Source organism: Sphingobium sp. FG11, from assembly GCF_057809915.1.
The window spans coordinates 1-56,794 of record NZ_JBMDKW010000014.1 but is presented as its reverse complement, the minus strand read 5'-3'; the positions used below and the strand labels follow the sequence as shown (position 1 = coordinate 56,794).

The following is a 56,794-nucleotide window of genomic DNA, read 5'->3' as shown; positions in this document are numbered from 1 at the left end:
TGGCCAAGAAAAGCGGCTGGACTGGCCGACGCACCATAGGCCCCGGCAAGGAAGATCGCGATCAGATCGCCCGCCTCGATCACCGGCAACGCCACCTTGTCGCCAAGCCGGTCGATCGGCGTGCACAGGCACCCGACGACCGTTACCGCATGTTCCGCTGGTTGACCTCCAAAGCGGTTCGCGACCGCCATCGGATAGTTACGGCGAACCACCGTGCCGAAATTGCCGCTCGCCGCCAGTTGATGATGCAGCCCGCCATCGACCACCACAAAGGTTTCGCCTTGGCTCGTCTTAACGTCGATCACGCGCGTCAGATAGACACCGGATTCGCCCACCAGCCAGCGCCCTAGTTCCATGGCGAAATCGCTGTTCTTCAGGCTGTCAGGCCGCGATTCCAGCGCCTTGCCAAGCGCGTCGCCAATCGGCGCGATGTCCAGCGGCGTGTCGCCGGGAAAATAGGCAAGCCCGAAGCCGCCACCCAGATTGACCAGCGGCGGCGTAACCCCCGCAGCGTCGGACAGGCGCGCCGCAAGGTCGATCGTCGCCGCCTGCGCCTCGATGATGGCGAGCGGATCGAGCGTCTGCGATCCGGCGAAAATATGCCAGCCGCGCCAGTCCGCGCCCGCCGCGATCACATCGCGGGCAAGCGCCGCCGCCCGATCGGCATCGACGCCGAACGGCTTGGCCCCGCCGCCCATGCGCATTCCCGAACCCTTGAGTTCGAAGTCGGGATTGACCCGGACCGCGAGGCGCGGCGTCTTGCCCAGCTTGTCGGCGATGGCGAGCGCCCGCCGCCCCTCGCCTTCCGATTCGAGGTTGAGCGTGACCCCGGCGAAGATCGCGGCGCTCAGTTCATCGTCGCGCTTGCCCGGCCCGGCAAAGCTGATCCGGTCCGGCGCCATGCCCGCGTCGAGCGCCATGTGCAGTTCCCCGCCCGAAGCGATGTCGAATCCATCGACCAGCCCGGCCATGCGCGCCAGCAGCGGCGCATAGGGATTGGCCTTGATCGCATAATGGAGGTCGAGCTGATCCGGCATCGCCGCGCGGAAGCGGCGGACCTGCGCCCCGACGATATCCATGTCGTAGACGAACAGGGGCGTGTCGCCCGCTTCGTCGACCAGGCTTTCCGCGCCGCATCCGCCGATCAGCAACATTCCATCTTCGGATTGAAACGCGGGCGGGATGGGTCCCATGGGCTTCATGACGCATATTCTCCGGCCAGTGCGACTCGATCGATCTTGCCGTTGGGATTGCGGGGAAATCGGGCGAGCGCAATCGTCTGGCGCGGCTGCATGAAATTGGGCAGGTCGGCCTTCAGCCGCGCTTCGACCGCCGCTGCGGTCGCGGGATCGGACGTGCGGATCAGCAGCAGCACCGCCTGCCCCAGCCTCTCGTCCCGAACGCCCAGCGCCACCGCTTCGGCCACGCCGTCCACGGCGAGCGCCGCTTCCTCTATCTCCGTCGGACTGATCCGGTTGCCCGCCGACTTGATCATCGCATCGTCGCGGCCCACGAAATACAGCAGTCCCTGTGCGTCCCGCCGCACCGTGTCGCCCGACCAGACCGCAGTGCCGCCATAGCGTGATGCGGGCGGCGCGGGACGGAACCGTTCGGCGGTGCGCGCGGCGTCACGCCAATAGCCCTGCGCCACCAGCGGTCCGCAATGCACCAGTTCGCCCGGCTCGCCATCGTCCGTCAGGGTGCCGTCGGGCCGCACGACGAGTATTTCGGCGAAAGGAATGGCGGATCCCATGCTGTCGGGATGGCTTTCGACCAGCGCTGGCGGCAGATAGGTGGAACGGAAGGCTTCGGTCAGCCCATACATCGGATACAGGTCCGCCTGCGGGAACAGCGCCCGCAACTTGGCGACGAGCGGCCGGGTCAGCGCCCCGCCGCTGTTGGTGAGTCGTTTCAACTTGCCCGCCACCTCGGGCGGCCAGTCCAGTTCGGTCAGTTGCACCCACAGCGGCGGAACCCCCGCCAGGGTCGTGATATCGCGCCGGTCCACCGACTTCACGACATCGCGCGGCGTCAGATAATCGAGCGGATAGACGCATCCCCCCGCGATCCAGGTCGAAAATAGCTGGTTCTGGCCATAATCGAAACTGAAGGGCAGCACGCAAAGCGTCCGGTCATCGGGTCCCAGCCCCAGATAATCGGCGACCGCGACCGCGCCGAGCCACAAATTGGCATGGCTCAGCATCACGCCCTTGGGCTTGCCGGTCGATCCGCTGGTGTAGAGGATAGCCGCCAGATCGTCGGGCCGGGCATCCGACGGGCCAATCGCCGTCCCGCCGCTCATGGCGCAGGCGGCGTCATCCTCGCGGTGGGGCTGGCAGCCCGCCGGAACCTCCGTCGGGGCGAGCGTCGCCAGACGGCTGGCGGTTCCGATCAGCAGCGCCGCGCCGCTATCGGCCAGAATGTGCGCGACCTGTCCATGTTTGAGCAACGGGTTGACCGGCACATGGACCAGCCCCGCGCGCGGGGCGGCGAGCGGCATCAACGCGGCGACCGGCCCCTTCGCAACCCAGCTCGCGACGCGCGCGCCGCGCTCCAGCCCGAATCCGGCGAGCCAGCCCGCAAGCCGCCCGAGCGTCGCTTCCAGCCCCGCATAATCCTGACTGCCCGACCGCCCGTCGATCGCCGGTCGCGAATTGTCCTCGCGCAGCAGAATATGGTCGATCGGCCGCACCGCTGCGCCATCGACCATCCTTGGTTCAGGCCCGCTTAACTCCATGTCCAGACTTTTCCCTTAATCCGCGACCCATTGTCCGGGGAGATAGTGGCTTGCCGCTCACAAGGGAATATCGCAGCATGGATGAAGCGCGATCGGCATTGGCCGGCCGCCTCGACCGCGCGCGCGTCCCCTGCCTGTTCGACCGGATGGAATGGTATGAGGCGCTGCACGCCGATTGCCTCGCGGATCGCCCCCTATGCATCCTCCATGCGGCGGAAGAGGAGGCGGAAGCCTGGATGTTCCTTGTCGGGCAACCGCGCCGCACCCTGTCCGCGCTCGCCAACTGGTATAGTTTTGGCTGGCGTCCCCAATTCATTGGCGCGCCGGACGCGGCGATGCAGGCCCGCCTGCTCGAAAGCATCGCCCAGCATCTGGCGCGCACCTGTCGCGAGATCGATCTCTATCCGGTGGCCATGCCCGCCGCCCTGCTAGCCGCCTTTCGCCGGGCGGGCTGGTTCGCGGTGCAGCGACCGCTCGGGGGGCGTCATCTGCTCCATCTCGACGGGAGGGACTTTGCCGCCTATTGGGCCGCCCGCCCCGGCAATCTCCGCACCATCGTTCGCCGCAAGGCCAGGGACGATCGATTCGAGATCAGCATCACCGACCGGCTAACGGACGCGCTGTGGCGCGATTATGAGGATGTGCACGCGCGCAGCTGGAAAGCGCCCGAACCGGGCCTCGCCTTCCTGCGCGGGCTGGCGGAGCGGGAAAGCGCGGCGGGCACGCTGCGTCTGGGGTTCGCGCGGGTGGACGGGCGCGCGGTCGCGACCCAGTTGTGGACCGTCGACAACGGCGTCGCGCTGATCCACAAATTGTCGCACGACCGCGCCTTTGACGAAGGATCGCCCGGCACCCTGCTCAGCCACGCGATGTTCGCGCATGCCATCGATGTCGATCGGGTCGAGACGATCGATTACGGCACCGGCGATAATCCCTACAAGACCGACTGGATGAAAAGCCGCGAGACGCTGTACCGGGTCGATTGTTTCAATCCGCGCTTCGCATCGAGTTGGCTTGCCGCTGCGCGCACCGCCATTTCCGCCCTTGTAGGTTGAGCGGACCGGGTTTAATCACGCCTCATGCGGGTGCACACTACTCAGCCGGTCAACCGGACGGACGATATCGAAACCAGATTGCGCGGCTTGCTCCGCGACGTGCTGGCGATCCCGCAAGACCGGGTCGATGCGTTCGCGGCCGATACGCCGCTGTTCGGCGCGCTGCCCGAACTTGATTCCATGGCGGTCGCGGGCCTGCTCACCGAGATGGAGGACCGTTTCGACATCCTCATCGACGATGACGATATCGACGGCGACACATTCGAAACCTTCGGCTCGCTGGCGGACTTCGCCCGGATGAAGCTCGGGGCGTAGTCCTTCCCGCGAGGGCGATTATTCCGCCGCGATGGCTTCGAAATCCGCTTCGGCCAGGAATTTCTCCACATCGAGCGCCGCCATGCAGCCCATGCCCGCCGCCGTCACCGCTTGCCGATAGATTTTGTCGGTCACGTCGCCCGCCGCGAACACGCCGGGAATCGCGGTGTGGGTCGTGCCCTTGTCCACCAGCAGATAGCCGTCGTCGGTCGGCAGCTTGTCCGCGAACAGTTCGGTCGCGGGCGAATGGCCGATCGCGACGAACGCGCCGTCCGTCTCGATATGGGACGCTTTACCCGTGACCGTGTCGATCAGGTCGACGCCGACCAGCCCGACCGGGTCGCCGCCGCCGACGAACCGCTCGACCGCCTGATTCCAGAGCACCTTCACGTTGGGATGGGCGAACAGCCGCTGTTGCAGGATCTTTTCCGCGCGCAGCGAATCCCGGCGGTGGATCAGGGTCACATCATGGCTGTGATTGGTGAGGTAGAGCGCTTCCTCGACCGCGGTATTGCCGCCGCCGATGACGACGACCTTCTTGCCACGATAGAAAAAACCGTCGCAGGTGGCGCAGGCGGACACGCCCTTGCCCTGGAGCAATTGCTCGCCCTCGATCCCCAGCCATTTCGCCTGCGCGCCGGTGCAGATGACCAGCGTGTCGGCGATGTAGAGCTTGCCGCTGTCGCCCCGGATGCGGAACGGACGTTCAGAGAGATCGACGTCGATGATCTGATCGTACAGCATCTGCGCGCCGACGTGCTCCGCCTGCGCCTGCATCTGCTCCATCAGCCAGGGTCCCTGGATGACGTCGCGGAAACCCGGATAATTTTCGACATCGGTGGTGATGGTCAACTGCCCGCCCGGCTGCATCCCCTGCACGACAATCGGCGCCAGCCCCGCCCGCGCCCCATAAATGGCGGCGGACAGACCGGCCGGGCCGGAGCCGAGAATGAGCATGCGGGTCGAGTGAGTGGCGGTCATATCAGGCTTTCGGCAAGGCGATTCGGAATGGCGCAGAGATAGGGAGCAGCCCCGCTAACGCCAAGCGACAGATTTATCACGGGCGATGCAAGCTGAACTGTGGGCGGGCGCGAATGGCTGGGGGCCAGGGTTGCCGATAGCGAGGCCATTAGACTTTCGCCGCAACGAGCGGTCGCAAATTAAAATAGCGGAGCGTGTCACAAGGTCATCTGCTGCCTCGTCATGACGGTATCCAACAGCAATAAAAGGATCCGACACATGAACGACCGCACCGATATTTACGCCGCAGGGGGGCCACTCATCAAAGCCTGGTACGATCTGTCGATCCAGGTGGAGAAATCCGGCCTTGAAAAGAGCCTGCTGGAACTGGTCAAGATTCGCTCCTCCCAGATCAACGGGTGCGCCAATTGCCTCAATATGCATACTTCCGATGCACGCAAGGCTGGCGAGACGGAGCAACGCATCCACTTGCTCGGCGCATGGGAAGAAGCGCCATGCTATAGCGCTCGCGAACGGGCGGCTCTCGGCTGGACCGATCATCTGACGGAGGTGGCAACAAAGCGGGCACCAGACCATGTCTATGCCGGCCTGGCGGCGCAGTTCAACGCGGAGGAGCAAGTGCAATTGACGCTCGCGATCAACGTCATCAACGGCTGGAACCGTCTGGCCGTCGGCTTCCATCTCTACGATCCTGCGCTGGGCTGGGCGGCGTGATCGACACCGACATCACGAGCTTCGATGCGCAGCGAGCCACCTTGCTGCGCGTCGCCTATCGCATGCTCGGTTCCATGGCCGATGCGGAGGATGTGTTGCAGGAAGCCTTCATGCGCTGGGCCGGGGCCGACAGGGCAACGGTGCGCGTCCCCGCCGCCTTCCTCCGCCGCACCGTGACCCGCCTCTGCCTCGATCATCTCAAGTCCGCGCGAGTGCGACGGGAAGACTATGTCGGCCCGTGGCTCCCCGAGCCGATCGTGGAAACAGAACCGATGGAGGATATCACCCTCCCCCTCATGCTCGCGCTAGAGCGCCTGTCCCCGCTCGAAAGGGCGGCCTTCCTGCTTCATGACGTGTTCGGCGAGAGCTTCGAAGATATCGCCCGATCCATCGGCCGGGACGCCGCCGCCTGTCGTCAGCTTGCCGCGCGTGCGCGCGAGCATGTCCGCAGCGAGCGGACGCGCTTTCCTGTCGAGCGCGACCATGGACTGGCGATCGCTGCAGCCTTTTACGAAGCGTCCCAGGCGGGCGACGCCGCGAAACTCAGCTTGCTCCTTGCCGACGATGTTCGCTTCCATTCCGACGGCGGCGGCAAACGCCCCGCGGCAGGCCGCATTCTCGATGGCGCGGCGGAGGTTCTGCGCGGGCTTGCGGCAATCTTCCGGCTGCGGCGCGGCAATCCGGAATTCATCAGGCAGGCGTTCGTAAATGGCCTGCCCGGCTTTGTTACGCGCGAGGCAGATGGCATTTTACAGACGACCGCCCTTCTGATCGAGGACGATCGAGTGAAGGCGATCTATGTCATGCGCAATCCCGACAAGCTTCGGCATGTGGAAAGGCTGGTCCATTAATTGGGGGGCGACCCAAATGTTGAGGTCCGTGATTAACCGCATGGGATGCCGTGCATGTGTTCGTGGGGGCATAAAATGGACCAGTCGCAACAAGCCTACTGTTTCGCATGGCAAGGCATCGGGATTGCGATGACCTACATGTCCTGCCGTTGGACGGTCATCGAACATTTGGAAATCCGCAGCATAGATCCGGAAGGCGCGCAGCTGCCCATCACCAACACCCGCTACTGCTCGCACTCATGCAACCCGGCACCATTGAAGCCCATGGCGGCAATATGGTAGTGCACGTCATTGCGTGGTTGGACGAGGAAGCGGCAAAGCCCGCGTGGCGCGCCCATGTGGAGGCGAGCAGGGGCAGGCTATTCTAATAACCACCCAATATGCCTTGGGCTGAGTCGCTTACACCAACAAGCAAATCCGCAATTTTTTCTGCACAGTTACTGCACAGTCATAAATCGCCACTTTTTCTCTAATTATATCAAGATTATACACGAATCTTGAATTATGGTCGGGGAGACAGGATTCGAACCTGCGACATCCTGCTCCCAAAGCAGGCGCGCTACCAGACTGCGCTACTCCCCGACGGGTAGCGCCTTAGCGGGCAAGCGCGTCCCCCGTCAATCGAACATCAGTGAAAGATCAGCCACAAAACCAGAATAACCGGAATGGGAACGCCGATCAGCCACAATAACAAGCCCTTGCCCATGATCCATCCTCCGATTTACATCGGTAAGTGAAACGGATTGGTTCGCCGGAATGTTCCGCGCAGGGTTCGCTGGCCTTGGCTCGACCCACCCTCTTGGCCGCCGCGCCAGCGACGTGCGGCAGGCTCGCAGTTAGTAGCTGCGCCCCACCAACACCCGCTCCACGGCCGGTTCGCCGGTGAACAGGCATGCGCCATCAGCAGCCGCCGAATCCAGCGGCACGTTGCGCAGGGTGAGCTTTTCGCCCTTGAGCCACTGGACCACCTTCTCCAGCGCCGCGCCGGTCGGCTTGCTCCACTGCACCTCGGCCCAGCCGGGCCGCGCACTGGCATCGAAATAGGCCTTCAGGCCGTCGAGCGAAGTGATCGACCGATCGATCGCTGATTCGAGCCGCCCCTTGGCCTGGACGAACAGGGATTGCTGGATATCCTCCAGCATCGCCGTCGCGCCTGCCACGAAATCGCCTTTCGCGATGATCGCGCTGTCGAGCTTGCCGTCCGCCCGATACAGCCGGTCACGCCGGATGACCGAGACGTTGCCGCCGGCAACGTCACGCCCGCCAACCTCGATCACGATCGGCGCGCCCTTCTTGACCCAGCCCCACCGTTTGGTCGCGGCCTTGGCGGGCCGCTTGTCGAGCAGCGCGCGCACAGGCTCACGGAATAGGTCCATCTCATTGAGCGACGCCACCAGTTCACCGCAATAGGCCAGGATCGCGTCATCCTCCTCCGTATCGCGCAGCATCGGCACGACGACGATCTGATACGGCGCGACGCGGGGCGGCACGCGCAGCCCGTCATCGTCGCCATGCACCATGATGAGGCCGCCGATCATCCGCGTCGACACGCCCCAGCTTGTCGTCTGCGCCAGTTCCTGCTGCCCTTCGGCATTTTGATATTTGATATTCTGCGCCGCCGAAAAGGTGGTGCCCAGAAAATGCGAGGTGCCAGCCTGCAAAGCCTTGCCGTCCTGCATCATCGCTTCGATCGAATAGGTCGCGACCGCGCCGGGGAAGCGCTCGTTTTCAGGCTTTTCGCCCGCGACAACCGGCAGGGCGATGCACTCCTCGGCAAAGCTGCGATAGACTTCGAGCATCTTCATCGTTTCTTCCATCGCCTCATCGACGGTGGCGTGCGCGGTATGCCCTTCCTGCCACAGGAACTCGGTGGTGCGCAGGAACATCCGCGTCCGCATCTCCCAGCGTACGACATTGGCCCACTGGTTGATAAGGACCGGCAGGTCGCGCCAGCTCTGTACCCAGCGGGAGAAGGCCGCGCCGATCACCGTTTCCGACGTCGGCCGCACGACCAGCGGTTCTTCGAGCTTTGCGTCCGGGTCAGGCACCAGCCTGCCGTCCTTCTGGATCAGCCGGTGATGGGTGACGACCGCCATTTCCTTGGCGAATCCGTCGACATGCTCGGCTTCCTTCTCGAAATAGGAGAGCGGGATGAACAGCGGAAAATAGCAGTTTTCATGGCCCGTGGCCTTGATCCGCGCGTCGAGCAGCGACTGGATGCGCTCCCAGATGCCATAGCCCCATGGCCGGATGACCATGCATCCGCGCACGCCGCTTTCCTCGGCCAGATCAGCCTCCGAAATGACGGCCTGATACCAGGCGGAAAAATCCTGTTCGCGGGTAACCGAAAGTGCGTGCTTCACGACGATGCCTTGGCTGGATCAGTGGGACGGGCGCGCCATAGGGCAAGCCCGCCCTGACTGTCGACCCCGAAGCCGCACCCGTGGATTAAGGTCGATCAGACCAGCTTGTCGATCTTCGCATTGAGCGCGGCGAGTTGCGCCTTGAGATCGGCGATCTCGTCATCCTTGCTCTCATCCGACGCGGCGCTCGCCGATCCCGGCGTGGGAACGCCCGGCATGCCCGGCATGCCCGGCATGCCGCCCTTCAGCGCGCCCGCCGCCGCTTCGAACATCTGCATGTTGCGCTTGGCGATCTCTGCAAGCGGGCCGCCGCCGAACGCGCCCTTCATGGCTTCCTGAAACTGCTGCTGATTCTTGCGGAAAGCCTCCATCGAGGATTCCAGATATTGCGGCACCATCGATTGCATCGAATCGCCGTACATGGAGATCAGCTGGCGCAGGAAATTGACGGGCAGCATATTCTTGCCGCGCTGTTCTTCCTCCATGATGATCTGGGTCAGGACATTATGGGTGATGTCCTCGCCGCTCTTGGCATCGACCACCACAAACTCGCGCCCTTCGCGCGTCATCTGCGACAGAAGATCGAGCGTGATGTAGCTGGACGTTTCGGTATTATAAAGCCGCCTGTTGGCGTACTTCTTGATCACCACCGGCTCCGATTCATTAGCCGCTTTGGATTTGGCCATGGAAAACTCTCCCTATCCTGCCTTTTCCGCACTAGCACAGGGCGCTCCCGCACCGCAACATGGGCCACGGCCTTTGCCTCTTTTCCTCCATATTTTATGGCGCGAGACGGAGGGAGACCCTGAACTGCGGCGCACCGCGCTTCAGGGCCTGCGCAAATATCAAGAGGCGGAGCGAACGCCTCCCCCGCCCCGGCCACCCGCTGCCGCAAGGCATGGCAGCGCGGCATTGCTGCAATATGGGCCTGATAATGGCCGGTTTCCCGTGGTTTTCGTGCCGTCGCTCATCAATCCGCCGCAGGTGCTGGACCTGTCGCCCGAGCGCTCCATGCTGCGCCACATGGCCGCAGCAGGGCATCAGCCCTATCTCGTCGACTGGGGCACCCCGTCCGCCGCAGACGCGACGCTGGATCTGGAGGGGCATGTCACCGCCCGCCTGCTGCCGCTGCTTGCCGCGCTGCCGCGTCCGCCGCTGCTGGTCGGCTATTGTCTGGGCGGAACCCTGGCGCTCGGCGCGGCGGCTTTACATCCCGTGGCGGGAGTCGTGGCGCTGGCCACGCCCTGGCGCTTCGACATATTCTCCGAGGCGGACCGCGATACCGTCGCAAATAGCTGGCAACTGGCCAGGCCCTTGTGCGAGCGATTGGGCTATGTGCCGATGGAGGTGCTTCAGGCGGGGTTCTGGACACTCGATCCAGCGCGCACGATCCGCAAATATGCGGATTTCGCAAGCCTGTCGGCGGGGTCGGACCGCGAGCGCGCCTTTCTCGCGCTAGAGGATTGGGCCAATGCCGGACCGCCGCTCAGCTATGCCGCGGGCCGCGACCTTTTCGAGCAGCTATACGAGTCGAATGTGACAGGCGAAAGTCGCTGGCGGATCGAAGGGACACCCGTCGATCCGCAAGCGCTGCCCTGCCCCACCCTGTCTGTCCGCTCCCTCACCGACCGGATCGTACCGGCGGATTCCGCACCGCAATTGCGAGATAACATGGACTTGCGGCTCGGCCATGTCGGCATGGTGGTGGGTGGCGGGGCACCCGCCGCGCTGTGGCAACCGCTGTCCGAATGGCTTTGCAGTCATGGCGGATAATGATATGTGCGCCCGCAAAATTATCGCACATATCAAGGATCCGGATCGTGTCAGACATCGTCATTACCGCTGCAAAGCGTACCCCCGTCGGCAGCTTCATGGGTGCGTTCGGTAATATAGCCGCGCACGAGCTGGGCCGCGTCGCGATCCTCGCCGCGCTGGAGCAGGCGGGCGTTGCCCCGGACGAGGTCGATGAAGTCATTCTGGGCCAGATTCTGACCGCCGGTCAGGGCCAGAACCCCGCGCGTCAGGCCTCCGTCAATGCCGGCATCCCGGTTGAAAAGACCGCGATCGGCATCAACCAGCTTTGCGGATCGGGCCTGCGCGCGGTCGCGCTCGCGGCCCAGGCGATCAGCGCGGGCGACGCCCGGATCATGGTTGCCGGTGGGCAGGAAAGCATGTCCATGGCCCCGCATGCGCAATATCTGCGCGGCGGCGTGAAAATGGGTCCGGTCTCCTTTCTCGATACCATGACCCATGACGGCCTGACCGACGCCTTCAACAATTATCATATGGGCATGACGGCAGAAAATCTGGCCGAGAAATATCAGATCACGCGCGAGGAGCAGGATGTGTTCGCGGTCGGCAGCCAGAACCGGGCCGAAGCGGCGCGCACCGCCGGCCGGTTCCGCGATGAGATCGCGCCTGTCACGGTCAAGGGACGCAAGGGCGACACGATCGTCGATGCCGACGAATATATCCGCGCCGGTGCAACCCTGGAATCGATCCAGTCGCTCAAGCCCGCCTTCAAGAAGGACGGCAGCGTCACCGCCGGCAACGCGAGCGGCATCAATGACGGCGCGGCCGCGCTGGTGCTGATGACGGCGACCGAAGCCGCGCAGCGCAATGCGCCGGTGCTGGCCCGCATCGCCTCCTTCGCGACGGCGGGCGTCGACCCCGCCTATATGGGAATCGCCCCCGCTCCCACCACGCGCAAGGCGCTGGCCAAGGCCGGATGGTCGCTGGCCGATCTCGACCTGATCGAGGCGAATGAAGCCTTCGCCGCCCAATCGCTGGCGGTGGGCAAGGAACTTGGCTGGGACTGGGACAAGGTCAACGTCAATGGCGGCGCGATCGCGATCGGCCATCCGGTCGGGGCATCGGGCGCGCGCGTCCTGACGACGCTGCTGTACGAAATGCAGCGGCGTGACGCGAAAAAGGGCCTCGCAACCCTGTGCATCGGTGGCGGCATGGGTGTCGCCATGTGCCTGGAACGCTGAGGCCTGTGACGAGGAAGGGTTCGGCGCGACAAGGCTGAACCCCTTCCTTCCTGCATTTTCGCATCCTCATCCTGTCTCAAAACGGGAAGCCGTGCGATCGGTGGCGCCGGAATACTGGCGCTGACCGACACTATGGTTAAGGAAGGATTATGCATTCCTTCCGCCTTCCCCTCCTCTGTCTTATGGCGGCCTGCGCCGTGCTGCTCCCGGCCGGAGCGGCGAGCGCGCAGGAACGCCTGGCCCCCGGCGGCTATCGCTGGCTGGACGAAGGGCCATGGTCCGGTCCCATCTACATGATCATCAGCATCGAGCGGCAGCAGATCCATCTCTATGATGGCGACCGGCTGATCGCGATGGCTGCCGTATCGACCGGCAAGAAGGGCCATGGCACGCCCAAGGGCGACTTCACGATCCTGCAAAAGCGGCAATATCACCGCTCCAACATCTATTCGAACGCGCCCATGCCGTTCATGCAGCGGCTGACGTGGGACGGGATCGCGCTGCATGCCGGGCATGATCCGGGCTATCCGGCGAGCCATGGCTGTATCCGTCTGCCCTATGCCTTTGCGCAAAAGCTGTTCGGCATCACCCGGATCGGGACACTGGTCAGCGTGACCGCGAACCGCCTCAGCCCGGCGCTGATGGTCGATGCGCTGGTGCTGGCCGATCCGGGCGCCACCATCGTCACCTTCACGCCACAAAGCGGCGGGGCGCCTTACCGACGCCCCGCGCCATTACCGAGGGACGAAAATGGCGATGTGCCGCTGCTGGAGATCGACCCCGGCATCTTTCTGCTGAGGCTGTTGCGACCATGATCGCGGCCCTCCGCATGGGAGGGCCTTTGCGATCAGATCATCGCCATGCCGCCATTCACATGCAGCGTCTGGCCGGTGACGTATCCGGCTTCCTTGCTGGCGAGATAGACCACCGCCGCGCCGATATCCGCGCCCTCGCCCAGATCGCCTGCGGGGATTTTCGTGAGGATCGCGCCCTTCTGCGCGTCGTTCAGCGAATCCGTCATGGCCGAGCGGATGAAGCCCGGCGCGACGCAATTCACGGTGATGCCCCGGCTCGCCAGTTCCTGCCCCAGCGATTTGGACATGCCGATGATGCCCGCCTTGGACGCGGCATAATTGGCCTGCCCCGGATTGCCGGTGACGCCGACGACCGAGGTGATCGAGATGATGCGGCCAAAGCGCGCCTTCATCATCGGCTTGGCCGCCGCGCGGATCAGCCGGAACGCTGCCTCCAGATTGACCGAGATGACGTCATTCCACTCCTCATCCTTCATCCGCAGGATCAGGTTGTCGCGGGTCACACCGGCATTGTTGACCAAAATGTCGATCCGTCCTCCCAATGCTTCCACGGCCTGCGGGATCAGCGCATCGACCGACGCCGGATCCGACAGGTTGCAAACGAGGGTCTTATGATCGCCACCCAGTTCGGCCGCGAAGGCGTTTAGCTTGTCCGCATTGCTGCCTGACAGCGCCAGCGTCGCGCCCTGCGCCGCCAGCGCCCGTGCGATGGCGGAACCGATGCCGCCCGATGCGCCTGTCACCAGCGCGGTCATGCCTGAAAGGTCGAACATATCCTGCCCCTATTTATGTTAGAATGCGGCCAGCGCCGCTTCGATATCGTCCATCGTCACGATGCTCGTCACTTTCGCGTCAGGCGCGATGCGCTTGACCATCGGCCCCAGCACCTTGCCGCCCACTTCCACGAAGTCGGTGACGCCCGCGTCCCACATGGCCGCGACGCTTTCGCGCCAACGCACCCGCCCCGTCACCTGCTCCACCAATCGCACGCGGATGTCCGCCGGATCGGCGGTCGGCGCGGCCAGCACATTGGCGTAGACCGGCAGCAACGGCGCGTTGATCGTCGCCTTGCCGAGCGCATCCTCCATCGCTTCCGCCGCCGGCTGCATCAGCGGGCAATGGAAAGGAGCGGACACGGGCAACAGCACGCCGCGCTTGATACCATGGTCCTTGACCAGCGCGATCGCCCGCTCGACCGCACCGCGATGGCCGGAAATCACGACCTGGCTCGGATCATTGTCGTTGGCGACGGTGCAGACCTCGCCCTGCGCCGCGGCATCGGCCAGCGCCTGCGCCTTTCCGATATCCGCGCCGAGCAGCGCCGCCATCGCGCCTTCGCCAACCGGCACCGCCGCCTGCATCGCTCGCCCGCGCAGCTTCAGCAGCCGCGCCGTGGTCGCAAGGTCGAACCCCTCGGCCGCACAGAGCGCGCTATATTCGCCCAGACTGTGCCCGGCGACATAGTCGCCCTTGTCGCTCAGCGAAAAACCGGCTTCCCGCTGCATGACGCGCAAGGTGGCGAGCGCATTGGCCATGATCGCGGGCTGCGCATTTTCGGTCAGGGTCAGGTCGCTTTCCGGCCCTTCGATCATGATGCGGAACAAATGCTGCGACAGCGCGTCATCGACTTCCTGAAACAATTCGTGCGCTGCCGGACTTGCCTCGGCCAGCGCCTTGCCCATGCCTACGGACTGGCTACCCTGCCCCGGAAAAAGAAATGCTCTCATCATTCGCTCTCTAACCTGGCGCACGAAAGCGCCGACTTTCTCAACCTTGTTACACTTTACGACATAAACGCCGTTGAGGCTGGCCCATGATTTCGGCAGGGTGGAAGATCGCCTCACCCTGAAGATCGGGCTGCCTGCCGCCCCCCTTAACGATGACGGAGTGCAAGGAAAAGGTGCGATATCGCATTGCCCCAATCGCGGGAACTGCTCTGTTGCTGTCCGCCTGTGCGGCCGGACCGGATTATAGCGCGCCACAGGTCGGCGCGCTCGGTGTGCCCGCCGGTTACAGCCAGGGGCCGACCGCGTCGATCGACGAAGCCGATCTCGCCAGCTGGTGGACGCGGCTGGGCGACCCCGCGCTGAATGCGCTCGTCGGTCAGGCGATCGCGGGCAATCTCGACATTGTGCAGGCGCAGGCGCGGCTGCGTCAGGCACGGGAGTCGCTGCGGCAGGCGAATGCGGCTTTCCTGCCGCAGATCGACGCCTCCGGTTCGGGCGGCCGCAATTATAACAGCGCGGGCGGCGGCACGCGGGTCGACAGCAACGGCAACATCATCAGCAGTGGCGTGGGCAAATGGAGTGGCAACTATTCCGCCCGTGCGAACGCTAGCTGGCAGATCGACCTGTTCGGAGAACTCTCCCGCTCGTCGGAAGCCGCTCGCGCCGATCTTGCCGCGTCGGGCTATGATCTCGCCAATGTGCGGATGACGATCATATCGGAACTCGTCACCAATTATGTGCAGGCGCGGCTGGCGCAAAACCAGCTCGCCATCGCGCGCGAGACGCAGCGTGTGCAGCAGGATAATTTCGATATCGCCCGCTGGCGCTTGCAGGCGGGGCTGGTCTCGTCGTTCGATGTCGAACAGGCGCGCGCCCAGCTCGCGCAGACCAGCGCGACCGTCCCGCAACTGGAATCATCGCTGCGTGGCAGCCTCAACCGTATCGCCGTGCTGACGGGTCAGGCGCCGGGTGAAGCGACCCGCGCGCTCGAAGCGCCAGCGCCCATCCCAACGGCGGCGAGCAGCATCGCCACCGGCATCCCCGCCGACACGCTGCGCCAGCGCCCCGATGTCCGTTCGGCCGAGCGCGCGCTCGCCGCCGCGACCGCGCGGATCGGCGTGGCGCAGGCGCAGCTTTATCCCTCGCTCGGGATCAGCGGCAATATCGGCACCAGCGCCGCCAGCTTCAAAAATCTGTTCGACATCGTCACCGGCGGGATTTTCGCCAATGTCGCGCAGGTGATTTTCGACGGCGGCAGGCTGGCGTCGCAGGTACGCTCGCAACGGGCCGCGACCGATGCCGCCTTCGCCGCCTACAAGCAATCGGTGCTGACGGCGCTGGAGGATGTGGAAAACGCCATGGCCGCCCTCACCGCCGCGCAGCAGCGCCGGGAGCAGTTCGCGATCGCGTTCGACGCGTCGAACAACGCCGCGATCCTTGCGCGCAGCCAGTATCGCGCCGGCCTGATCGACTTTCAGACGCTGCTGACCAGCGAGAACAGCCTTTTGAACGCGCGCAACAGCCTGGCCTCCGCGCAGTCCGATGCCGTGCTCGGCCTCGCCCAGCTTTACAATGCGCTGGGCGGCGGCTGGCAGAATATGGAAAACCGCCCCGATGAGCAATGACGTGACCCCCGATGCGGACCTCGACGACTTTCTGGGGGTCAAGCCGCAAAAACCGTGGCGCAAATGGGCGATCCGGGGTGCCATCGGCGTTGTGCTGCTGGTGGCGATCCTGCTGCTGGCCCGCTGCTTTTCCGGTGAAGACAAACCCAATTATGCCACGCGGGAGGTGCGCAAGGGCGACCTGACCGTCACGGTTTCGGCGACAGGCAACCTCAAGCCGATCAATCAGGTCGATGTCGGGTCCGAACAGTCGGGCAAGATCACGGCAGTCTATGTCGATGTGAACGATCGCGTGCGCAAGGGCCAGAAGCTCGCCGAACTCGACACCCGTCGACTGGTCGATGCCGTCAACCAGAACCGCGCGCAGGTCTCCGCCTCGCAGGCAAGCGTGACACAGGCGCAGGCGCAGGTCGCGCTGGCCAGGGCCACGCTCGACCGGCAGCTCAATGTCTATCAGCTATCGGGCGGCAAGGTGCCTGCCAGGACCGAACTCGATACCGCGCGCGCCAATGTGCAGAACGCGCTCGGCGCACTGCGGGCGCAGCAGGCGCAGGTGGACGTGTCCCGCGCCCAGCTGGCGACAGCGCAGACCAACCTGTCGATCGCGCAGATCGTGTCGCCGGTGAACGGCGTCGTGCTGGCGCGCAATATCGAACCTGGTCAGACCGTCGCCGCGTCGCTCAACGCCCCGGTCCTGTTCACCCTTGCCGAAGACCTGACCCAGATGGAAGTCGACGTCGCCGTGGACGAGGCCGATGTCGGCCAGCTCAAGGATGGCCAGACCGCCAGTTTCGCCGTCGACGCCTTTCCCGGCCGCACTTTCCCGGCCAACGTCACGCGGGTGAATGTCGGCTCCAATAGCAGCAGCACCACGAGCACCGCCTCGTCAGGCACGACAAGCGCCACGGCGGGCACGGTGGTCGCCTATACCGCCGTGCTGGCGGTGAATAATCAGGATGAAACGCTGCGCCCCGGCATGACCGCGACGGCGGATATCGTGACGCAGCAATTGCGCGACGTCCTGCTCGTCCCCAACGCGGCGATGCGCTTCAAGCCGAGCGCGGGCAAGGGCGGCGGCGGCATTACCAGCGTTCTGCCCGGTCCCGGTCGCCTGCGTCGCGGCAATGCGCGGCAGGTCAGCTTCGGGGCGGGCAGCAGCCAGACCGTCTATGTGCTGGGCGAGGACGGCCAACCCAAGCCGGTGCAGATCGTTATCGGCGCGAGCGACGGCGCCCGCACGGTCGTCACCGGCGGCGACCTGAAGCCCGGCATGCGCGTCATCACCGGGCAGCTTGCCGCCGGGCAGCAGGCCCCCGCCGACGATCAGACGCCGGGCGAACAGCGCAGCCGCGAACGCGCCGCCGACAATCGGCGCGATCCTGCCACCGACGGCAGTCCCGCCAGCATGGGCAAGCTCGGCAATTCGGGCGACGCGAAGCCGCAGACCGCGCCGGTCGCCCCGGCCAGTCGGTAAAGCATGAGCGGCGACCCGATCATATCGCTACGCGGCGTAACCAAAATCTATGGCGAGGGCGCGACCGCGTTTCAGGCGCTGAAAGGCATCGACCTCGACATCGCGGCGGGCGATTTTGTCGCGGTCATGGGACCTTCGGGGTCCGGCAAATCGACCACGATGAACATATTGGGCTGCCTCGACGTGCCGTCCGGTGGCACTTTCCTGTTTCGCAAACGCCATGTCGAACGGCTCGACCGCGACCAGCGCGCCTTGCTGCGCCGCCGCTATCTCGGTTTCGTGTTTCAGGGGTTCAATCTGCTCGCCCGCACCACCGCGCTCGAAAATGTCGAGCTGCCGCTGCTGTATCGCGGCGAGGATAAAAAGACGCGCTATGACATGGGCATGGCGGCGCTCGACAAGGTGGGCCTCAAGGACTGGTGGGACCATACGCCCTCCGAGCTTTCCGGCGGGCAGCAGCAGCGCGTCGCCATCGCCCGCGCCATCGTCACTCACCCCGATGTACTGCTCGCCGACGAACCGACCGGCAATCTCGATTCGGAACGATCGGTTGAGATCATGGAATTGCTGACCGACCTCAATCAGAATAGCGGCATCACCGTGCTGATGGTGACGCATGAGCCGGACATGGCCGCCTTCGCCCGCACGATCGTCCATTTCAAGGACGGGCTTGTGGAACGGGTCGAGCCGGGGGCGGCGGCCTGATGCTGGGCACCACCGTCATCCTCGCCCTGCGCGCGATCAACCGGCACAAGCTGCGCAGCTTCCTCACGACGCTGGGTATCATCATCGGCGTGGCGTCGGTGGTCGCGATGGTCACGCTCGGCAATGGCGCGACCGCCGCCGTGCGGCAGCAGATCAGCTCGCTCGGCGCGAACGTGCTGCAACTGCGGCCCGGTCAGGGGTTTGGCCGTGGCGGCGGCGGTCCGCGCCCGCCCGATTTCAAACCTGCGGACCTGACCGCGATCGAAAACCAGCTCACCGGCGTGCGCGCTGTCGCGCCGGTCGTGCAGTCGAGCGGCACCGCCATCTATGAAGGCAATAACTGGTCGACCACCGTCTATGGCACGACATCGGCCTATTCCGATGTCCAGCAATGGAAAGCGCAAAGCGGACGCCTGTTCATGCCCGACGAGGAGGAAGCCGGTCGCCCGGTCTGCCTCATTGGCAATACGGTGCGCACCAACCTGTTTCAGAGCACCGACCCGGTCGGCAAACGGATGCGGATCAAGGGCGTGTCCTGCCAGGTGATCGGCGTGCTCGCGACGCGCGGGCAAGGCGGCTTTGGCGATCAGGACGATGTCGTCGTCATGCCGATCAAGTTCGTCCAGCGCCGCTTCACCGGCGATCGCGACATCAGTCAGATCATGATCGCGGTCGACGACGCCTATGACACCAGCGTCGTGCAGGCGAGCCTGGAGGAACTGATGCGCGAACGGCGCAAGATCAAGCCGGGCGCGGACGATAATTTCAACGTGTTCGACACCAAGCAGATTTCCGACACGCTGACCGGCACGACCACGATCCTGACGCAGATCGTCGGCGCGGTCGCCGCTATCTCGCTGCTGGTCGGCGGCATCGGCATCATGAACATCATGCTTGTGTCGGTAACGGAGCGCACGCGCGAAATCGGCATACGCCTCGCCATCGGCGCGGTCGCGCGCGAGGTGCTGTTGCAGTTTCTGGTGGAGGCGATCGTGCTGTCGTGCCTGGGCGGATTGATCGGGCTGGTCCTCGCGCTGGCGGCCTCTCTCGCCATCGCCCCGCTGATGCAGGTGCCCTTCATTTTCGACCTTAAGGTCAATCTGATCGCCTTCCTGTTTTCCGCGGCGATCGGCGTGGTGTTCGGCTATTTCCCCGCCCGCCGCGCCGCCGCGCTCAACCCGATTGATGCCCTGCGCCACGAATAAATCATTGGAAACCGGCCATTTATGAACAGCGGTTCAGGCTAAATCTTAAACTGATACATTTTCCGACAATCTTTGCGCTTCCCCGGCACAAGCTTGCGACAAGTGCGTCCTATCTCTGTCTTCGACGCCGGAAGCGGCGCCTGGATCGAAAGAGGAGCAAAGACATGAAGAAGTTTCTGATGGCGCTGATCGCAACCACGATGGTCACCAGCCCGATGATGGTCGCACAGGCACAGGCCGCGCCGCAGCGCGAAGTCACCCGCGTCGTCGAGCGCGACCATCACGGCCGCACCGTGGTCGAAAAGCGGACTGTCGTTCGCAACGATCGCGACCGGCACGACATGCGCAACGATCGCCGTGGCTATCATGGCAAGCGTTGGGCCAAGGGCCAGCGTTTCGACCGCCGCTATGCGACCAACTATCGGGTCGTGAACAATTATCGCGACTATCGCCTGTCCGCCCCGCCGCGCGGCTATCACTGGGTTCGCTCGGGCAATGACGCGGTTCTGGTCGCCGTGACCAGCGGGATCATTGGAGCAATCATCGGCGGCGCGATCCGCTGACCAGACGGAGCGCCCCGGAGCCATGGTTCCGGGACGTTGCTCTTAGGGTTTGTCTCGAAATGCGCGGAAGGGCGCAGTTCGGTTGCCGCACCGGCCCTCACCCCCACCCGACCGCCCATTCAGGATACACTCTGTGGGCGGTCGGCCGGGGGTGCGGGCCGGTGCGGATCGAGACAAGCCCTTATACCAGCCTGGTCAGATAATAGACCGCGATCACCAGAAAGACCGCCGTCGTCTTGATGAGCGTCAGCGCGAAAATATCCTTATAAGCCTGCCTGTGGGTCAGCCCCGTCACCGCCAGCAGGGTGATGACAGCGCCATTATGCGGCAGGCTGTCCATGCCGCCACTCGCCATCGACGCGACGCGATGCAGAACCTCGGGCGGAATGCCAGCCGCCCTGCCCGCAGCGGAAAATTGCTCCGCCATAGCGGCAAGCGCGATCGACAGCCCGCCCGAAGCCGAGCCGGTGATACCCGCCAGCGAGGTCACGGTAATCGCCTCGTTCACCAGCGGATTGGGTACGGCCTTCAGCGCCTCCTTCACCACCAGAAAGCCCGGCAGCGCCGCAATCACCGCGCCAAAGCCATATTCGACCGCCGTGTTCATGCCCGCAAGCAACGCGCCGCCCACCGCCGCGCGCGATCCTTCGGCAAAGCGCCGGGAAACAGGGCCCCACGCGAACAGCAATATGGTCGCAATGCCCAGCAGCAGCGCGCCCTCCACGGCCCACAGCGCCGCCATCTGCGCGATCTTGACGGTGACGGGCTCGGCCATGCCCGCCAGCGAAAGCGTGACCTCCTCCCCCGTCACCCATTGCGGGATCAGCAGGGTGAGCGACAGATTGGCCCCGCCCACCACGACCAGCGGCAGCATCGCCACCAGCGGATGTGCGCGCGCTCCGCCCTCCTCCTCCGGCGCCGGTTCGTTGACCAGCGTTTCGGGCGCGCCATATCCTTCACCTGCCGCGCTCATCGCCCGCCGCCGCCAGTTGAGATAGGCAAGGCCCGCCGTGACGATGAAGATCGATCCGATCACGCCCAATATCGGCGCCGACCAGGTCGTCGTGCCAAAGAAGCTGGTGGGGATGATATTCTGGATCTGGGGCGTGCCGGGCAGCGCGTCCATGGTGAAGGTGATCGCACCCAGCCCGATCGTGGCGGGCACCAGCCGTTTGGGAATGTCGGCCCGGCGAAACATTTCGGCGGCAAAGGGATAGACCGCGAACACCGCGACGAACACCGATACGCCGCCATAGGTCAGCAGCGCCGTCACGATCATGATCGCCGGAATCGCCCGCTTCGCACCGACGAAGCCGATCACCGCCGTCACGATCGCTCGGGAAAAGCCCGAAATTTCCACCAGCTTGCCAAACAGCGCCCCCAGCAGGAACACGGGGAAATACAGCTTCAGGAAGGTCGCCGCCTTGTCCATGAACAGGCCGGAAAAGGCGGCGGGCACGGCCGATGGATCGGTCAGGAACACCGCCAGCATCGCCAGCAGCGGGGCCATCAGGATGACGCTCATCCCGCGATAGGCCGCGATCATCAGGAGGATGAGGGATAGACCCGCTATGCCGACTGCCACCTGTTCGCCCCTTTTCGCCCGATGAACCCCGTTGCTCTAGGCGGCGCGCGGCGTCACGCCAAGTCTCCCTTGCCTTTTCCCCTCCTTTCCGTCATAGGCGCCGCTTCGTTCGGATCGGGCTTTACCTGATTCCGCGCGAAAGACTGAATGAGACGACAGCCGGAGGGGCGTTGCGCATGGGGCGCGCGTCAGCGATCGGCCAACAGAAAAGGTTTAGACATGGCTCTTTACGAGCATGTGTTCCTTGCGCGCCAGGATCTGGCACAGGCGCAGGTGGACGCTCTGGCGGAAACCGCCACCAAGATCGTCGAGGAAAACAAGGGCAAGGTCACGAAGGTCGAGACCTGGGGCCTGCGCAGCCTCGCCTACAAGATCGCGAAGAATCGCAAGGCGCATTATGTCATGCTCAACATCGACGCGCCCGGTGGCGTGATCGCCGAGCTGGAGCGCCAGACGCAGATCAACGAAGACGTCATCCGCTATATGACCATCAAGGTCGAAGAGCTGGAAGCCGGCCAGTCGGTGATGATGCGCAAGCAGGAACGTTCGGAGCGTGGTGATCGCGGCGACCGTGGCCCCCGTGGCCCGCGCGAAGATCGTGGCGACCGGGGTGACCGCGGCGGCGATCGTGGTGATCGCGGCCCGCGCCGTGACGAAACCGCTGGCGAGTAAGGAGACCTAAATCATGGCACGCCCATTTTTCCGCCGCCGCAAGAGCTGCCCCTTCGCCGCCAAGGATGCGCCGAAGATCGATTATAAGGACGTCCGTCTGCTCCAGGGCTTCGTGTCCGAGCGCGGCAAGATCGTCCCCAGCCGCATCACGGCCGTTTCGGCCAAGAAGCAGCGTGAACTGGCCCAGGCCATCAAGCGCGCCCGTCATCTGGGCCTGCTGCCCTACATCGTGAAGTAAGGGAGTAGCCCCATGGAAATCATTCTGCTCGAACGCATCGAGAAGCTGGGCGCCATCGGCGATGTCGTCACCGTGAAGGACGGCTATGCCCGTAACTTCCTGTTGCCCAACCGCAAGGCGCTCCGGTCCAACAACGCCAATAAAAAGGTGTTCGAGGCCAACCGCGCCAAGATCGAGGCTGACAACGCCGCTCGCCGCTCGGACGCCGAAAAGGCTGCCGATGGCGTCAACGGCACCCAGGTCGTCCTGATCCGTCAGTCGTCCAACGCGGGCGCATTGTATGGTTCGGTTGCGGTCCGCGACATCGTGGAAGCGCTGCACGCCGACGGCAAGACCAACGTCAACAAGGCGATGGTCGTGCTGGAACGCCCGATCAAGACGCTTGGCCTGTTCGACGTCAAGGTCGCGCTGCACCCCGAGGTCAGCGTCACCATTCAGGTGAACGTCGCCCGTTCGCCGGAAGAAGCCGATCTTCAGGCGCAGGGCGTCGACGTGATGGCCGACCTGTTCGAAAAGGACGAGAGCGGCTTCACCGAAGATTATGATCCCAATGCCGAACCGGGCGAAATCGCCACGGACGTGCAGGAAGAATCGACCGAGGAAGCCTGAAGCTTTCGACCGGAACGACAAGGAAAGCCGCCCCTCGCCGGGCGGCTTTTTTTGTTGCATGACGAACCTGTCGCCTGCCTGATTGGGCGCCGTGCGCCGGTCGGGCGTCAGGAGATTGCCGATGCAGATCGCAGCGCGCGGAGTTTGGCGGTCCATCGCGGCTGTCTGGCCAGCCCTGCTCGCTTGCGCACTGCTGCTGCTGTCGCTCGCGCTGTTCTGGCCGGGCGTCGCCACCTACGACGCCGTCACCCAATATGCGCAGGCATTGAGCGGGCGCTATGATGACTGGCATCCGCCGATCATGGCGCGGCTATGGTCGTTGCTCGATCCGGCGGATCTCGGCGGGGGACCGATGCTGGGCCTGCAACTGCTGGGCTACTGGCTGGGGCTTGGGGCGCTCGCCCTTGGCGTCGACGGGCGGCGGACGATCGTCATTCTCGCCATCGGCCTGTTTCCGCCCCTGCTTGGCTGGCAGGGCGTCATCGTCAAGGACAGCCAGATGGTGGGCGCGCTGGTCGCGGCGTCCGGCCTTGTCGGTCTTTACCGCTTGCGGGACCGTCCTGTCCCGGTGCGGGTATGGATCGCCGTCGCGATCTGCCTTGTCTACGCGACGCTGATCCGCGCGAACGCAGTCTTTTCCACCGTGCCGCTGATGCTGCTCCTGTCCCGTCGTCAGTGGTCGCCATTCCAGCTCGGTTTCGCCCTGCTGGCGACGACGACCCTCATTCTGGCCGTGTCGCCATCGATCAACCAAGATATTTTCGGGGCGGCGGACAGCGGCGTGCGGCGCAGCGAACCGCTTTACGACCTTGCCGGCATCGCTACCCGCGCCAGCGATGGGGCGGTGCCCGGTCTCAGCCCTTCGGCGGTCGCAGCGCTTGATCGGGCGCATTGCGTCAAGCCGCTCTTCTGGGACCCGCTGGGCGAAACGCCAGCCTGCACGAACGCCATCGCTCCGTTGGCCCATCGCAAGGTCAGCGACCTCTATATCGCGCTCGCCGTGGCGGCGGCGCAGCATCCATTGGCCTATCTCTCCCATCGCCTCGCGCATCTCAATTCCAGCGAGCGCTGGCTGGTGCCGTGGCATTGGCCGCTCGCCGCGCCGCCCGCCAGAAGCGAACCCAACCATCTGGGGCTGCGCAATCCGGCAAGCCCCGTCGCCCCCTATTGGCAGCACCTCGCCGCGAACATCGCCGAAACGCCGCCGGGCTGGCCGATTTTCTGGATGGTGATGATGGTCTGGGGGTTATGGGCGGCGCTGAGAGGACCGCAGGATCCGCGCGCCCGGCTGGCCATCGCCCTGTTCGGCTCGGCCTTGTGTCAGGAGCTCAGCTTCACGCTCATCAGCCTGTCGTCGGACCTGCGCTATCATCTCTGGCCGATCATGGCGACCGCGCTCGGCTGGGCGCTGATCGCGGGCCGCCCGACGGGCAGGCGACGGGTTCAGATCATGGGCGCCATCCTTGCCGCCATAATGGTTTCGGGCCTCGCCGCCCGCATGATCCTGCCCGCGCCGCCGTCGCGCTATGCCGACCTGCTCCTGTAGCGTGGAGCTGATCCCTAATCGTCCTGCGCCGCCCTCACCGCGCCCTTATGCGCCTTGGCATTATGGACATAATGTTCGATGCCCTCGCGCATGTCGATCAAGGCGACATCGGGCAGATCGCGCATATATTTCGCTGGGCGGCCCGCCCAGAGCTGACGATGCGGCACGGTCTTGCCGGGCGACAGCAGCGCGCCCGCCGCCAGCATCGCGTCATGTTCGACCGTGCAGCCGCTCATCACGATCGCCCCCAGTCCGACGAACGATCGGTCCTCAAGCACGCAGCCATGGACCATCGCCATATGGCCGATCAGCACATCGTCGCCGATCAGCGTAGGCCACCCCTCGACGGGCGCGGCAATGCCGTCGCCGGGGCTGTCGCAATGAATGACCGACCCGTCCTGAATATTGGTACGCGCGCCGATGCGGATGCGGTTCACGTCCGCCCGGATGACGCAATTATACCAGACGCTCGCATCGGCGCCGATTTCGACATCGCCGATGATCCGGCAGCCGGGCGCGATGAAGGCGCTGGGGTGGATGCGCGGCGTTTTGCCGTTCAAGGTCAGCAGAGTCACGCCGGGATGATCGGTCATATCGTCAGGCTCCCAGCAGTCGCGCCGCATGCAGCGCATGATAGGTCAGCACGCCGCAACAGCCCGCCCGCTTGAACGCCATCAGCGTTTCCAGCACCAGCGCGTCACGATCCCCCGCGCCAACCGCCGCTGCCGCCTCGATCATCGCATATTCGCCCGATACCTGATAAGCAAAGACCGGCACGGCGAAAGCATCCTTCACGCGGGCGACGATGTCGAGATAGGGCAGGCCCGGCTTCACCATGACGCTGTCCGCGCCCTCGGCCAGATCGAGCGCGACCTCGCGCAGGGCCTCTTCGCCATTGGCCGGGTCCATCTGGTAATTTTTCTTGTCGCCCTTCAACAGCCCGCGTGATCCCACCGCATCGCGAAACGGGCCGTAAAAGGCGCTCGCATATTTGGCGGCATAGGCCATGATCTGGACATTATGATGCCCGTCCCGCTCCAGCGCCAGCCGGATCGCGCCGACGCGGCCGTCCATCATGTCGCTGGGCGCGATGATGTCCGCCCCCGCCGCCGCCTGATTGAGCGACTGGCCGATCAATATGTCGATCGTCGCATCGTTGAGGACATAGCCGGTCGCATCGAGCAGCCCGTCCTGCCCGTGCGCGGTATAGGGATCGAGCGCCACGTCGGTCAGGATGCCGATCTGCGGCACCGCATCCTTGATCGCCCGGATCGCCCGGCACATCAGATTATCGGGGTTCAGAGCCTCCGCGCCATCGTCGCTGCGCCGCGCTGCCTGAGTGTTGGGGAACAGGGCGATGCACGGGATGCCGGCGGCGCTGGCTTCCCTGGCTCGCGCGACGATCAGGTCCACCGACCAGCGCGACACGCCGGGCAATGCCGCGATCGGTTCCTCCACCCCGACGCCTTCGGTCACGAACAGCGGCCACAGGAAATCGCTGGGGTTCAGCCGGTTTTCGGCATGCATCGCCCGGCTCCACGCGGAGGATCGGGTACGGCGCAGCCGCAGGGCGGGATAAGCGGCATGGGTCATGGGCGCGGTGTAGGATGCCGCAGGCGGGGGATCAAGCCGCGACGGCGCACCATCGATCTTGCACCCGCTCACAGGCCCGCTATTCACATGGGCCATGGCAATGGAGCGCAACGCGATGCAGGATGAAAAGCGCGGGATCGGGCGATCCGTGACGCGGGCGCTGCTGCTTGCAAGCCTGTCCCTTTCCGCGCCCGCAGCCGCCGCGACGCAAGGCTATACAATCTCCAGTTTCGACGCGATCCGGGTCGACGCGCCGGTGAGCGTCGTCATCACCACCGGCATGGGCGCTTCGGGCCGGGCCGAAGGGGACCGGGATCTGCTCGACCGGCTGCGAGTCGAAGCGTCAGGCCGGCTGCTCATCATATCCGTGCAGCCGCAAAAAGCAGGCGAGAAGCGCGGCGGCGCAGTCCTGTTGCGCCTGACCACCGGCGATCTGGGCCGTGTCCTGCTGGCGGGGGGCGGATCGGTGACGGTCAACCGGATGCGGGGCCAGCGTGGCGACGTCATCCTTGGTGGCAATGGCGATATCCGCGTCGATGCCGTCGATCTCGACCAGATGAATCTGACCTTGTCCGGCGGCGGCCGCGTGACTCTGGCCGGACGCGTCGGCATGGCGGCCGTGCATGTCACCGGGCCGGGCGTCGTCGCGGGGGAAGCGCTGCGCACGCGGCAGGCGACGATCGGCAATAACGGGCCTGGCAGCGTGCGTCTGATCGCCGACGTCACGGCCAAAATCACCGCGTCGGGATCGGGCGATGTGACCGTCGCCGGCAAAGCCGCCTGCACCGCCGACAATCGCGGCACCGGCACGATCTCGTGCGGCGGAGAACGCTACTGACCGCGCATTTTGCCGTGCTTATCGAAGTCTTTACCTCGGGCGGCTAGCACATCCCCGTCATAACCGGACGGACCCAAAGCATGCGCCGCTTCTTGCCATTCACCTTCCTGACCGCCGCGATGCTCGTGCCGCAGCAGGCCGCGGCGCAGGTCGCCGCCGCCGATAGCGGCGACACCGGCTGGATGATATTCTGCGCCCTGCTGGTCCTGATCGCCGCCCTGCCGGGTCTGGCGCTGCGCCATGCTGGCCTTGTCAATGTCCGCAACAGCCTGTCCGTCACCGTTCAGGGTCTCGCCGTGGCGGCTGCGGTGTCGCTCCTCTGGGCGGTTGCCGGTTACAGCCTCGCCTTCGCGCCCGATGGCTATGGCTGGCTCGGCGGCGGCGGCAATGTGCTGCTGGCCAATCTGGGGGCGCTGCGCGACGGCCTGACCGTGCCCGAATCCGCCTTCGTCCTGTTTCAAATGAGCCTCGCGATATTCGCCGCATGCCTGCTCGTCGGCGCACTCGCGGAGCGCGCGCGGTTCGGCTGGATCGTCGCTTTTGCGCCGCTCTGGCTGCTGCTCGTCTATGCGCCCGTCACCCATTGGGTATGGGGCGGCGGCTGGCTTGCCGAACTTGGCGTGCTGGATTTCGCCGGGGGCGTCGTCATCCATATCAGCGCGGGCTTCTCCGCCCTTGCGCTGGCTCTGCTGATGGGTCGGCGGCGCGAGGTTTCCGAGCCGGGCCACGCCCCACTCCTGACGCTCGCGGGCGGCGGGCTGATCTGGGTCGGCTGGTTCGGCATCGTCGGCGGATGGGCGCTGGGCGCGAGCGACGATGCGGCGAGCGCGATCCTGAACTGCCATTTCGCCGCCTGCGCCGCCGCCCTGATGCGCGCGCTGCTGGACCGGCTGCTTTCCGGCCGCGTCAGCCCCACCGGCCTCTTGTCCGGCGCGTTGTCCGGGCTGGTTGCGATCTCGGCCTCGGCTGGCCTTGTCGGGGTGGGCGGCGCCATCGTGATCGGCGTCATCGCGGCTGTCGTCTGCCGCCTGGGCGCGGCAATGCTTGACGGGCGCATCGACGACCCGGCTGGAGTTTTCGTCATCCACGGTCTGGGCGGGCTGACCGGCATGCTGCTTCTGCCGGTCTTTACCCTTTCCCTGTTCGGTGGCGTCGGCTTCGATCCCGGCATGGGTTTCGACCATGTGCTGCTCAGCCAGGGGATCGGCATGGCCGTGGTCGCATTCTGGTCGATGCTGGGCACAGCCATCGCCGCGCTGATCGTGATGGTCGTCATCCCGATGCGTGTCAGCGAGCAGGATGAGGCGAGCGGACTCGACGCCGTCCAGCATGGGCAGCAGGGCTGGGATTTCCGCTAAAGCCGATGCCCGTCGCCGTCGCCATCTTCGCGCATCAGGAAGAACGCCGGATCGGCGGGTGCCTCGCATCCCTGCCGCTCGACCGGCCGGACACGATCTTTCACGTCCTCGTCAATGGTTCGACCGATGCGACGGCGCAGCGCGCCCGCGAAGCCGCCGGGGGACGCGCCAACATCATCGTCCATGACATTGCGGCAGGCGGCAAGTCGCGGACCTGGAACCATTGCGTCCATCACCTGCTGACCGGCACCGAGGATGCCGTCATATTCATGGATGGCGACGCGGAAATCCTGACCGGGTCGATCGACGCGCTGGTCGCGGACCTCGCCACCAACCCCAATGCGAACGCCGCCGCCGGCATGCCGCTTAACGGCCGCGAGGTTGAACTCTATCGCGAAAATCTGCGGCGCGAGCGTGGCCTGTTCGGCGATCTTTACGCGCTGTCCGGGCCGTTCGTTTCAGCCATTCGCGCGCGCGGCCTGCGCCTGCCCGATGATCTGATCGGCGATGACGGCCTCGTCGCCGCATGGGCGCATACCGATCTTCAGCGTGATGAGGCGTGGGCGCTCGACCGCGTCATCGCCTGCGAACAGGCGGGCTTTGCCTGCGAGCCGGTCGGCCTCACCCGCCCGACGACATGGGCGATGCAGTATAAGCGGCTCATCAACTATTCGGTCCGCTATTTTCAGAACCGCATCATATCGGACATCATGACGCGCGAAGGGCCGGACGGCCTGCCGCCACGGCTGGCGCTGCTTTACCGGGACTGGCTGCCGCGCTGGAAGCCCCGCCCCGGCGTCGACGGCTGGTTCGACCGCAAGGCGCTGGCCCGCATGCGGGCGCGGGCCGTAGACTAATCAGCGGTCCCGGCCGGCCAGTTCCTTGTTGATGAACAGGGCCAGCCCTGTCACCGCAGCACCCGACAACAGATAAACGCCCGATGCCATCACCCCGAAGGTCGCCGACAGCGCCAGCGCGACGAGTGGCGCAAATCCCGCACCCACCAGCCAGGCGAGATCGGACGTCAGCGCCGACCCGGTATAGCGGGTCGCGGTCGAAAAGTTGGACGCCACCACGCCGGACGACTGGCCAAAGCTGAGGCCGAGCAGAATGAAGCCCAGCACCATGAAGGCCACCTCCGACAGATCGCCGCCGTTCAACAGCAGCGGAGCGGCAAGGCTGAACAAGGCGATGCCCGCCGCCGAATAGCCCAGTAGCGCCCGCCGCCCGACCTGATCCGCGACGAAACCCGACACGATGATCGCGAGGATGCCGACGCACGCGCCGACCATCTCGATCCCCAGAAACCGTTCCAGCGGTTGTTCGGTATAAAGCGCGATCCACGACAGCGGGAACACCGTCACCATATGGAACAGCGCGAAGCTGGCCAGCGGCGCAAACGCCCCGATCACGATATTCCGCCCCTCGCTGCGGATCGTCGGCAGGACAGGCGAGGGTTGCAGTTCGCGCGCGTGGAACAACCGCTCGAACTCGTGCGTCACGACGATCCGCAGCCGGGCGAACAGCGCGACGACGTTGATCGCGAACGCCACGAAGAAGGGATAGCGCCAGCCCCAGTCGAGGAAATCCGCCCGCGACAGGGTGGACAGAAAATAGGCAAACATGCCGCTCACCACCAACAGCGCGATCGGCGCGCCAAGCTGGGGCATCATCGCATACCAGCCGCGCCGCCGCCGGGGGGCGTTGAGCGAAAGCAGCGAGGAAAGCCCGTCCCAAGTACCGCCAAGCGCGACGCCCTGACCGCAGCGGAACAGCGCCAGCAGCGCGGCCGACCAATGGCCGATCGTGTCGTAACCGGGCAGGAAGGCGATGGCCGCGGTCGATCCCCCGAGCAGGAACAGGGCGATGGTCAGCTTGACCCCTCGCCCGAACTGCCGGTCCACCGCCATGAAGATCACCGACCCGATCGGGCGCGTCACGAACGCCAGCGCGAAGATCGCGAACGACCAGAGCGTTCCCGCCAGCGGCGTGAGCATGGGAAACACATGCGCCGGAAAGACGATGACCGACGCGATTGCATAGACGAAGAAGTCGAAAAATTCCGATGTGCGCCCGATGATGACGCCGATCGCGATTTCGCCGGGTGCTATCCTTTTTTCCCGCGCGGTGACGGCGCGGGCGTCACGCTCCATCGGAGTGGAGGACGGCCCCTCGTTCGGCGCCTCATTCGGCGTGGTGGTGACGGCGGTCATGGCTTCCTCGCTGCCTGATCTGGCTGGGAACGAACATCGCCGCGCATCGTTGCGCGGGCAAGACTCGTTTCCATGGTCGATCCCACATGCACTATTCCACACCAGTCAGGGGATAGGACAAAAGGTCCAATGTCGAGCGCCGGCCATCCCGATTATGCGGGCTTCATGCCAGCCGACCACCCCTCGCCGCTCCATCGAATCGTGCGCCGCTTGACGCCGCTCGCCCTGTTGCCGCTGGGCGCCTGCAATATGGTGGTCATGAATCCCGCGGGCGACGTCGCCATGCAGCAGCGGGATATCATCATCATCTCCACCGTGCTGATGCTGCTCATCATCCTGCCGGTGATGGCGCTGACCATCTGGTTCGCGTGGAAATATCGGGAAAAGGCGCAGGCGAAGGATTATGATCCCGACTGGGATCATTCGACCAGCCTCGAACTGCTGATCTGGTCCGCGCCGCTGCTCATCATCATCGCTTTGGGCGCGATCACCTGGAGCAGCACGCATCTGCTCGATCCCTATCGCCCGATCGAGCGGCTCGACGCGCAGCGCAAGGTGACGCCCGCCACGAAGCCGCTGCGGGTCGAAGTGGTTGCGATGGACTGGAAATGGCTGTTCATCTACCCCGATCTGGGCATCGCCACGGTCAACGAGCTGGCTGCCCCGGTCGACCAGCCGATCGAGTTCAGGATCACATCCTCCACCATCATGAACAGCTTCTTCGTGCCCGCGCTCGCGGGTCAGATCTACGCCATGCCGGGGATGCAGACGGTGTTGCACGCGGTCGCCAACAAGCCGGGAAATTTCGAAGGGATGTCCGCCAATTATTCGGGCGCCGGCTTTTCGCACATGCGTTTCCCTTTCCGGGCGATGGACCGCGCGGGTTTCGACGCCTGGGTGGCGCAGGCGCGGAGCAGCAAAGCGGTGCTGGACCGCGCGACCTATGTGAAACTGGAACAGCCGAGCGAGAAAGTCCCGCCAATGCTGTTCGGCAAAGTCGAACCGCGCCTGTTCCACGCCGTCCTCAACATGTGCGTGCAGCCCGGCAAACGCTGCATGGATGAGGTCATGATAACCGACATGCGCGGCGGCGCGGGCAAGGAATCGGCGCGCGACACACGGGGCCTGCGCCATGACGGCACGATCGATGTCGGCGGCTTCCACCCGCAGGAGCCGGGCCGCAAGGGCGAAATCGCCCAGCCCGCCGGCATGACCCCCGCCGCCGAACGCACCCCGGCGGAGCAGGGCAGCCCTGCGCCCGGCCAGAAGGACCGGGACGACATGCACGATATGCCCGGCATGTGATCCCCATGCGCACCGCCCTCCCCCATCTCATCCGTTCGAGGCCCTGACATCCATGTCTCCACATCCTGCCTCCGAAAATAGCGGCATCTGGAAAGTCCTCTTCGGTCGCCTCGACTGGAGCGCCATTCCCTATCATGAACCGATCCTCGTCGGCACCTTCGCCATGGTCGCGATCGGCGGCGCGATCGTGCTGGGGGCGGTTACGAAATATCGGCTCTGGGGCTGGCTGTGGCGCGACTGGTTCACCACCGTCGATCACAAGCGCATCGGCATCATGTACATGATCTTAGGGCTAGTCATGTTCGTGCGCGGTTTTGCCGACGCGATCATGATGCGCTTGCAGCAGGCGATGGCCTTCAACGGGTCCGAAGGTTATCTCAACGCCCATCATTACGATCAGATTTTTACGGCGCATGGCGTCATCATGATCTTCTTCGTCGCGATGCCGCTGATTACGGGCCTGATGAACTATATGGTCCCGCTCCAGATCGGGGCGCGCGACGTCAGTTTCCCGTTTCTCAATAATTTCAGCTTCTGGATGACGACCGCCGGTGCGGTCATCACGATGATGTCGCTGTTCGTGGGCGAATATGCGCGCACGGGCTGGCTCGCCTATCCGCCGCTCTCTGGCATCGCCTATTCGCCGGGCGTGGGCGTCGATTATTATATCTGGGGCTTGCAGATCGCGGGCATCGGCACGCTGTTATCGGGCGTCAATCTGATCGCGACCATCGTCAAGATGCGCGCGCCGGGCATGTCGATGATGAAGCTGCCGATCTTCGTGTGGACCTCGCTCTGTTCCAACATCCTGATCGTCGCGGCCTTTCCGGTGCTGACCGCCGTGCTCGCACTGCTCAGCCTCGACCGCTATGTCGGCACGGCCTTCTTCACCAATGACATGGGCGGCAACCCCATGATGTATGTGAATTTGATCTGGATCTGGGGCCACCCGGAAGTCTATATTCTCATCCTGCCGCTGTTCGGCGTCTATTCCGAAGTCACCTCGACCTTCTCGGGCAAGCGCCTGTTTGGGTATACGTCGATGGTCTATGCGACGGTCGTCATCACGATCCTGTCCTACCTCGTATGGCTGCACCATTTCTTCACCATGGGGTCGGGGGCCAGCGTCAACAGCTTCTTCGGCATCACTACGATGGTCATTTCCATCCCGACCGGCGCGAAGATCTTCAACTGGCTGTTCACCATGTATCGCGGGCGCATCCGCTTCGAATTGCCGATGATGTGGACGGTCGCTTTCATGCTGACGTTCGTCGTCGGCGGCATGACCGGCGTGCTGCTCGCTGTGCCGCCCGCCGACTTCGTGCTGCACAACTCGCTGTTCCTGATCGCGCATTTCCACAATGTCATCATCGGCGGCGTGCTGTTCGGCATCTTCGCGGCGATCAACTACTGGTGGCCCAAGGCGTTCGGCTTCCGGCTCGACCCGGTCTGGGGCAAGCGCAGCTTCTGGCTGTGGGTCGTGGGCTTCTGGGTCGCCTTCATGCCGCTTTATGTGCTGGGGCTGATGGGCGTCACCCGCCGAATGCGCGTGTTCGACGATCCGGGCTTGCAGATCTGGTTCCAGATCGCAGCGCTGGGTGCGTTCATGATCGCAGCGGGGATCGCCTGCATGTTCATCCAGTTCTTCGTCAGCATCCGCAATCGTGAAGCGTTGCGCGACATCACCGGCGATCCATGGAACGGCCGCACGCTCGAATGGGCGACCAGTTCGCCCCCGCCCGACTATAATTTCGCCTTCACCCCCGTCATCCACGATGGAGACGCCTGGGCGGATATGAAGAAGCGCGGCTATCAGCGGCCCCTGTCGGGCTATGAGGCGATCCATATGCCGAGCAACACCGGCACCGGCATCATATTGGGCGGCCTGTCGATCGCCTTCGCCATCGGCATGATCTGGTATATGTGGTGGCTGGCGGGCCTCAGCTTCGTCGCGATCCTCGCCACCGCGATCGGCCACACCTTCAATTACAAGCGCGACTTCCACATCCCCCAAACGGATGTGGAGCGCATCGAGGGCGAGCGCACCCGCGCGCTCGCCCACTCCCCGGCGATGCAGGGCTGATCGATCATGGCAAGCGCAATCCCCATCGACACCGCCTTCCTCGACGCAGAGGGCAAGCCGCTCTTCCACCTCGCGCAGGAGCCGCATCATCCCGAAGGCTCCAGCACCATGCTGGGCTTCTGGCTCTACCTGATGAGCGATTGCCTGATCTTCGCCTGTCTGTTCGCGACATACGCCGTGCTCGGCAGCAGCTATGCGGCCGGGCCGGGGCCGAAAGATCTGTTCGATCTGCCGCTGGTCGCGCTCAACACCGCGATGCTGCTCTTTTCGTCCATCACCTACGGCTTTGCCATGCTGGCGATGGAAAAGAACCGCGTCGCCGCGACGCAGGGGTGGCTCGCCGTCACCGGCCTGTTCGGTCTCGCTTTTCTGTGCATCGAACTGTATGAATTTCATCACCTGATCGTCGAGGGCGCGACGCCGATGCGGTCGGGCTTCCTGTCCGCCTTCTTCACGCTGGTCGGCACGCATGGCCTGCACGTGACCTTCGGCCTGATCTGGCTGGTGACGCTGATGACGCAGGTCGCGAAAAAAGGCCTGATCCCCGCCAACCAGCGGCGCCTGATGTGCCTGAGCATGTTCTGGCATTTCCTCGACGTCATCTGGATCGGCGTCTTTACCTTCGTCTATCTCATGGGGATGCTGCGATGAGCGCCAAGGACCACAGCGCGCACGGCCACGCCGGCGAGACCCACGCCCATGGCTCGATGGGCAGCTATATGATCGGCTTTGGCCTGTCGGCGTTCCTGACCGCTATCCCCTTCTGGCTGGTGATGAGCGGCATATTGGGCAGCGCGCAACTGACCGCGATGGCGATCCTGGCCTTTGCCTTCGTCCAGATCGTGGTGCATATGATCTTCTTCCTGCATATGAATACGCGCAGCGAGGGCGGCTGGACGATGATGGCGCTGATCTTCACCGTCGTGCTGGTGGTCATCACCCTGTCGGGGTCGATGTGGGTCATGTATCATCTCAATCACAACATGATGCCGCATGGCGACGCGCAGGCGGTCCATCATATGAGCCAGATGCCGTGACGCTGGCTCCGGCCCGGCGCAGCTCTCCCGGCGCTCTGGCTGGCTTCACAATGATCGCCGCGCTGCTGATCGCGGGCTTCGTCAGCCTCGGCGTCTGGCAGGTCCATCGTCTCGGCTGGAAGCGCGATCTCATCGCCCGCGTTGACGCCCGCATCCATGCCGCCCCGGTCGCCGCCCCGCGCGATGCGGACACCCGCGACGAATATCGCCGCATCGTCGCCAGCGGCCATTTTCGCCATGAGGCCGCGACGCTGGTGCAGGCGTCGACCGCGCTCGGGCCAGGCTATTGGGTGATGACTCCGCTGGTCACGGACGCCGGCTTCACCCTGCTCGTCAATCGCGGCTTCGTGCCACCGGAGGGCAGGCGCAGCTACTCGCGCCCCACGGGCCATATACGAATCGTCGGCCTGTTGCGCGTGAGCGAACCTGGTGGCGGCTTCTTGCGCGCCAATGATCCCGCCGCCGGTCGCTGGTATTCACGCGATGTCAGCGCCATCGCCGCCGCCCGGCATATCGCGCCGCCGCTCGCTCCCTATTTCCTCGACGCCGAGGCTGGCACAGCAAGGGGCACTCCGCCCGTCGGGGGCCTGACGGTCGTCACTTTCCCGAACAACCACCTCATATATGCGGCCACATGGTTCGCGCTGGCGGCGATGACGCTCGCCGCCTACATATATGCGATGGCGCACACCCGGACTCGTCGCGAACCATGATCTGCGGGACGCACTGGCTGCCCAGCCATTGGCCTGCCGACGCGGCCGGTCGCAAGAATATGGCGTTGCTGGTCCAGTTGCGCTGGATCGCGATCGCCGGACAATTGGCGACGATCATAATCGTCCATTTTGTCATGGATATCCGCCTGCCGCTCGCGGCCATGCTGGTCGTTCCCTGCATCGCCATTGCGGTCAACCTCGCCAGCGTCGCGATCCTGCGGCGGCGCACCGACATCGCCCATGCCGAACTGTTTCTGGCGCTGCTGTTCGATGTGATCGCCCTGACGGCCCAGCTCTATATGAGCGGCGGCGCGACCAATCCCTTCATCTCGCTCTATCTGCTCCAGGTCGCGCTGGGCGCGGTTTTGCTGGATCGGTGGAGCATATGGGGCATCGTCGGCATATCGGCTTTTTGCGCGGGCCTGCTGGCCCGCTTCTACTGGCCGCTGGACCTAAACGATGCGCTTGAAGGCCGGCTGTTCGACCTGCATATCGCCGGGGCGTGGATCTGTTTCACGATGATCGCGGTCCTGCTGGTCCTGTTCATGACTCGCGTCACCCGCAACCTGCGGGCGCGCGACGCCTATCTCGCCAGCCTGCGCCAGCAGGCGGCGGAGGAAGAGCATATCGTCCGCATGGGCCTGCTCGCATCGGGCGCGGCGCACGAACTGGGCACCCCCCTCTCCTCGCTCGCGGTGGTGCTGGGCGACTGGCGGCGCATGCCGGAAATCACGGCGCATCCCGCGTTGGTCGAAGAGATCGGCGAGATGGAGGCCGAGGTCCGTCGCTGCAAGGCGATCGTCACCGGCATCCTCCTGTCGTCGGGCGAAGCGCGCGGCGAAGCGCCCCAAGTGACCGACATCCGGCATTTCATCAGCGGCATCGCCGACGACTGGCGCTGCGTGAACCCGGCGACGCCGCTGCATTGCGACTTCGGGCCGCATGATTACCCCCGCGTCGTCGTCGATCCGGTGATCCGTCAGGCGATCGCCAATCTGCTCGACAACGCGCGTGAGGCGGGCGCGACGCGGATCGACCTGCTGGTCGGCCGCGACAGCAGCTCGCTCAACATCGCGGTGCGCGACAATGGTCAGGGTTTCACCGACGCGATGCTCGCCGATTTCGGCAGGCCCTATCGCAGCAGCAAGGGACGGCAGGGTGGCGGACTTGGCCTGTTCCTGGTCGTCAACGTCGTGCGCAAATTGGGCGGCAGCGTCAGCGCCAGCAATGGCGCCGATGGCGGCGCGATGATCCTGCTGCGCCTGCCGCTCGCCACTCTCGCGCTGGAGGACGCCGCCAATGCCGCCTGATGGCCCGATCGTGCCTGATTGCCTGCTCGGCCCTGATCGCCTGCTCGTCATCGTCGAGGATGACGAAGCCTTTGCCCGCACCCTCAAACGCTCGTTCGAGCGACGCGACTATCGCGTGCTGACCGCCGCCAGCCAGGACGCGCTCGCGCAACTGCTGGTCGATCATGATCCGGGCTTTGCCGTCGTCGATCTGAAGCTTGGCGCGGGGTCGGGGCTGGTCTGCGTGCAGGCGCTCCATGCCCATGATCCGGCCATGGTAATCGTCGTCCTCACCGGCTTCGCCAGCATCGCGACGGCGGTCGAGGCGATCAAGCTCGGCGCGTCCCACTATCTCGCCAAGCCGTCCAACACCGACGATATCGAAGCCGCCTTCGCCCGCGCGGCCGGTGATCCCTCCACCCCGCTCGCGCCGCGCCCGACGTCGATCAAGACGCTGGAATGGGAACATATTCATGAAGTGCTGGTGGATAGCGAGTTCAACATTTCCGAAACCGCGCGGCGGCTGGGCATGCACCGCCGCACGCTGGCCCGCAAACTCGCCAAGCGGCAGATCGGTTGACCTGCGTTTTCGCGTCTGCCATGGACGGCGCCACGCGGGTGTAGCTCAATGGTAGAGCTTTTGCTTCCCAAGCAAGTGACGAGGGTTCGATTCCCTTCACCCGCTCCAGCACCATCTTCAAGAATCACCCTCTTCAGTGGATAAAAACCGCAGAAACCTTGGCCCTTTGTGTCCTGGGTTGTCCGGATTTGACCATCTTTTTCCGGCCGAATCCGCGCCGTGTCGGGCCTTTTTCAAGGGGATGATCACTTCCGGGCATTTCATGAAGTTCCCAGCATAGGTTTTTTTGCGAAAAACGCTTTGGATGAAGGCACTGGTGGCAAGCTTTGGCGGCGGCCACGACTTATCGGCCGAGTTCTGCGAGAAGCGGAAGCAGGATGGCCAGAGAGGTTGGGCCGCCGCCACTGCTGCTCGCAGTGAATATCTGCTTTTGCTGTTAAACGTCTCGATCGGTATTATGCCGATTGCGATATTCAGCCAAACGCCCGCCCGCCCCTCAATCCAGCACGTTGGGCAAATCCTCGAACCCCTTGCGCAGGGCGGCGCTCCAGCTTTGGGAGATCATCGCGAATTCCTCATTGTCCGCTTCGATGCGGGTGCGGACGCGGAAGTCGAAGGCGTTATGTTCGATGACGGTCAGGTCGAGCGGCATGCCGACCGACAGGTTGGAGCGCAGCGTCGAATCCATCGACACCAGCACCGCCTTGGTCGCATCCTCCAGCGTGGTTTCGGGCTTGATGATCCGGTCGAGGATCGGCTTGCCATATTTATGCTCGCCAATCTGGAAGAACGGCGTTTCGGCGGTCGCTTCGATGAAATTGCCGGCGGAATAGATGAGGTAGAGGCGTGGCTTGCCGCCCTTGCGCTGGCCCGCGATCATGATCGAGGCGCTCGCGCCCGATCCGTCCATCTCGATGCTTTCGCGATAGCGGCCCTGCATCGCGCGCATTTCCGCGCCGACGATCTCCGCCGCCCGGTGCATCGTGTCGCAATTGAGGATGGTCTCGATCTCGGGGTCTAGCTGCGAATCCTTGATCTTCCGGCTGAGCGCCGCCTTGACCCCCTGCGTGATCGACAGATTGCCCGAACAGAGCAAGGTCATCGCCCGCTCGCCCGGCACATGATAGGTGAAGCTTTTGCGGAAACGCGCGATATTATCCATGCCCGCATTGGTGCGGGTGTCGGACAGCATGACCAGCCCCTGGTTCACGCGCACCGCTACACAATAAGTCATCGCCCCCCGGCTCCCGAAAACATGCGGCTTCAACCCATCTGGAGGTACGGCGGGACCAATTGCTGTTGCTGGCGTTGCAGTTGCCGTTCCTCAATCCCGTCCACCGCCTGCGCGATACGAACGTCCGCGTCAATGGCGATATCGCCCGCGACCGTGACGGAGCCACGGATCGGCGCGGCCTCATCGGCATCCAGCCCGGATGCCAGCCGCAGATAGCGTTCGGTCACGCACACCCGGTTGGACGGGTCGAACCCGACCCAGCCAAGGCCGGGCGCCAGCGCTTCGGCCCAGCCATGGGTTTCGTGCAGCGCGTCATCCTCGTCCGCGAGCAGATAGCCCGAGACATAGCGCGCGGGCAGTCCCATGGCGCGCGCACCTGCGATGAACACCTGCGCATGATCCTGGCACACGCCCGCGCCCAGCGCGAACGCCTCCGCCGCGCTGGTGGCGGCGCTGGTCACGCCCGCGCGATAGCGCACCGCATCGCTCACCGCCGCCGACCAGGCATGCAGCCGGGCCAGCGCCCCGCCCTCCTCCGGCATGGCGAGCGCCGCCGCCCGGATTGCGTCGGACGCGCGGGTCAGCCCTGTTTCCCGCAGGAAATAGCGCGGATCGATGCGATTGCCGAAAAAGCCCAATATGCCGTTGGTCTCGCGGGTTTCGACCAGCCCTTCGGCGACGATCGCGGCGTGATCCGGCCCGTCATGGCGAATCCACACCGCTTCCATCTCGCCATGGCCGTTCGCGCGAAATCCCGTGACCGGCGCGTCGTTGATGCTGACCTGCCAGTCGAGCACGGTCTGCGCGGGCGTATCGACGGGCATCAGCCGAAGCAGCATCGCGACCCGCCCCGCCGACGCGGCATAGCGATAGACGGTCTGGTGGCGGACGATCAGCTTCATGGCGCCCCGGCCCTCCGTCGTTCAGCCAAAATGATAGGCCTGCGCGATTTCCGCGCCCAGCCGGTTGGTCATCCTCAGGCCGCTCTGCACCGTTTCATGCAGGCCGCAGCGGAAAATCTCGCCGCTATCCAGCCCTTCGAGCGCGGCCACCATTTCCCGCACGGTTTCATGCGCCTGATCGCGCGCGTCATGCCATCCCGCCAGCCGGTTGAGGCGGTAGGCGAGTTGGTCGTAGCAAAAGGCGACGCTGCGCGGGAACAGGCGGTTGAGCATCAGGAAATCGGTGATCTGCCAGGGCGTGTAGGTGCCGCCATAGACATGATGATAGGCGCGGCTGCCCGACAAAGCGTGCAGCACGGACGTCCATTGATAATGGTCGCGATTGCCGCCGATCACTTCGGTTTCGGGCAGCAGGACATAATATTTGACGTCCAGCAGCCGCAACGTCATCTGCGCCCGCTCCAGCGCACTGCCCGCGCGCAAGAAATCATGCCCTTCATTGCGCAACTGGCCCGAATCGGCCGCGCCGCGAAAGGTCATCACCCGCGTCTTGACCCAGTCGATCAGCGCGGGAAGCTGCGCCCGCGCTTCGGCCACGTCATAGCTTTCCAGCTTGCGCCAGCCGTCGTTCAGCGCCTCCCACATATCCTGCGTCAACATGGTGCGGGCCGATTTGGCGTTCGAGCGCGCCTTCGCCAGACAGGAGCGGATCGACGAGGGATTGTCCAGGTCGAGCATCAGATAGGAGACGATGTCGCTCTCCGTCACCTGCTTGCCTTCGGGGAAATTCGCTTCCGCCCCCGTTGCGCGCGCGACCGATCGCCATTCGTCGCGATGATGCGCGCCGGGCAGGATCGCCATGCGCTGGCCCATGGTCAGCAGGCGGGCGGTGGATTCGGCGCGCTCCATATAGCGCGCCATCCAGTAGAGATTTTCGGCGGTCCGGCTCAGCATGGGGAAACCTCAATATCCGTCATCCCCGCGCAGGCGGGAATCCACCTCCCAATGATGCCGCAAGATGCAAAGACAGGAGATGGATTCCCGCCTGCGCGGGAATGACGATGAACGGGATGGACGGGCATATCCATCTAGTCCTGCATGACCCAGGTGTCCTTCACCCCGCCGCCCTGGCTGGAGTTCACGACGAGCGATCCTTCGGTCAGCGCCACGCGGGTCAGACCACCGGGGACAAGGCGGATCTGCTTGCCGACGAGGCAGTAGGGCCGGAAATCGGCGTGACGACCCACGACGCTGGCGGGACCAAGCGTCGGTACGGTCGACAGGTCGAGCGTCGGCTGGGCGATGAATTCGGACGGGTTCGCCCTGATCCGCTCGGCATAGGCGGCGACTTCCTCGCGCGTCGATTTGGGACCGATCAACATGCCGTAGCCCCCCGATCCATGCACTTCCTTGGCGACCAGTTCGTGCAGATTTTCCAGCACATAGGCGCATTCGTCGGGCTTGGAACATTGCCAGGTACGGATATTGTCGAGGATCGGCTTCTCCCCCAGATAGAAGCGGATCATTTCGGGCACATAGACATAGACCGCCTTGTCGTCGGCGATGCCCGATCCCGGCGCGGACGCCAGCGTCACCCCGCCATTGCGATAGACGTTGAAGATGCCCGGTACGCCGAGCAGGCTGTCGGGGCGGAACACCAATGGGTCGAGATATTCGTCATCGATGCGGCGATAAATGACGTCGACTGCCTTGGGTCCCAGCGTCGTTTTCATCCACACCCGGTCCTCGTCGACGAACAGGTCCGCCGGCTCGACCAGCTCGACGCCCATCAGGTCGGCGAGAAAGCTGTGCTCATAATAGGCGCTGTTGAGCGAACCGGGGGTCAGCACGACCACCACCGGATCGCCCTTACACGCGGGCGGCGCGACTTCCTTGAGGCTTTTGAGCAGTTCGGCGGGATAATCATCGACCGGCGCGACCAGCCCTTGCGCGAACAGTTCGGGGAACATGCGCGTCATGATCTCGCGATTTTCGAGCATGTAGGACACGCCGGAGGGGGTGCGGCAATTATCCTCCAGCACCTCGAAACTGCCCGGTCCGGTGCGCACGATATCGATGCCGACGATATGGCTGTAGACTTTACCGGGCGGCGTAAAATCGACCATTTCGGCGAGGTAGGCGCTGTTCTTATAGATGATGTCGGCCGGCATGATGCCCGCCTTCACAATCTCGCCGCGATGATAGACATCGTGCAGAAACGCATTGAGCGCCCGCGCACGCTGGCGGATACCCTTGTCGAGCACGCGCCATTCCTGCGCGGTGAAGATGCGGGGCAAAAGGTCGAACGGGATCAGCCGTTCCGGGTCCCCGCCCTCGCCATAGACGGCAAAGGTGATGCCGATGCGCCGGAAAATCGCTTCCGCCTCGTCCAGCCGACGATTGAGTCCGGCAATGCCGGTCCGGTCGACCCATTCCTGCACCTCGGCATAGCAGGCGCGTATCGAACCATCCGGCTCAAACATCTCGTGGAAGGGCAAGCGTCGATCCTCCCTCGGCCAGGACGGCCGGTTGCGCCGGCATTGCGTCGGCTTTGTGCATTGCAGCATTAGTGCGCGCCGCGCGTTGGAATGCAAGACTAAAAATATGGCCCGCGCAAGGACTTCCCGCGCGGCAGATATGCGGACGATGCGAAGGCCACCGCCGCGCCAGCGCGGGCGCGGCGCGGATTTGTCGAATCTGCTCCGCAACCCCGTTGACCCGCCGCCCCCGCCTGCCTATAGCGCGCCCTCACCGCAGGGCGTCATCGCCCCCGCGTGATGCCCATGGGGCGGAGTAGCTCAGCTGGTTAGAGCAGCGGAATCATAATCCGCGTGTCGGGGGTTCAAGTCCCTCCTCCGCTACCAATGTTAAAACATACGATTTGGCCGTATTTTCTCAAATTCGATCTTATGGAAACGGATACTGATAGGCCGATTGGGCAATCAGGTGGAGTTTCTGTTCTCCTTTTCGCGAGTTTTGTTATGCCCGATTTTCATAGAGCAGTCGCGGTGCTCACATGCAGGGCTTCGGCGCAGGAACAGGATAGCACGGGAGCACTGCGCTTAGGATCAGGCCCCATTGATTCGGGAGGCATGCGGCCGCTCAAGGAGCCGCCCTCCAGCACCTTTACCTGGCCAACCACTTTAGCCGGGACACTTGCACGCCGTCGCTGTAGAGTTCCACCTTCTTGCACCACTCATGTAGCGTCACGGAATGCATGCGATCTCCTGAGCGATCAAATCACGGTCGCCCATCTGAACGGGCGATCGCGATCGCGATCGTGATCGAAAACCATCCTCACCGCTCGCCCACATCGACGAAACTGGTGCGTTTGATTGCTCGTCATGCATTACCTACGCGGGATTTCGAGCCTCCTAGGCGCGCAGCGGGATTACCTTTCCAGATTCATCAACATCCAGTGGGGGTGCAACCCAACGTTTGCCAACCACCGGACGAGTTGTCACCCGCAATATTACATACGACCTACAGTTTGCCCACAAGGCGGGCGACAAGACGACCGCACCACTCGTCCAACGCCAACAATGACCGTCTTCCTCCTCCAAGGCATGAAAACCTTCGATCAGGTCGTCATGGACCGACAGGACGATGTGCGAGCGCATACCGTCTCCTAATGTTATACCAGTTATCGGAACACCCAGGCGCCGTCCGTCACCGTTCATGTCCAGCCGGTCAGGCACGAAGGTTGCGGATATTAATGATACGTTCTGCGCACTGGCCGGAAAGATAAAGCGCGTAATCTCACCGTCGGTATCGCCGTGCACCCGCCCACCATCGACCATCAGGTGCAAGTCCATATCGGATGTGGTGGTCCACCCAATCGCTCGGGCGCGCGCCTCCAGCCTCAGGCGCACGGCTTCCACCACTGGACCACGATCGACGAAGGGTCTCGCCCATGCATCGCGCATGCAGGCAGCATCGCCGAAACTGTTTTCAGTCTCGTCGCCCGAGAACCAAGCTCGATTGCCGTCGTCCAAATAGCTCTCGGCGGGCAGTCCATTGGCTAGCAGCACGTCGTGACCGTCTAGTTCCACATGCCAGTAGTCCACAGCATCGACTGCAACCTGCATGATCGTGCTGTCATTTATAAGCGCGCCCACGGGCACGAACATTTCGTCCAGTACCGTCACGCACAATGCATGCGCCGACGACAAGAAGAGGTCGCGATCGGGCAACCCTGGTCCTAGAGCGCCTGCCAGCACCCGGACTGGCCAGTGATGCGCGTACCTGACGTTTCCGATACCCTCTAACCTTCGGGCGCCGATCCACTTGATAGGTCGCACTGCTCCAGAGGCGGTGACGACAGCATCGCCCACGCGCAGCCGTTCGACGGGCACATCTCCTTTAGGCGTGCGGATTCGCGTGCCAGTCACAAAGCAGACGTTATTGATTGTCCCAAGGCCGGCATTGACGATGATGGTGGTCGCGCTTGCGTCATTGGCATCGACGGATGTGCCCTGCGCCAGCGTGAAGCTGCTTGTTGTGAACTGACCAGCGAAATGGAGTGCAATGCTCGCGCCGCCCTGAGCTAGCGTCAGCGTGCCACCGCTGCTGTCACCTACGTAGTTGTACCCTGTAATTGAAGATAGAGAGACATCCTTGATGGTTATAGCGTCGCCAGCAGGCGTCTTGGAATGTATTTCCACATAATCACTGGAAGTCCCAACAAGAGATGGCGCAATTGTACCCTGAAAACTTTGTGCGTTACCCAGGGTCAGATGACCGCGATTATCGGTAAACACGACATGTTGCCCTGCGCTGACCGCACCATTTATGGTCAATATCGCCGGGCCTGCGCGGTGGTACTCCGGCAACGTCATCGTGCCCTCACCGGAAACGTCACCATTTATAACCATGGAATAGGCGACGCCCCCACTCTGAGGGGGCGCAAAAGCGATAGTGCCGTTGTTAACGATCGACGACGCAATAACACCCAAATCGCTGGCCAAAATGCCGCCTGATGCTACGGTTAAGTCGCCAGCGATGGCCGTAACAGCATATGGGTACGAACTAGCAATATCGACGCGACCGGCAATTTCGAGCCGGCTGAAATTATACGATCCATTCGCGAGCGAAAGGCTGCCCCCTGCAGCTATCTCGTGCACAGACGTTAACGCCGACACATATTGATGACTGGCATCATCATAGCTATAGATTGTCGCGCCATTTTCAAGATAGACCGAAGTATTGATAGTATTGATAACGTCACCGACGTTTAGATAGATACCGCCGTCCAACCCGCTGGATTGGGAAAAATAAGAACCTTGGTTCAGGCTACCTGAGTTCAACGCCGAAAATCCGTGCGCATTGGTATTGATATGAAGCGAACCTGAAATAAAGCTCGCACCATCGATCGTCGAGGCATTGATGGTCAGACCATTGCCGCTGAGTGCACCATTATTGACGAGAACACCCGTATTGATGATCCCTTGGCCTTGAAGTCCGCTGCCATCATTTAGGATTGAAGGCGCAGTAAGCTGCCCACCGCTCAGGATAATCTCGCCGCCCGTGCCGATCGCCACATGATCCTGCACTGTCAGTGACGCGTTGGACAGAGTCAGGAACTGGTGCAGGTCGAGCGAATGCGTCACAAAATTGGACGAAAGTGTTACAGACGCGCTGGAGTAGTCTAATGAATGATCTATAATAGTGACATCGGCATCAACACCGTTTGGAACGACACCGCCGATCCACACCGCAGCATCTTCCCAAGCGGCAGAAAACTGGTGCGGTAGTGATTTAAATACAAAATCCGTCACGAATCGCCCCCTCCGCCTACTCTGGCTGAAGATGACATGGCTGACGGTAAACAGTAAAGCCGTGATTCTGCTCCTGCACGGCTTCTTCCAGGCGATTATTTTATAGCAGAGCCGAGATGGCGAGAAGATCGTGGGAAGTAAAATGTTGGTTTTTAAGAAGGAAAATGCACAAATAGAATTTTGACTATTTTAGCCGCGGATCACTTTTCGGTCACAGCTATTCCTTTCGGCTTCATCCTCGATAATAGCCACCGACCTTGCCTCCGGCAGAAAGCCCTTGTTTGAACACGCCAGTCGTGCCCTGGCGGATCACGCCCTTCAGATCTTCCAGATATTGGCTGTCGATGACGATGCGCATGCCATCGGTCAGGGGGGTCGCGACAAAGCGGCTCCGCTAGGCCTATACTATTAGAGATTTGATGCCGGGAAAGCTGTGCATCGACGCGCCCGACACCGCTCGGCTTCAATAGCCAGCCCATCGGGCGCCGCATATATCCGAGCAATCGAACCTGAACGGCTTATGCTCAATCTGTTCCATCATTGGCGACGATCGCCTCCCTGCGACGCGCGAATTCACAACAGAATGTTGAGCCGAGCCCCCTTCCGGGTGATGACAGCGATTTACAGTTACACAGTGCCCCTGCGATGAGCGCGTCTGACGTCAGGCTGTGGGCGAGGTATCGGATCCCGTTATCATCGCGAAGTCGCGATGATAACCATGCCACGACCAGATTTAGTTGCGGCCCAATGGCGGCGCTCCCGGACATTTCGGGATGCGCCGACACCGATATCATATCTGCATGTCGACCGGCGCAGGCTCCCTACGAGAATTAAGCTGCTGATATTGTGTGCCCTGCTCCGCACGGAAACTGGTCAGATCACTGATGATGGATCGGGCCATGGGAGACAATTTCCTGTTCTCCAAAGTCACAAGGACGATGTCCTGATCTTTCCATCGGTCAATCAAGCCACCGAGCGGAAGTTCAACCAAATTATATTCGGGATGCGATAAAAGTACGTTTTTCATGACGACGATTAGGGAGTCTGTTTTATCCGCCAAATCCATTAAATATAAAACGTCATCGCAATGAATCGTAGTGCGTATGTTATATTCATGGCGCCATCCATAAGTTGCATCGCCATTATATCCATTAGATGCCGGAATGCGCGGAGAAAGCATAGGATATTCAGACATATCATTCAGATTTATAATATTTTTACTGAATAATGGATGACATTTCCTAGCCGCCACAACAAATTCGGTATGACACAGATGTTTAAGAACAAGTCTGTTTGATATCGTATCGACATCGCGTTCAGCCGCAATATAGAATTCCACATCCTCTTTCAATAAGGAGTTCAGCAATGTATCTGCCGGTTGTTCCACTATTTCTATGTGAAAATCGGAATTGTGCACCAGGGACATCGCAAGGGTACGCTTTACGATGTCGAGCTGAGCAAGGGCCGGTGTAATCCCGAAGGCGGCGCGGCCCGAAGACCCGGCACTCAGCGCATCGATTTCGTGAACAAATTCATCGACCTGGTTGACCAGCCTATTGGCAAAAACGAGGAATTCACGGCCCAGAGGCGTTAATCGCACCCCCGTCTGGTCTCTGTCGAACAGACAAATCCCCAAACCTTCCTCCAGATTGGCGATGCTCCTGCTCAGGGCGGATTGCGTGATACGCAAGATGTTGGCTGCGCGCTGATAATTAAGCTCGTTCGCCAAGACCACGACCCTGTCGATGGACCGGATATCTCGCATCTTGAGGAGCTTATCCATCATAGATGCTGATCCATCGGGCCATGCCCGACAAGATAATAGATGCGGACAGCCTGAGGCTTGAAAACCACGTCACTCTCCAGCCCGCGTATCGAGCCATCGGCAAAGCCGCTCAAACCGATCTTCATCCACCCAGAACTCGCTCAAAGTCATGCTCCCGCTCTCGCAGGCGCTGAACCACAACCGAGCTGAAAAGCGGACCGCACTTATGGGTCGCAACCCTGGTAATTGCAATGGGGCCGGCAGATCGCTCCCGACGACGCCGATAGTCCCACTATCGTTAGAGGCTCACGGTTGGGAGCGAACACCCCCTCCCCTCAAATCCGCTCGATCGCCATGGCGGTAGCCTCGCCCCCGCCGATGCACAGGCTCGCGACGCCCCGATTCAACCCGCGATTTTCAAGCGCGGCGATCAGCGTCGCGAGGACGCGCGCGCCCGACGCGCCGATGGGATGGCCCAGCGCGGTCGCGCCACCATTCACGTTGAGCTTGTCGTCGGGAATGCCCAGTTCCTTGGCCGCGACCATTGCGACGACGGCGAAGGCTTCGTTGACTTCGAAAAGGTCGACGTCCGCGATCGACCAGCCCGCCTTCTCCATCACCTTGCGCATCGCCGGGACGGGTGCCGTCGCGAATTTCGATGGCTCGTGCGCGTGAGCGGCGGTTGCAACGACCCTCGCCAGCGGCGTGAGGCCAAGCCTTTCCGCCACGCTGGCCCGCGTCATGACCAGCGCCGCCGCGCCGTCCGAAATGGAGGAGGCATTGGCGGCGGTGATCGTGCCATCCTTGACGAAAGCGGGTTTCAGCGTTGGAATCTTCTCGGGCCTGGCCTTGCCCGGCTGCTCGTCGGTATCGACGATGCTGTCCCCGCCCCTCCCCGTGACCGTCACCGGCACGATCTCCCTGGCGAAAGCCCCGCTGTCGATGGCCGCATTGGCCCGTTCGAGCGAGCGGATGGCGTAGGCGTCCTGCTCGGCGCGGGTGAATTGATAGTCGCGCGCGGTTTCTTCGGCGAACACGCCCATCGCCTTGCCCGGCTCATAGGCGTCTTCGAGACCGTCCATCATCATCGTGTCGATGATCCGGTCATGGCCGATCCGCGCCCCGGCGCGATGCTTGGGCAGCGCATAGGGCGCGTTGGTCATGCTTTCCATGCCGCCCGCGATCACCATGTCCGCCCCTCCGGCGACCAGGGCCTCATAGGCCATGATCGCCGCCTGCATGCCCGATCCGCACATCTTGTTGACGGTCGTCGCTTCCGTACCGATGCCAAGCCCCGCGCCCAGCGCCGCCTGCCGCGCGGGCGCCTGCCCCAGCCCGGCGGGCAGCACGCAGCCCATATAGATGCGATCGACAGCGTCGCCGGAAACCCCGGCCCGCTCCACCGCCGCCTTCACGGCCACAGCGCCAAGGTCGGTGGCCTTGAGCGCGGACAAGCTCCCCTGGAACCCGCCCATCGGCGTGCGCGCATAGCCGGCTATGACGACAGGATCATTGTGCATCTTGCTTCTCCTTGGGAAGGCTCCGTGCGATGACGTCAGCCGAAGTGCCGGACGAACTCGCTGGTCGCCACCCGCTCCGTCACCAGGCCATTGACCACGGCTTCATGGTCCGGAACGCCCAGCGCCATGCCGGACACGATCACATGATCGTCCGGCACTGGTAGCACCCTGCGGACCGCCGCGCCATATTCCGCCCACGCCTGTTGCGGGCAGGTCGCGAGGCCGAAGGCAGGCGCCAGCGTCATGACATTGGTCATGAAGTTGCCGATGTCGATCCACGCGCCATAGCCCCATGTGCGTTCCATCGTGAAGAACAGCCCCACGGGCGCGCCAAAGAAGTCGAAGTTGCGCAACAGCGCTTCCTGCCGACCGGCGTGATCGTCGCGTCCGACGCCATAGAGCGCGAAAAGGTCAAAGCCGACCTTGCGCCTGCGCGCGCGATACGGGTCGCGTATTTCCGCCGGGAAATACGCATATTCGTCGCTGCGTTCATCGGCGCGGACCGCATCGGCCACCATGGTGCACAGGCGCGCGCGGGTTTCGCCCGTGACGACCTGAACCAGCCAGGGCTGCATATTCTGCCCCGAAGGCGCGCGCGATGCGGCTGTCAGGATCTGGTCCACCGTCGTCTGAGGCACCGGGTCGGGCAGGAAGCGGCGGATCGAACGGCGACCCGCGACCGCATCGAAAGCCGATATGGCGGGATCGGGCCGGGTACGGATGGTCATGATGCGGCCCCGGATTGCTGGGCGATCTCCTGTTGGCGCAGCAGGAAGCGCTGCACCTTGCCGCTGGGAGTCTTGGGCAGTTCGGTGACGAAGGCGATCTCGCGCGGATAGGCGTGCGCGGACAGGCGAGACCTGACGTGAAGCCGCAACTCTTCGGCGAGCGCCGGGTCCGGCTCATATCCCGGCTTGAGCACCACGAACGCCTTGATGATCTCGGTCCGTTCGGGATCGGGCTTGCCTATGACCGCCGATTCCACCACCGCCGGATGTTCGATCAGCGCGCTCTCGACATCGAACGGGCCGACGCGATAGCCCGATGTGGTGATGACATCGTCCGAACGGCCGACGAAGGATATGCTGCCGTCGTCGTTCAGCTCGGCCGTATCGCCGCTGCGGAAATAGGCGTCGGTCAGCGCAGGCGTCTCGCGGCCGATATAGCCGGTGAACCACATCAGCGGCGATTGCGCACGGTCCAGGGCCAGTTCCCCCGGCTCGCCGACACCCAGTTCGCGATTGTCGGGGGAGAGTATGACCGCGCGGTAGCCGGGCACCGCATAACCCGCCGATCCGATCCGCACCGGATGCGAAAGGCCATGATGGTTGCACACCACCATACCGAGTTCGGTTTGTCCGTAATGATCGTGAATCGGCACATCGAGATGCTCTTCGAACCAGCGGATCACCTCGGGATTCAACGGTTCGCCGGCACTGCTGACCACGCGGAGCTTGCCTTTGATCCGCGACGCCTTCTCCGGTCCCGCAGCGAGAAACTGACGATAGGCGGTCGGCGATCCCGCGAGGTTGGTGATCCCATATTCGACGATCGTGTCATAGGTGGAATCCACGGTGAAGCCGCCCTGATGAAAGACCGTCGTCATCCCCATCGCGAGCGGACCGACAACGGCCCAATACAGGCCGTAAGCCCAGCCGGGATCGGCGAGGTTCCAGAAACGGTCGTCCGCCCGCAGATCGATCGCATAGCGCATATAGCCGACGAACCCGGCAATCGCGCGCAGCGGGACGAGTAGCGGCTTGGGCAGTCCGGTCGTGCCGGAGGTGAACATCATCAGGAACGGATCGTCGAGATCGAGCGGAACCGGCGCGATGCCCCCTGTCTGCGCATCGATGGCGGTCCAGAAATCCATATGCCCGCTATCGGCCGATGATCCCACGATGACCGTCGCTGCGGGCGTATCGAGGCCGGTCAGTTTGGGCTGGTTCGCAGCATCGGCGACGACGACGCGCGTGTCGGCGATTTGAAGTCGATGTTCGATCGCTTTGGGACCAAAGGCGGTGAACAGCGGCTGATATACCGCGCCGATCCGCCAAGTCGCCAATATGGTGATAAGCAGTTCGGCCGTCCGCGGCAGCAGACCCGCCACCCGGTCCCCCTTCGCCACGCCCAGACCTTGCAGGACTGCGGCGAAACGCGACGAGGCGCGGTCGAGTTCGGCAAAGGTCCAGTCGCGCGTGGCGCCATCCGGCGCGCGATGACGCAGCGCCACCCGGCCCGGATCACCCGCATGGCGCGTGCAGCAAATTTCGGCGGCGTTGACATTTTCGCTGCCACCCATCGCCAGGAACGCCAGCGCGTCCTGGGGGTCGAAATGGGCCACAGCCTCAAAATAGGAAGGCTCCGCCACCGTTGCCGGCGATGCTGACATTACCCTCTCCATCCTTATCGCGGGTGTAATCGGGCCTTGCCCGTTGACGCAGGATAATGCGGTTAAACCGAAGCATAGTCCAAGCCGGATTATCGCTTGATTAAGTCGATTTTCGACATTATCCGCTGCGTAATCAGGAAGGACTGCGGTGCGGATTGATCCCAAGCTCATCATCGAATTTGCCGCCATCGCGCAGGAACGGTCCTTCGTCCGAGCCGCGCAGCGGCTGCGGGTAGGACAGCCCTGGTTATCCGCCCGGCTCGCCAAGCTGGAGAAGATACTGGGCTTCCCGCTGCTGCACCGCACCACCCGCAGCGTCACCTTGACCGAGCGGGGCGCAGCCTTTTTGCCGATAGCGGAGGAAATGGCGCACCTGTCCCAAACCGCCGACCGGCTGTCATTCCAGTTGAACCGGCGGGAGCGCCGTGTGCTGCGTATCGGGGCAGCGCCCAGCACCAAGGTGATCCGGCACCGGCACGAATTGCTGCATGATTTCGTTGTGGCGCATCACGATATCAGCCTTGAACTCGAAAGCGCCTGGTCGGTCCCGCTATTGGCGAAACTCGAGTCCGGAGAGATCGACTTGTCGTTCATGATGGGCGAAGTCGACGCGGCGCGGTTCGATCGCATCGTCCTGGCGCATTACGGACTGGCTGTGACCGTCTCCACATCTCACCCGTGGGCGAGCCGCCCGTCGCTCACGCCCGAGGATCTGGCCGGTCTGACCGTTCAGGTATTTACCCGTAATCTCAATCCCGGCTTGTGGGATATGCTCTATGCGCCGCTGATCGAAGCGGGAAGCCGGTTCGTCGAGATGCCCGAAATGGCCGAAGGCTCGCCCGTCCGGATGCGGACATCGGAAGAGGTCGCAGCATTTTTCGACTTCGGGAGCGACGATCAGGGCGGCGTGGATATCGTGCGCATTCCGGTGCGGTCGCCGGTCGCGGTGCCGTTCCAACTGTTGCGAAGCGTCAGCCTTGCAGATCATGACCAGAATAGTTTCTGGGACATGGCGCTCCATCGTGGTGAGCGCGGCGAACCCACCAGGGCCGAATGATCGGCATTCGAACCTAGAAAGCGCGTCTTACCGTTTGTACCGCAATCAGAGCATGTTCCGATCGAATGTGGATCGGAACATGCTCTAAAAGGCGATGCGCTATTTTACTTTCCCGGCAGGATCGCGGCGAGGCCGTCGATGCCGACCCAGTCGCCGATGATGACGGGGGGCTTGCCCTCGCCACGCTGGCTTTCGTCCTCGCGCACGACGTTGAGCACGACGCGGTCGGCGCCGGCGGCGGCGAACTCCTCGACCCGCGCGAGGATCTGCTCGTTGGTGCCCCATGCGGTCAGCGCGTCGATCAGCCGGTCGCTGTTGCCGTTGGTCCAGTCGGACTCATCGAACCCGCATTTGGCGAAGGCCGCCTGATAATAGGGCAGCGCGATATACATGGCGAGATAGGCGCGGGCGACGGCGCGCGCTTCTTCCGCGTCGGTCGTCAGCACGCACAAGATCTGCGCGGTGATGTCGAAATCGGGGCCTACACGCTCGCGCGCTTCGGTGATGATGCCCGAAGGGATCATCCACGTCACCATGCCCTGCGCATGCTTGACCGCCAGTTTCTGCAAGCCGGGCGCGTGCGCGGCGATGCACAGTGGCGCGAGCTGCGCGGGCTTGGGGCTGATGAGCTGGACCTGCTCCATCTCTTCGAGATAGGCGGTCATCTTGGGCAGCGGCGCCACCCAGTCGCCCTTGCGCCGGGCGATCACGAACGGATTGGACGCGCCCAGCCCCATGATGAAGCGGCCGGGATAGAATTCCGACAAAGCCTGACGCGTCTGCTCCGCACCCATCGGATCGCGGCTGTAGACCGTCGCCACCCCGGTCGCGACCTTGATCGTGCTCGTCTTGGACAGAAGATAGCCGCAGGCCAGAAACGGATCGCGCCCGAACGTGTCGAGCAGCCATACGCTCTCAAACCCAAGCCGCTCGATCCGCACCGCCAGTTCCGCGAACTGCTCCGCCGACAGCATATGCGTCGTGCGGTCAAGCGTAAGACCTATTTGTGCCATGATAACTCCATCTGCAAATGAGGATTAACGTGTGAATGGGGTTCGCTCAAACTGGTCGAACCCCTGTTTTCGTCCGGCAACGACCGCCGCCGGGGATTGACGAAGCGGCAGATCATGCCTGCTCTTTAGGCGATTTTCCAACCGATGCGAGGAACGATCGAAAAGCCGCGAAACATTCGTCGAACCGCTCGAAATAAAGCTCGTGGCCGCTGCCGTCGATGATCTCCATCTTCGAACCGGGGATCAGCGCGTGCATCTGCTTCTGATGCTCCAGCGGCGCGGTATGGCTGTTGCCGGGCGCAAGAATAAGCGTCGGCACGGTGATGGTGGGCGCAACGGGCGCCAGGTCTATGGCCGGGAATAGCCGTGCCAGCGCCGCGAGGCTCGCGGGGCGGTTCTTGCGCCACTCGCTGGCCATCCACTGTTCGTGTTCGGGGCTGACCGGCACCAGACCACGGCCCTTGACCAGCATGTCGACAAACTCGTCGATCGGCGTGCTCTCGATCTTCCCCGCAAGATCGTCATAGCCATATTTGTCGGAGCCGCGCGTCGGGTCCGAAAGCGGCGTCGACATCAGGGTGAGCGACCGGATCCTTTCGGGATATTTTGCGGCAAAGGCCGCACCGAGCACGCCGCCGGCGGACTCGCCGACATAATGAATTTTGTCGATGCCCAGCTCGTCCAGAAAGCCCCTGATGTCCTCGATCAGATTATCGACCGACCAGTCGGACGCGGGCGTGTCATCGGACTGGCCATGGCCGCGCATGTCCCGACGCAGCACCCGGTAGTCGCGGGCAAGACCCGGAACCCAGTGATAGAAAAATTTCGAGCTCCTGCCCCATCCATGCTGGATGAAAACGACTTCCGGTTCTTTCCAGGGATCCGTGAAATCATCTTCAAGGTAATAGAAATTGAGTTTGTTAACAGTTACATAAGGCATGATCTGTCTTTCGTCTCGCTTACTATTACTACCGGCATGGATGGGTCTGGAATCGATTACGCGATCATCAGAACCTGACGGTCGCCTCCGCGCCAAAGGTACGCCATGCGCCCCATGTGGTTTCACGCTGGAACGTAAATCCATCGAAGAAGCCGGACGTCCGGTAGTTCGTGTTGCCGATATTCTTGACGAACGCGCGCAGGACGAATTTCTCGTCGGCGGGCGTGAAGGTCACATAGGCGTTCTGGATATTATAGGCTTTCTGGGTCAGGATCGGATCGTCGAACTCGGAGAAGCGCAGCTTGCCGCTCCAGTAGGATTCACCGCGCAGCAGCAATTCTCCGCCCGCTAGATCCAGCCTGTATTCAAGGCCGATGCTGACGCTGTACGGCGGCGCCCGGTTGAGCCAGTTGCCGGCCAGATTCTTATTGCGGGTCGGGTCGCTGTCCGCACGGGGGTCGGAACCACTGCAAGCGCCCAGAAAATCGGCCGGGTTGCAGTTGATATAATCGGTATATTTGGCGCTCTCGACCATGGCCGAACCGTCCAGCTTCAGGCGATCGGTGATCGCGGCATCGAAATTAGTCTCGATCCCCTTGATCCGGGCCGCAGCGGCGTTTTGCACCGCGAAGCCGCCCGCCGTTCCCAGCGTCTTTTGCACCTGGATATTCTTGTAATCATACCAGAAGCCGGCGACGTTCAGATGGATGCGGTTGTCGGCGAAGCTCGCCTTGACGCCGGCCTCGCCGCCCTCGATCGTTTCAGGCTTGAAGGTGTCGCCGCACGTCCCCGAACCGATACCACCGGATTTGAAGCCCTTCTGATAGGTCGCATAGACATTGACCTGATCGGTCACGTCGAACTGCACGCCCGCGCGCGGCGTCCATGCTTCGAACGTCAGGTCCCTGTTTACGTTGGTGCATTGACCGCGAACGTTCAGATTGCCCTTCTTGTTGTCATGATTGAAACGGATGCCGGCCAGCAGCCGAAGCCTGTCGGTGACGGAGAATGTATGGTCGGTAAAGAAGGCCAAAGACTTCGCCTTTTGCGAGAAATTGGCCTGATATACGTCAGCGTTCGCCGGGAAAAACGGTACGAACAGGCTGCTGTTAACATTGGTCTGCTGGGTATATTCGTCATTGAAGTAGAACATGCCGAAGATGGACTTCAATTTGCCGTCCAGCGTATCCGTATTCAGATTGAATTCCTGCGAATAGGTGCGGGAATGGCCTGAACTTGGGATATGGTTCGCCGTCGCACCGCTCGCATCATAATCGACAGCCATGAAGTTGTTGTATTTTTGATAGCCCGAGATCGATTTGAACTGGACATCGTCGCTGACATCCCAGGTGAGCGTTCCGGTCGCGGTATATTGCTTCGTGTTCATCTGCGCATCCAGATCGGAATAGACCTTATGCGGACGGTAGGTTTGCGGCACGAGAAACGCCTGGCGCGCGGGATTGATCGACGGCGCGAGCGCGGTCGGCGCATAGGAGGCGCGGGTGTGCGAATAGGTCCCCTCGACCTCGATCTTCAGCGTATCGGTCGGCTTGAAGGCCAGCACGCCGCGAATGGCAGCGACCTTGCGCCCGCCGAAATTCTTGTCGGGCGCGCCCGCGAGCAGATTTTTGACGTCGCCATCGGTATTGTCCCACAGGCCGGTGATCCGGAAGCCGACCTTGTCGTTGATCGGCCCGGAAATGAACCCGCGAATGCCGTGTGCGTCGCGATTGCCGACGCTGCCCGTGAATTCGGCCTCCATATGATCCGATGGGCCGCGCATGATATAGTTGATGACGCCGCCGGTCGCGTTGCGACCATAGAGCGTGCCCTGCGGACCGGACAGGATTTCGATCCGTTCCAGATCCATCTGCGCCAGATCGAGGCTGCGCGCGCGCGCCTGATACACGCCGTTGACATGCACGGCGACCGACGCATCTTCGAAACCGCTGGTGAGGCCGGTGCTGATGCCGCGAAGCGTGATCTGGTTGCTGCCGAACTGATAGCCCATCACCAGCGACGGAACGCGCGTGGTCAGATCGTTGAGGCCGCGAATCTGCCGGGTCTCAAGACTTTCCTGGGAAAAGGCGGCGATCGTCGCCGGCACGTCCTGAAGCCGTTGTTCGCGCTTCTGGGCGGTGACGATGATGTCGCCAGAATTTGCCCTGTCGGCATTCGGCGCGGATTGCGCGTAGGCGGCCTGTGCGGCCAGGCCCGTCGTCATCGCCAGACATATCGAGATCAACGACGACGATCGTAATGCTTTAACCTTTGACATAAAACTCTCCCTCTATTGTTTTTAAGTATAGTTTTAGAAAATCGGCTTAAATTACTGGATCGTACCTCCTTTTCATCTGATTCAAGCGATGGGGTTTGCGGAACGGTTGAGCTGGATGAAGTCCTGGTGAGTGG

At 63.2% G+C, this 56,794-nt stretch carries 53 protein-coding genes and 3 tRNA genes (1 of these 56 cut by a window edge); 30 read left to right on the top strand and 26 right to left on the bottom strand.

The annotated features are described in order from the left end of the window. Both ACODSN_RS12710 and ACODSN_RS12705 read right to left on the bottom strand, forming a co-directional pair. Positions 1–1,202, bottom strand: partial view of a pyridoxal-dependent decarboxylase, exosortase A system-associated gene (locus ACODSN_RS12710; protein WP_489055884.1) — the 5' portion only. The gene continues 31 nt to the left of window position 1, outside the view; only the first 1,202 of its 1,233 coding nucleotides appear in the window; it begins with the start codon at positions 1,200–1,202; its stop codon lies beyond the left edge, outside the window. Then, a complete protein-coding gene (locus ACODSN_RS12705) occupies positions 1,199–2,710 on the bottom strand; it encodes an acyl-CoA ligase (AMP-forming), exosortase A system-associated (RefSeq protein WP_489055883.1) in 1,512 nt (503 codons plus the stop codon). Before ACODSN_RS12705 ends, ACODSN_RS12710 begins: the two co-directional genes overlap by 4 nt. Before the next feature lie 77 nt (positions 2,711–2,787). Here ACODSN_RS12705 and ACODSN_RS12700 point away from each other — a divergent pair, with 77 nt between their 5' ends. Together ACODSN_RS12700 and ACODSN_RS12695 are read left to right on the top strand one after the other, a co-directional pair. Then, on the top strand, positions 2,788–3,792 hold the full coding sequence (locus ACODSN_RS12700) for a GNAT family N-acetyltransferase (RefSeq protein WP_489055882.1): 1,005 nt from the start codon (positions 2,788–2,790) through the stop codon (positions 3,790–3,792). A 24-nt stretch (positions 3,793–3,816) separates the two neighbouring features. Then, the gene (locus tag ACODSN_RS12695; protein WP_489055881.1) at positions 3,817–4,107 is read left to right on the top strand and encodes a phosphopantetheine-binding protein; all 291 of its coding nucleotides are present in this window, start codon (positions 3,817–3,819) and stop codon (positions 4,105–4,107) included. Between the two features lie 18 nt (positions 4,108–4,125). Here the strand turns inward: ACODSN_RS12695 and trxB are convergent, their stop codons facing one another. Next, complete coding sequence (gene trxB, locus ACODSN_RS12690) at positions 4,126–5,088, bottom strand: thioredoxin-disulfide reductase (protein ID WP_489055880.1); 963 nt, start codon at positions 5,086–5,088, stop codon at positions 4,126–4,128. A 258-nt stretch (positions 5,089–5,346) separates the two neighbouring features. Between trxB and ACODSN_RS12685 the strand changes: the two genes are divergently transcribed. The 3 genes from ACODSN_RS12685 to ACODSN_RS12675 are packed head-to-tail and all read left to right on the top strand — an operon-like array spanning position 5,347 to position 6,935. Beyond that, the gene (locus tag ACODSN_RS12685; RefSeq protein WP_489055879.1) at positions 5,347–5,802 is read left to right on the top strand and encodes a carboxymuconolactone decarboxylase family protein; all 456 of its coding nucleotides are present in this window, start codon (positions 5,347–5,349) and stop codon (positions 5,800–5,802) included. After that, a complete protein-coding gene (locus ACODSN_RS12680) occupies positions 5,799–6,653 on the top strand; it encodes a sigma-70 family RNA polymerase sigma factor (RefSeq protein WP_489055878.1) in 855 nt (284 codons plus the stop codon). The genes ACODSN_RS12685 and ACODSN_RS12680 overlap by 4 nt, the downstream gene beginning before the upstream one ends. Positions 6,654–6,698: 45 nt before the next feature. After that, a complete protein-coding gene (locus tag ACODSN_RS12675; protein WP_489055877.1) occupies positions 6,699–6,935 on the top strand; it encodes a hypothetical protein in 237 nt (78 codons plus the stop codon). Positions 6,936–7,158: 223 nt separating this feature from the next. On the opposite strand, the gene ACODSN_RS12670 is transcribed toward ACODSN_RS12675, so the two are convergent. From ACODSN_RS12670 to phaR, 3 genes are all read right to left on the bottom strand, one after another. Continuing rightward, positions 7,159–7,235, bottom strand: a tRNA-Pro gene (locus ACODSN_RS12670). A 254-nt stretch (positions 7,236–7,489) separates the two neighbouring features. Further along, on the bottom strand, positions 7,490–9,016 hold the full coding sequence (gene proS / locus ACODSN_RS12665) for a proline--tRNA ligase (protein ID WP_489055876.1): 1,527 nt from the start codon (positions 9,014–9,016) through the stop codon (positions 7,490–7,492). Between the two features lie 95 nt (positions 9,017–9,111). After that, entirely contained in the window at positions 9,112–9,702 is a 591-nt protein-coding gene (gene phaR, locus ACODSN_RS12660; RefSeq protein ID WP_489055875.1) for a polyhydroxyalkanoate synthesis repressor PhaR, read from the bottom strand. Between phaR and ACODSN_RS12655 the strand changes: the two genes are divergently transcribed. The 3 genes from ACODSN_RS12655 (at position 9,701) to ACODSN_RS12645 (ending at position 12,824) form a co-directional block, all read left to right on the top strand. Continuing rightward, the gene (locus ACODSN_RS12655) at positions 9,701–10,789 is read left to right on the top strand and encodes an alpha/beta hydrolase (RefSeq protein ID WP_489055874.1); all 1,089 of its coding nucleotides are present in this window, start codon (positions 9,701–9,703) and stop codon (positions 10,787–10,789) included. The genes phaR and ACODSN_RS12655 overlap by 2 nt on opposite strands. Positions 10,790–10,836: 47 nt before the next feature. Then, on the top strand, positions 10,837–12,009 hold the full coding sequence (locus ACODSN_RS12650; protein ID WP_489055873.1) for an acetyl-CoA C-acetyltransferase: 1,173 nt from the start codon (positions 10,837–10,839) through the stop codon (positions 12,007–12,009). Between the two features lie 149 nt (positions 12,010–12,158). Continuing rightward, positions 12,159–12,824 (top strand): L,D-transpeptidase family protein, encoded by a 666-nt coding sequence (locus ACODSN_RS12645; protein WP_489055872.1) that lies wholly within the window; start codon positions 12,159–12,161, stop codon positions 12,822–12,824. A 32-nt stretch (positions 12,825–12,856) separates the two neighbouring features. On the opposite strand, the gene fabG is transcribed toward ACODSN_RS12645, so the two are convergent. Both fabG and fabD read right to left on the bottom strand, forming a co-directional pair. Next, the gene (gene fabG / locus ACODSN_RS12640; RefSeq protein ID WP_489055871.1) at positions 12,857–13,597 is read right to left on the bottom strand and encodes a 3-oxoacyl-[acyl-carrier-protein] reductase; all 741 of its coding nucleotides are present in this window, start codon (positions 13,595–13,597) and stop codon (positions 12,857–12,859) included. 18 nt (positions 13,598–13,615) lie between these two features. Further along, on the bottom strand, positions 13,616–14,551 hold the full coding sequence (gene fabD, locus ACODSN_RS12635) for an ACP S-malonyltransferase (protein ID WP_489055919.1): 936 nt from the start codon (positions 14,549–14,551) through the stop codon (positions 13,616–13,618). A 152-nt stretch (positions 14,552–14,703) separates the two neighbouring features. Here fabD and ACODSN_RS12630 point away from each other — a divergent pair, with 152 nt between their 5' ends. The 5 genes from ACODSN_RS12630 to ACODSN_RS12610 all read left to right on the top strand — a co-directional run bounded on the left by ACODSN_RS12630 (position 14,704) and on the right by ACODSN_RS12610 (position 20,123). Continuing rightward, on the top strand, positions 14,704–16,176 hold the full coding sequence (locus ACODSN_RS12630; RefSeq protein WP_489055870.1) for an efflux transporter outer membrane subunit: 1,473 nt from the start codon (positions 14,704–14,706) through the stop codon (positions 16,174–16,176). Then, a complete protein-coding gene (locus ACODSN_RS12625; RefSeq protein WP_489055869.1) occupies positions 16,166–17,650 on the top strand; it encodes an efflux RND transporter periplasmic adaptor subunit in 1,485 nt (494 codons plus the stop codon). The genes ACODSN_RS12630 and ACODSN_RS12625 overlap by 11 nt, the downstream gene beginning before the upstream one ends. Positions 17,651–17,653: 3 nt before the next feature. After that, on the top strand, positions 17,654–18,355 hold the full coding sequence (locus ACODSN_RS12620; RefSeq protein WP_489055868.1) for an ABC transporter ATP-binding protein: 702 nt from the start codon (positions 17,654–17,656) through the stop codon (positions 18,353–18,355). Next, a complete protein-coding gene (locus tag ACODSN_RS12615; RefSeq protein WP_489055867.1) occupies positions 18,355–19,560 on the top strand; it encodes an ABC transporter permease in 1,206 nt (401 codons plus the stop codon). The genes ACODSN_RS12620 and ACODSN_RS12615 overlap by 1 nt, the downstream gene beginning before the upstream one ends. A 164-nt stretch (positions 19,561–19,724) precedes the next feature. Continuing rightward, positions 19,725–20,123, top strand: a complete 399-nt coding sequence (locus ACODSN_RS12610; RefSeq protein WP_489055866.1) for an RcnB family protein — start codon at positions 19,725–19,727, stop codon at positions 20,121–20,123. 181 nt (positions 20,124–20,304) lie between these two features. On the opposite strand, the gene ACODSN_RS12605 is transcribed toward ACODSN_RS12610, so the two are convergent. Beyond that, a complete protein-coding gene (locus ACODSN_RS12605) occupies positions 20,305–21,708 on the bottom strand; it encodes a GntP family permease (RefSeq protein WP_489055865.1) in 1,404 nt (467 codons plus the stop codon). A gap of 219 nt (positions 21,709–21,927) precedes the next feature. Between ACODSN_RS12605 and rpsF the strand changes: the two genes are divergently transcribed. From rpsF to ACODSN_RS12585, 4 genes are all read left to right on the top strand, one after another. Further along, the gene (gene rpsF / locus ACODSN_RS12600) at positions 21,928–22,380 is read left to right on the top strand and encodes a 30S ribosomal protein S6 (RefSeq protein ID WP_489055864.1); all 453 of its coding nucleotides are present in this window, start codon (positions 21,928–21,930) and stop codon (positions 22,378–22,380) included. A 13-nt stretch (positions 22,381–22,393) separates the two neighbouring features. Further along, the gene (rpsR, locus tag ACODSN_RS12595; RefSeq protein WP_004212076.1) at positions 22,394–22,618 is read left to right on the top strand and encodes a 30S ribosomal protein S18; all 225 of its coding nucleotides are present in this window, start codon (positions 22,394–22,396) and stop codon (positions 22,616–22,618) included. Between the two features lie 12 nt (positions 22,619–22,630). After that, positions 22,631–23,227 (top strand): 50S ribosomal protein L9, encoded by a 597-nt coding sequence (rplI, locus tag ACODSN_RS12590; RefSeq protein WP_489055863.1) that lies wholly within the window; start codon positions 22,631–22,633, stop codon positions 23,225–23,227. Between the two features lie 121 nt (positions 23,228–23,348). Next, complete coding sequence (locus ACODSN_RS12585) at positions 23,349–24,773, top strand: hypothetical protein (protein ID WP_489055862.1); 1,425 nt, start codon at positions 23,349–23,351, stop codon at positions 24,771–24,773. A gap of 14 nt (positions 24,774–24,787) precedes the next feature. Here ACODSN_RS12585 and ACODSN_RS12580 read toward each other — a convergent pair whose 3' ends face one another. Further along, entirely contained in the window at positions 24,788–25,366 is a 579-nt protein-coding gene (locus tag ACODSN_RS12580) for a gamma carbonic anhydrase family protein (RefSeq protein WP_489055861.1), read from the bottom strand. Between the two features lie 4 nt (positions 25,367–25,370). After that, positions 25,371–26,366, bottom strand: a complete 996-nt coding sequence (gene hemB, locus ACODSN_RS12575; RefSeq protein WP_489055918.1) for a porphobilinogen synthase — start codon at positions 26,364–26,366, stop codon at positions 25,371–25,373. Positions 26,367–26,481: 115 nt separating this feature from the next. On the opposite strand from hemB, the gene ACODSN_RS12570 reads away from it, so the two are divergent. From ACODSN_RS12570 to ACODSN_RS12560, 3 genes are all read left to right on the top strand, one after another. Then, positions 26,482–27,204 (top strand): GIN domain-containing protein, encoded by a 723-nt coding sequence (locus ACODSN_RS12570; RefSeq protein WP_489055917.1) that lies wholly within the window; start codon positions 26,482–26,484, stop codon positions 27,202–27,204. Positions 27,205–27,284: 80 nt separating this feature from the next. Then, a complete protein-coding gene (locus ACODSN_RS12565) occupies positions 27,285–28,562 on the top strand; it encodes an ammonium transporter (RefSeq protein ID WP_489055860.1) in 1,278 nt (425 codons plus the stop codon). Between the two features lie 5 nt (positions 28,563–28,567). Next, a complete protein-coding gene (locus tag ACODSN_RS12560) occupies positions 28,568–29,419 on the top strand; it encodes a glycosyltransferase family 2 protein (RefSeq protein ID WP_489055859.1) in 852 nt (283 codons plus the stop codon). On the opposite strand, the gene ACODSN_RS12555 is transcribed toward ACODSN_RS12560, so the two are convergent. Next, positions 29,420–30,775, bottom strand: coding sequence for an MFS transporter (locus ACODSN_RS12555; protein ID WP_489055858.1), 1,356 nt, complete (start codon positions 30,773–30,775; stop codon positions 29,420–29,422). A gap of 165 nt (positions 30,776–30,940) precedes the next feature. Here ACODSN_RS12555 and cyoA point away from each other — a divergent pair, with 165 nt between their 5' ends. The 8 genes from cyoA to ACODSN_RS12515 all read left to right on the top strand — a co-directional run bounded on the left by cyoA (position 30,941) and on the right by ACODSN_RS12515 (position 37,890). Continuing rightward, the gene (cyoA, locus tag ACODSN_RS12550; RefSeq protein WP_489055916.1) at positions 30,941–32,080 is read left to right on the top strand and encodes a ubiquinol oxidase subunit II; all 1,140 of its coding nucleotides are present in this window, start codon (positions 30,941–30,943) and stop codon (positions 32,078–32,080) included. A gap of 52 nt (positions 32,081–32,132) precedes the next feature. Continuing rightward, positions 32,133–34,163, top strand: coding sequence for a cytochrome o ubiquinol oxidase subunit I (cyoB, locus tag ACODSN_RS12545; protein ID WP_489055857.1), 2,031 nt, complete (start codon positions 32,133–32,135; stop codon positions 34,161–34,163). A gap of 6 nt (positions 34,164–34,169) precedes the next feature. After that, positions 34,170–34,814, top strand: a complete 645-nt coding sequence (gene cyoC, locus ACODSN_RS12540) for a cytochrome o ubiquinol oxidase subunit III (RefSeq protein WP_489055856.1) — start codon at positions 34,170–34,172, stop codon at positions 34,812–34,814. Further along, positions 34,811–35,200 (top strand): cytochrome o ubiquinol oxidase subunit IV, encoded by a 390-nt coding sequence (gene cyoD, locus ACODSN_RS12535; protein WP_489055855.1) that lies wholly within the window; start codon positions 34,811–34,813, stop codon positions 35,198–35,200. The genes cyoC and cyoD overlap by 4 nt, the downstream gene beginning before the upstream one ends. A 50-nt stretch (positions 35,201–35,250) precedes the next feature. Further along, the gene (locus ACODSN_RS12530; RefSeq protein ID WP_489055915.1) at positions 35,251–35,913 is read left to right on the top strand and encodes an SURF1 family protein; all 663 of its coding nucleotides are present in this window, start codon (positions 35,251–35,253) and stop codon (positions 35,911–35,913) included. Further along, the gene (locus ACODSN_RS12525) at positions 35,910–37,223 is read left to right on the top strand and encodes an ATP-binding protein (protein WP_489055854.1); all 1,314 of its coding nucleotides are present in this window, start codon (positions 35,910–35,912) and stop codon (positions 37,221–37,223) included. The genes ACODSN_RS12530 and ACODSN_RS12525 overlap by 4 nt, the downstream gene beginning before the upstream one ends. Then, positions 37,213–37,782, top strand: coding sequence for a response regulator transcription factor (locus tag ACODSN_RS12520; RefSeq protein ID WP_489055853.1), 570 nt, complete (start codon positions 37,213–37,215; stop codon positions 37,780–37,782). Before ACODSN_RS12525 ends, ACODSN_RS12520 begins: the two co-directional genes overlap by 11 nt. A gap of 34 nt (positions 37,783–37,816) precedes the next feature. Then, positions 37,817–37,890, top strand: a tRNA-Gly gene (locus ACODSN_RS12515). Positions 37,891–38,278: 388 nt separating this feature from the next. Here ACODSN_RS12515 and ACODSN_RS12510 read toward each other — a convergent pair. The 4 genes from ACODSN_RS12510 to ACODSN_RS12495 all read right to left on the bottom strand — a co-directional run bounded on the left by ACODSN_RS12510 (position 38,279) and on the right by ACODSN_RS12495 (position 42,416). Beyond that, entirely contained in the window at positions 38,279–39,016 is a 738-nt protein-coding gene (locus tag ACODSN_RS12510) for a proteasome-type protease (RefSeq protein WP_489055852.1), read from the bottom strand. Between the two features lie 29 nt (positions 39,017–39,045). Beyond that, positions 39,046–39,918 (bottom strand): transglutaminase family protein, encoded by an 873-nt coding sequence (locus ACODSN_RS12505; protein WP_489055851.1) that lies wholly within the window; start codon positions 39,916–39,918, stop codon positions 39,046–39,048. Between the two features lie 21 nt (positions 39,919–39,939). Further along, on the bottom strand, positions 39,940–40,872 hold the full coding sequence (locus ACODSN_RS12500; protein ID WP_489055850.1) for an alpha-E domain-containing protein: 933 nt from the start codon (positions 40,870–40,872) through the stop codon (positions 39,940–39,942). 134 nt (positions 40,873–41,006) lie between these two features. Next, the gene (locus ACODSN_RS12495) at positions 41,007–42,416 is read right to left on the bottom strand and encodes a circularly permuted type 2 ATP-grasp protein (RefSeq protein ID WP_489055849.1); all 1,410 of its coding nucleotides are present in this window, start codon (positions 42,414–42,416) and stop codon (positions 41,007–41,009) included. Positions 42,417–42,705: 289 nt separating this feature from the next. On the opposite strand from ACODSN_RS12495, the gene ACODSN_RS12490 reads away from it, so the two are divergent. Further along, a tRNA-Met gene (locus ACODSN_RS12490) sits at positions 42,706–42,782 on the top strand. A 510-nt stretch (positions 42,783–43,292) separates the two neighbouring features. Here ACODSN_RS12490 and ACODSN_RS12485 read toward each other — a convergent pair. From ACODSN_RS12485 to ACODSN_RS12455, 7 genes are all read right to left on the bottom strand, one after another. Further along, positions 43,293–45,695, bottom strand: a complete 2,403-nt coding sequence (locus tag ACODSN_RS12485; RefSeq protein WP_489055848.1) for a Hint domain-containing protein — start codon at positions 45,693–45,695, stop codon at positions 43,293–43,295. Positions 45,696–45,927: 232 nt separating this feature from the next. Then, complete coding sequence (locus tag ACODSN_RS12480) at positions 45,928–46,053, bottom strand: hypothetical protein (protein WP_489055847.1); 126 nt, start codon at positions 46,051–46,053, stop codon at positions 45,928–45,930. A gap of 432 nt (positions 46,054–46,485) precedes the next feature. Then, positions 46,486–47,481, bottom strand: a complete 996-nt coding sequence (locus ACODSN_RS12475) for a LysR family transcriptional regulator (RefSeq protein ID WP_489055846.1) — start codon at positions 47,479–47,481, stop codon at positions 46,486–46,488. Next, positions 47,478–47,606, bottom strand: coding sequence for a hypothetical protein (locus tag ACODSN_RS12470; protein WP_489055845.1), 129 nt, complete (start codon positions 47,604–47,606; stop codon positions 47,478–47,480). Before ACODSN_RS12470 ends, ACODSN_RS12475 begins: the two co-directional genes overlap by 4 nt. A gap of 189 nt (positions 47,607–47,795) precedes the next feature. Continuing rightward, positions 47,796–48,980: an acetyl-CoA C-acyltransferase gene (locus tag ACODSN_RS12465; protein WP_489055844.1), complete on the bottom strand. Its 1,185-nt coding sequence runs from the start codon at positions 48,978–48,980 to the stop codon at positions 47,796–47,798. A 35-nt stretch (positions 48,981–49,015) separates the two neighbouring features. After that, positions 49,016–49,708 carry a nitroreductase gene (locus tag ACODSN_RS12460; RefSeq protein WP_489055843.1) on the bottom strand — a complete coding sequence of 231 codons (693 nt, stop codon included), beginning with the start codon at positions 49,706–49,708 and terminating at the stop codon, positions 49,016–49,018. Further along, entirely contained in the window at positions 49,705–51,372 is a 1,668-nt protein-coding gene (locus tag ACODSN_RS12455; RefSeq protein ID WP_489055842.1) for an AMP-binding protein, read from the bottom strand. The genes ACODSN_RS12460 and ACODSN_RS12455 overlap by 4 nt, the downstream gene beginning before the upstream one ends. Positions 51,373–51,520: 148 nt before the next feature. Here ACODSN_RS12455 and ACODSN_RS12450 point away from each other — a divergent pair, with 148 nt between their 5' ends. Beyond that, positions 51,521–52,429 (top strand): LysR family transcriptional regulator, encoded by a 909-nt coding sequence (locus ACODSN_RS12450; RefSeq protein WP_489055841.1) that lies wholly within the window; start codon positions 51,521–51,523, stop codon positions 52,427–52,429. A 104-nt stretch (positions 52,430–52,533) separates the two neighbouring features. Here the strand turns inward: ACODSN_RS12450 and ACODSN_RS12445 are convergent, their stop codons facing one another. The 3 genes from ACODSN_RS12445 to ACODSN_RS12435 form a co-directional block, all read right to left on the bottom strand. Then, positions 52,534–53,442: an LLM class flavin-dependent oxidoreductase gene (locus ACODSN_RS12445; protein WP_489055840.1), complete on the bottom strand. Its 909-nt coding sequence runs from the start codon at positions 53,440–53,442 to the stop codon at positions 52,534–52,536. Between the two features lie 112 nt (positions 53,443–53,554). After that, complete coding sequence (locus tag ACODSN_RS12440) at positions 53,555–54,382, bottom strand: alpha/beta fold hydrolase (RefSeq protein WP_489055839.1); 828 nt, start codon at positions 54,380–54,382, stop codon at positions 53,555–53,557. A 67-nt stretch (positions 54,383–54,449) separates the two neighbouring features. Further along, on the bottom strand, positions 54,450–56,606 hold the full coding sequence (locus ACODSN_RS12435) for a TonB-dependent receptor (protein ID WP_489055838.1): 2,157 nt from the start codon (positions 56,604–56,606) through the stop codon (positions 54,450–54,452). Positions 56,607–56,794: the final 188 nt, after the last annotated feature.

Bases quoted from the DNA above. Each gene is read 5' to 3' on its own strand.
- ACODSN_RS12705 (WP_489055883.1), bottom strand. From the start codon at position 2,710: ATGGTCGATGGCGCAGCGGTGCGGCCGATCGACCATATTCTGCTGCGC.
- ACODSN_RS12695 (WP_489055881.1), top strand. From the start codon at position 3,817: ATGCGGGTGCACACTACTCAGCCGGTCAACCGGACGGACGATATCGAA.
- trxB (WP_489055880.1), bottom strand. From the start codon at position 5,088: ATGACCGCCACTCACTCGACCCGCATGCTCATTCTCGGCTCCGGCCCG.
- ACODSN_RS12685 (WP_489055879.1), top strand. From the start codon at position 5,347: ATGAACGACCGCACCGATATTTACGCCGCAGGGGGGCCACTCATCAAA.
- ACODSN_RS12675 (WP_489055877.1), top strand. From the start codon at position 6,699: ATGCCGTGCATGTGTTCGTGGGGGCATAAAATGGACCAGTCGCAACAA.
- ACODSN_RS12655 (WP_489055874.1), top strand. From the start codon at position 9,701: ATGGAAAACTCTCCCTATCCTGCCTTTTCCGCACTAGCACAGGGCGCT.
- phaR (WP_489055875.1), bottom strand. From the start codon at position 9,702: ATGGCCAAATCCAAAGCGGCTAATGAATCGGAGCCGGTGGTGATCAAG.
- ACODSN_RS12645 (WP_489055872.1), top strand. From the start codon at position 12,159: ATGCATTCCTTCCGCCTTCCCCTCCTCTGTCTTATGGCGGCCTGCGCC.
- fabG (WP_489055871.1), bottom strand. From the start codon at position 13,597: ATGTTCGACCTTTCAGGCATGACCGCGCTGGTGACAGGCGCATCGGGC.
- fabD (WP_489055919.1), bottom strand. From the start codon at position 14,551: ATGAGAGCATTTCTTTTTCCGGGGCAGGGTAGCCAGTCCGTAGGCATG.
- ACODSN_RS12630 (WP_489055870.1), top strand. From the start codon at position 14,704: ATGACGGAGTGCAAGGAAAAGGTGCGATATCGCATTGCCCCAATCGCG.
- ACODSN_RS12625 (WP_489055869.1), top strand. From the start codon at position 16,166: ATGAGCAATGACGTGACCCCCGATGCGGACCTCGACGACTTTCTGGGG.
- ACODSN_RS12620 (WP_489055868.1), top strand. From the start codon at position 17,654: ATGAGCGGCGACCCGATCATATCGCTACGCGGCGTAACCAAAATCTAT.
- ACODSN_RS12615 (WP_489055867.1), top strand. From the start codon at position 18,355: ATGCTGGGCACCACCGTCATCCTCGCCCTGCGCGCGATCAACCGGCAC.
- ACODSN_RS12610 (WP_489055866.1), top strand. From the start codon at position 19,725: ATGAAGAAGTTTCTGATGGCGCTGATCGCAACCACGATGGTCACCAGC.
- rpsF (WP_489055864.1), top strand. From the start codon at position 21,928: ATGGCTCTTTACGAGCATGTGTTCCTTGCGCGCCAGGATCTGGCACAG.
- rpsR (WP_004212076.1), top strand. From the start codon at position 22,394: ATGGCACGCCCATTTTTCCGCCGCCGCAAGAGCTGCCCCTTCGCCGCC.
- rplI (WP_489055863.1), top strand. From the start codon at position 22,631: ATGGAAATCATTCTGCTCGAACGCATCGAGAAGCTGGGCGCCATCGGC.
- ACODSN_RS12585 (WP_489055862.1), top strand. From the start codon at position 23,349: ATGCAGATCGCAGCGCGCGGAGTTTGGCGGTCCATCGCGGCTGTCTGG.
- ACODSN_RS12580 (WP_489055861.1), bottom strand. From the start codon at position 25,366: ATGACCGATCATCCCGGCGTGACTCTGCTGACCTTGAACGGCAAAACG.
- hemB (WP_489055918.1), bottom strand. From the start codon at position 26,366: ATGACCCATGCCGCTTATCCCGCCCTGCGGCTGCGCCGTACCCGATCC.
- ACODSN_RS12570 (WP_489055917.1), top strand. From the start codon at position 26,482: ATGCAGGATGAAAAGCGCGGGATCGGGCGATCCGTGACGCGGGCGCTG.
- ACODSN_RS12565 (WP_489055860.1), top strand. From the start codon at position 27,285: ATGCGCCGCTTCTTGCCATTCACCTTCCTGACCGCCGCGATGCTCGTG.
- ACODSN_RS12560 (WP_489055859.1), top strand. From the start codon at position 28,568: ATGCCCGTCGCCGTCGCCATCTTCGCGCATCAGGAAGAACGCCGGATC.
- ACODSN_RS12555 (WP_489055858.1), bottom strand. From the start codon at position 30,775: ATGACCGCCGTCACCACCACGCCGAATGAGGCGCCGAACGAGGGGCCG.
- cyoA (WP_489055916.1), top strand. From the start codon at position 30,941: ATGCCAGCCGACCACCCCTCGCCGCTCCATCGAATCGTGCGCCGCTTG.
- cyoB (WP_489055857.1), top strand. From the start codon at position 32,133: ATGTCTCCACATCCTGCCTCCGAAAATAGCGGCATCTGGAAAGTCCTC.
- cyoC (WP_489055856.1), top strand. From the start codon at position 34,170: ATGGCAAGCGCAATCCCCATCGACACCGCCTTCCTCGACGCAGAGGGC.
- cyoD (WP_489055855.1), top strand. From the start codon at position 34,811: ATGAGCGCCAAGGACCACAGCGCGCACGGCCACGCCGGCGAGACCCAC.
- ACODSN_RS12530 (WP_489055915.1), top strand. From the start codon at position 35,251: ATGATCGCCGCGCTGCTGATCGCGGGCTTCGTCAGCCTCGGCGTCTGG.
- ACODSN_RS12525 (WP_489055854.1), top strand. From the start codon at position 35,910: ATGATCTGCGGGACGCACTGGCTGCCCAGCCATTGGCCTGCCGACGCG.
- ACODSN_RS12520 (WP_489055853.1), top strand. From the start codon at position 37,213: ATGCCGCCTGATGGCCCGATCGTGCCTGATTGCCTGCTCGGCCCTGAT.
- ACODSN_RS12510 (WP_489055852.1), bottom strand. From the start codon at position 39,016: ATGACTTATTGTGTAGCGGTGCGCGTGAACCAGGGGCTGGTCATGCTG.
- ACODSN_RS12505 (WP_489055851.1), bottom strand. From the start codon at position 39,918: ATGAAGCTGATCGTCCGCCACCAGACCGTCTATCGCTATGCCGCGTCG.
- ACODSN_RS12500 (WP_489055850.1), bottom strand. From the start codon at position 40,872: ATGCTGAGCCGGACCGCCGAAAATCTCTACTGGATGGCGCGCTATATG.
- ACODSN_RS12480 (WP_489055847.1), bottom strand. From the start codon at position 46,053: ATGCGCATCGTCATCGACAGCCAATATCTGGAAGATCTGAAGGGCGTG.
- ACODSN_RS12475 (WP_489055846.1), bottom strand. From the start codon at position 47,481: ATGATGGATAAGCTCCTCAAGATGCGAGATATCCGGTCCATCGACAGG.
- ACODSN_RS12470 (WP_489055845.1), bottom strand. From the start codon at position 47,606: ATGAAGATCGGTTTGAGCGGCTTTGCCGATGGCTCGATACGCGGGCTG.
- ACODSN_RS12465 (WP_489055844.1), bottom strand. From the start codon at position 48,980: ATGCACAATGATCCTGTCGTCATAGCCGGCTATGCGCGCACGCCGATG.
- ACODSN_RS12460 (WP_489055843.1), bottom strand. From the start codon at position 49,708: ATGACCATCCGTACCCGGCCCGATCCCGCCATATCGGCTTTCGATGCG.
- ACODSN_RS12455 (WP_489055842.1), bottom strand. From the start codon at position 51,372: ATGTCAGCATCGCCGGCAACGGTGGCGGAGCCTTCCTATTTTGAGGCT.
- ACODSN_RS12445 (WP_489055840.1), bottom strand. From the start codon at position 53,442: ATGGCACAAATAGGTCTTACGCTTGACCGCACGACGCATATGCTGTCG.
- ACODSN_RS12440 (WP_489055839.1), bottom strand. From the start codon at position 54,382: ATGCCTTATGTAACTGTTAACAAACTCAATTTCTATTACCTTGAAGAT.
- ACODSN_RS12435 (WP_489055838.1), bottom strand. From the start codon at position 56,606: ATGACGACGGGCCTGGCCGCACAGGCCGCCTACGCGCAATCCGCGCCG.